Annotated in this window: 40 protein-coding genes (2 of these 40 cut by a window edge); 32 read left to right on the top strand and 8 right to left on the bottom strand. The window is 42.6% G+C overall.

The annotated features are described in order from the left end of the window. Nucleotides 1-341 carry the 5' portion of a LysR family transcriptional regulator gene (locus QVE09_RS04970; protein WP_315935930.1) on the bottom strand. It extends 526 nt beyond the left edge of the window, so 341 of the gene's 867 nt are visible here — the first part of the coding sequence; the start codon lies at nucleotides 339-341; the stop codon falls past the left edge of the window. Nucleotides 342-482: 141 nt separating this feature from the next. Between QVE09_RS04970 and QVE09_RS04965 the strand changes: the two genes are divergently transcribed. Next, on the top strand, nucleotides 483-848 hold the full coding sequence (locus QVE09_RS04965) for a cupin domain-containing protein (RefSeq protein WP_315935929.1): 366 nt from the start codon (nucleotides 483-485) through the stop codon (nucleotides 846-848). A 92-nt stretch (nucleotides 849-940) separates the two neighbouring features. Here the strand turns inward: QVE09_RS04965 and QVE09_RS04960 are convergent, their stop codons facing one another. From QVE09_RS04960 to QVE09_RS04950, 3 genes are all read right to left on the bottom strand, one after another. Then, nucleotides 941-1,696 (bottom strand): MerR family transcriptional regulator, encoded by a 756-nt coding sequence (locus tag QVE09_RS04960; protein WP_315935928.1) that lies wholly within the window; start codon nucleotides 1,694-1,696, stop codon nucleotides 941-943. Between the two features lie 23 nt (nucleotides 1,697-1,719). Further along, nucleotides 1,720-2,328, bottom strand: coding sequence for a CPBP family intramembrane glutamic endopeptidase (locus QVE09_RS04955; protein ID WP_315935927.1), 609 nt, complete (start codon nucleotides 2,326-2,328; stop codon nucleotides 1,720-1,722). A 271-nt stretch (nucleotides 2,329-2,599) separates the two neighbouring features. Further along, nucleotides 2,600-4,138 (bottom strand): hypothetical protein, encoded by a 1,539-nt coding sequence (locus QVE09_RS04950; protein WP_315935926.1) that lies wholly within the window; start codon nucleotides 4,136-4,138, stop codon nucleotides 2,600-2,602. A 373-nt stretch (nucleotides 4,139-4,511) separates the two neighbouring features. Between QVE09_RS04950 and QVE09_RS04945 the strand changes: the two genes are divergently transcribed. From QVE09_RS04945 to QVE09_RS04925, 5 genes are all read left to right on the top strand, one after another. Further along, a complete protein-coding gene (locus tag QVE09_RS04945; RefSeq protein WP_315935925.1) occupies nucleotides 4,512-5,108 on the top strand; it encodes a cupin domain-containing protein in 597 nt (198 codons plus the stop codon). A 207-nt stretch (nucleotides 5,109-5,315) separates the two neighbouring features. Beyond that, nucleotides 5,316-5,996 (top strand): hypothetical protein, encoded by a 681-nt coding sequence (locus QVE09_RS04940; protein ID WP_315935924.1) that lies wholly within the window; start codon nucleotides 5,316-5,318, stop codon nucleotides 5,994-5,996. Nucleotides 5,997-6,547: 551 nt separating this feature from the next. Next, nucleotides 6,548-8,137 (top strand): methyl-accepting chemotaxis protein, encoded by a 1,590-nt coding sequence (locus QVE09_RS04935; protein ID WP_315935923.1) that lies wholly within the window; start codon nucleotides 6,548-6,550, stop codon nucleotides 8,135-8,137. A gap of 24 nt (nucleotides 8,138-8,161) precedes the next feature. Then, nucleotides 8,162-8,587, top strand: coding sequence for a chemotaxis protein CheW (locus QVE09_RS04930; RefSeq protein ID WP_315935922.1), 426 nt, complete (start codon nucleotides 8,162-8,164; stop codon nucleotides 8,585-8,587). A gap of 14 nt (nucleotides 8,588-8,601) precedes the next feature. Then, entirely contained in the window at nucleotides 8,602-10,617 is a 2,016-nt protein-coding gene (locus QVE09_RS04925; protein WP_315935921.1) for a chemotaxis protein CheW, read from the top strand. A gap of 94 nt (nucleotides 10,618-10,711) precedes the next feature. Here the strand turns inward: QVE09_RS04925 and QVE09_RS04920 are convergent, their stop codons facing one another. After that, nucleotides 10,712-11,596, bottom strand: a complete 885-nt coding sequence (locus QVE09_RS04920) for a LysR family transcriptional regulator (RefSeq protein ID WP_315935920.1) — start codon at nucleotides 11,594-11,596, stop codon at nucleotides 10,712-10,714. Between the two features lie 112 nt (nucleotides 11,597-11,708). Between QVE09_RS04920 and zwf the strand changes: the two genes are divergently transcribed. The 4 genes from zwf to QVE09_RS04900 all read left to right on the top strand — a co-directional run bounded on the left by zwf (nucleotide 11,709) and on the right by QVE09_RS04900 (nucleotide 16,772). Then, the gene (gene zwf / locus QVE09_RS04915; RefSeq protein WP_315935919.1) at nucleotides 11,709-13,232 is read left to right on the top strand and encodes a glucose-6-phosphate dehydrogenase; all 1,524 of its coding nucleotides are present in this window, start codon (nucleotides 11,709-11,711) and stop codon (nucleotides 13,230-13,232) included. Nucleotides 13,233-13,270: 38 nt separating this feature from the next. Next, a complete protein-coding gene (fsa, locus tag QVE09_RS04910; protein WP_062835043.1) occupies nucleotides 13,271-13,936 on the top strand; it encodes a fructose-6-phosphate aldolase in 666 nt (221 codons plus the stop codon). 68 nt (nucleotides 13,937-14,004) lie between these two features. Further along, complete coding sequence (gene gndA / locus QVE09_RS04905) at nucleotides 14,005-15,423, top strand: NADP-dependent phosphogluconate dehydrogenase (protein WP_315935918.1); 1,419 nt, start codon at nucleotides 14,005-14,007, stop codon at nucleotides 15,421-15,423. A gap of 245 nt (nucleotides 15,424-15,668) precedes the next feature. Continuing rightward, nucleotides 15,669-16,772 carry a metallophosphoesterase gene (locus tag QVE09_RS04900; protein ID WP_315935917.1) on the top strand — a complete coding sequence of 368 codons (1,104 nt, stop codon included), beginning with the start codon at nucleotides 15,669-15,671 and terminating at the stop codon, nucleotides 16,770-16,772. Between the two features lie 220 nt (nucleotides 16,773-16,992). On the opposite strand, the gene QVE09_RS04895 is transcribed toward QVE09_RS04900, so the two are convergent. Continuing rightward, nucleotides 16,993-18,015, bottom strand: a complete 1,023-nt coding sequence (locus QVE09_RS04895) for a hypothetical protein (protein ID WP_315935916.1) — start codon at nucleotides 18,013-18,015, stop codon at nucleotides 16,993-16,995. 255 nt (nucleotides 18,016-18,270) lie between these two features. Between QVE09_RS04895 and licT (QVE09_RS04890) the strand changes: the two genes are divergently transcribed. The 4 genes from licT (QVE09_RS04890) (at nucleotide 18,271) to QVE09_RS04875 (ending at nucleotide 23,429) form a co-directional block, all read left to right on the top strand. Further along, nucleotides 18,271-19,113, top strand: coding sequence for a BglG family transcription antiterminator LicT (gene licT / locus QVE09_RS04890; RefSeq protein WP_047843461.1), 843 nt, complete (start codon nucleotides 18,271-18,273; stop codon nucleotides 19,111-19,113). Between the two features lie 145 nt (nucleotides 19,114-19,258). Beyond that, nucleotides 19,259-21,178, top strand: coding sequence for a beta-glucoside-specific PTS transporter subunit IIABC (locus QVE09_RS04885; protein WP_315935915.1), 1,920 nt, complete (start codon nucleotides 19,259-19,261; stop codon nucleotides 21,176-21,178). A gap of 49 nt (nucleotides 21,179-21,227) precedes the next feature. Continuing rightward, nucleotides 21,228-22,691, top strand: a complete 1,464-nt coding sequence (locus QVE09_RS04880; protein ID WP_315935914.1) for a glycoside hydrolase family 1 protein — start codon at nucleotides 21,228-21,230, stop codon at nucleotides 22,689-22,691. A 171-nt stretch (nucleotides 22,692-22,862) separates the two neighbouring features. Beyond that, the gene (locus QVE09_RS04875) at nucleotides 22,863-23,429 is read left to right on the top strand and encodes a 5' nucleotidase, NT5C type (RefSeq protein WP_315935913.1); all 567 of its coding nucleotides are present in this window, start codon (nucleotides 22,863-22,865) and stop codon (nucleotides 23,427-23,429) included. A 9-nt stretch (nucleotides 23,430-23,438) separates the two neighbouring features. On the opposite strand, the gene QVE09_RS04870 is transcribed toward QVE09_RS04875, so the two are convergent. Then, nucleotides 23,439-24,323 carry an AraC family transcriptional regulator gene (locus tag QVE09_RS04870; protein ID WP_315935912.1) on the bottom strand — a complete coding sequence of 295 codons (885 nt, stop codon included), beginning with the start codon at nucleotides 24,321-24,323 and terminating at the stop codon, nucleotides 23,439-23,441. Nucleotides 24,324-24,457: 134 nt separating this feature from the next. On the opposite strand from QVE09_RS04870, the gene QVE09_RS04865 reads away from it, so the two are divergent. The 11 genes from QVE09_RS04865 to QVE09_RS04815 all read left to right on the top strand — a co-directional run bounded on the left by QVE09_RS04865 (nucleotide 24,458) and on the right by QVE09_RS04815 (nucleotide 38,317). Continuing rightward, nucleotides 24,458-27,178, top strand: coding sequence for a family 78 glycoside hydrolase catalytic domain (locus QVE09_RS04865; RefSeq protein ID WP_315935911.1), 2,721 nt, complete (start codon nucleotides 24,458-24,460; stop codon nucleotides 27,176-27,178). Nucleotides 27,179-27,293: 115 nt separating this feature from the next. Continuing rightward, nucleotides 27,294-27,767: a putative immunity protein gene (locus QVE09_RS04860; protein ID WP_315935910.1), complete on the top strand. Its 474-nt coding sequence runs from the start codon at nucleotides 27,294-27,296 to the stop codon at nucleotides 27,765-27,767. After that, nucleotides 27,742-28,281 (top strand): GNAT family N-acetyltransferase, encoded by a 540-nt coding sequence (locus QVE09_RS04855; RefSeq protein WP_315935909.1) that lies wholly within the window; start codon nucleotides 27,742-27,744, stop codon nucleotides 28,279-28,281. The genes QVE09_RS04860 and QVE09_RS04855 overlap by 26 nt, the downstream gene beginning before the upstream one ends. A 140-nt stretch (nucleotides 28,282-28,421) precedes the next feature. After that, nucleotides 28,422-29,510 (top strand): acyltransferase, encoded by a 1,089-nt coding sequence (locus tag QVE09_RS04850; protein WP_315935908.1) that lies wholly within the window; start codon nucleotides 28,422-28,424, stop codon nucleotides 29,508-29,510. Between the two features lie 165 nt (nucleotides 29,511-29,675). Continuing rightward, nucleotides 29,676-30,236 carry a DEAD/DEAH box helicase family protein gene (locus tag QVE09_RS04845; RefSeq protein ID WP_315935907.1) on the top strand — a complete coding sequence of 187 codons (561 nt, stop codon included), beginning with the start codon at nucleotides 29,676-29,678 and terminating at the stop codon, nucleotides 30,234-30,236. 55 nt (nucleotides 30,237-30,291) lie between these two features. Then, nucleotides 30,292-30,597 (top strand): hypothetical protein, encoded by a 306-nt coding sequence (locus QVE09_RS04840; RefSeq protein ID WP_315935906.1) that lies wholly within the window; start codon nucleotides 30,292-30,294, stop codon nucleotides 30,595-30,597. A 224-nt stretch (nucleotides 30,598-30,821) separates the two neighbouring features. Then, nucleotides 30,822-31,664: a BglG family transcription antiterminator LicT gene (licT, locus tag QVE09_RS04835; RefSeq protein WP_074095537.1), complete on the top strand. Its 843-nt coding sequence runs from the start codon at nucleotides 30,822-30,824 to the stop codon at nucleotides 31,662-31,664. 167 nt (nucleotides 31,665-31,831) lie between these two features. After that, nucleotides 31,832-33,769, top strand: coding sequence for a beta-glucoside-specific PTS transporter subunit IIABC (locus QVE09_RS04830; RefSeq protein ID WP_315935905.1), 1,938 nt, complete (start codon nucleotides 31,832-31,834; stop codon nucleotides 33,767-33,769). Between the two features lie 444 nt (nucleotides 33,770-34,213). Further along, nucleotides 34,214-36,127: a beta-glucoside-specific PTS transporter subunit IIABC gene (locus QVE09_RS04825; RefSeq protein WP_315935904.1), complete on the top strand. Its 1,914-nt coding sequence runs from the start codon at nucleotides 34,214-34,216 to the stop codon at nucleotides 36,125-36,127. A gap of 34 nt (nucleotides 36,128-36,161) precedes the next feature. Beyond that, nucleotides 36,162-37,604: a 6-phospho-beta-glucosidase gene (locus tag QVE09_RS04820; protein ID WP_315935903.1), complete on the top strand. Its 1,443-nt coding sequence runs from the start codon at nucleotides 36,162-36,164 to the stop codon at nucleotides 37,602-37,604. A gap of 314 nt (nucleotides 37,605-37,918) precedes the next feature. Continuing rightward, nucleotides 37,919-38,317, top strand: a complete 399-nt coding sequence (locus tag QVE09_RS04815; protein WP_315935902.1) for a RidA family protein — start codon at nucleotides 37,919-37,921, stop codon at nucleotides 38,315-38,317. Nucleotides 38,318-38,436: 119 nt separating this feature from the next. Here the strand turns inward: QVE09_RS04815 and QVE09_RS04810 are convergent, their stop codons facing one another. Next, complete coding sequence (locus tag QVE09_RS04810) at nucleotides 38,437-39,594, bottom strand: S8 family peptidase (RefSeq protein WP_315935901.1); 1,158 nt, start codon at nucleotides 39,592-39,594, stop codon at nucleotides 38,437-38,439. 210 nt (nucleotides 39,595-39,804) lie between these two features. On the opposite strand from QVE09_RS04810, the gene QVE09_RS04805 reads away from it, so the two are divergent. From QVE09_RS04805 to QVE09_RS04775, 7 genes are all read left to right on the top strand, one after another. Beyond that, nucleotides 39,805-40,335, top strand: coding sequence for a GNAT family N-acetyltransferase (locus QVE09_RS04805; RefSeq protein WP_315935900.1), 531 nt, complete (start codon nucleotides 39,805-39,807; stop codon nucleotides 40,333-40,335). 118 nt (nucleotides 40,336-40,453) lie between these two features. Further along, a complete protein-coding gene (locus QVE09_RS04800; protein ID WP_315935899.1) occupies nucleotides 40,454-41,311 on the top strand; it encodes a Cof-type HAD-IIB family hydrolase in 858 nt (285 codons plus the stop codon). 175 nt (nucleotides 41,312-41,486) lie between these two features. Continuing rightward, nucleotides 41,487-42,752 carry a YncE family protein gene (locus QVE09_RS04795; protein ID WP_315935898.1) on the top strand — a complete coding sequence of 422 codons (1,266 nt, stop codon included), beginning with the start codon at nucleotides 41,487-41,489 and terminating at the stop codon, nucleotides 42,750-42,752. An 18-nt stretch (nucleotides 42,753-42,770) separates the two neighbouring features. Beyond that, on the top strand, nucleotides 42,771-42,992 hold the full coding sequence (locus tag QVE09_RS04790; RefSeq protein ID WP_315935897.1) for a hypothetical protein: 222 nt from the start codon (nucleotides 42,771-42,773) through the stop codon (nucleotides 42,990-42,992). A 327-nt stretch (nucleotides 42,993-43,319) separates the two neighbouring features. Beyond that, nucleotides 43,320-44,525 carry an ACP S-malonyltransferase gene (gene fabD, locus QVE09_RS04785; RefSeq protein ID WP_315935896.1) on the top strand — a complete coding sequence of 402 codons (1,206 nt, stop codon included), beginning with the start codon at nucleotides 43,320-43,322 and terminating at the stop codon, nucleotides 44,523-44,525. Between the two features lie 275 nt (nucleotides 44,526-44,800). Further along, on the top strand, nucleotides 44,801-56,680 hold the full coding sequence (locus tag QVE09_RS04780; protein WP_315935895.1) for a non-ribosomal peptide synthetase: 11,880 nt from the start codon (nucleotides 44,801-44,803) through the stop codon (nucleotides 56,678-56,680). Nucleotides 56,681-56,715: 35 nt separating this feature from the next. Continuing rightward, on the top strand, nucleotides 56,716-57,671 hold the 5' end (the start) of the coding sequence (locus QVE09_RS04775; protein ID WP_315935894.1) for a non-ribosomal peptide synthetase. It continues 8,866 nt past the right edge of the window; 956 of the gene's 9,822 nt are visible here — the first part of the coding sequence; its start codon is at nucleotides 56,716-56,718; its stop codon lies off the right edge, out of view.

Raw genomic sequence — 57,671 nt, 5'->3', positions numbered from 1 at the left:
TTGTGATATTGTGTGAAGATCAATGGCAATCGTGTAGAAGCAGTTGACTCCATAGCTCCAATGCGCAAGGTTCCCCGCGGGGCAGATGAAAGCTTAACTGCCTCAATCGCTTCCTCGAAATCATAAAGCAACTTGTTTACATGCGGCAACAGCTCACGTCCTGCCGGCGTTAAGGATACCTTCTTATGATATCGATATAACAGAGGAACGCCCAATTCTTGCTCAAGACGTTGTATTCGTGCAGTAACGTTGGACTGTACATAATTCAATTTCTCAGCAGCCTTGGTGATGCTTTGTTCAATGGCTACTGCCTTAAACACTTCTAAAGACCTAATATCCAAAAAAGCCGTCTCCTTTTGCATCACAAATGATGATGATCTATATCCTTTTATTTAATTTTACGTGATGCATTATAGGATGTAAACTGAATGAATCAGAGGGATTAACACCATTGCCAATGGGTTGAAGAAGGAGTGTTTAATATGAGTTATCACCCTATTAATTTTAATGAAAAATTATCTAAGTTCAATGAACATTGGTCTCCAAAAGTTATTGGTGAAATGAATGATTATCAGTTTAAATTGGTTAAAATCGAAGGGGATTTTGTATGGCACGATCATCAAGATACCGATGAGGTGTTTATCGTGATCAAAGGGGTGATGTTTATCTATTTCCGCGATGGCCAAGTAAAGATTTCCGAAGGAGAGATGTTCATTGTACCAAAAGGAGACGAACACAAAACGTTTGCACACCAGGAATGTCATATCATGATGGTAGAGCCCAGGGGAGTAGTAAATACTGGCGAAACCGAGTCGGAATTAACAGCAGTCAATGATATTTGGATCTAATGAAGTTGATGAAACAATACAGACATACTGTCAGGATACAATAATATTGTTCCATTGAAAGTCGCCTAGATAGCGGCTTTTTTTATTGGTAGTTATCGAGATCCTTTAGAGGATTTCTTCTTCGTATTTAATACCTCAAATGCTTCTGTCAAAAAATCCATGGTATGTTTAGGTACCAACGACTCATAGGGTTTTACGTTTTTATAAAATTCTTCGTTCTTTATTTCGTCATTGAGAATCAGATTATTGAATTGGGTATTTGCAATGAGGTCTTTCAACTGTTGCTGTATGGAAGGATGATCTGGTTTAAGATCGTTTACGGCAGCTCGATGGACAAGCAATAACAAATTGTATATTTGTTCATCCAAGTAAGTTTGCTTAGAGATATCCTCTGGAAACACCTTTTCAATCATATCTGTAGAAACATACTTTTGAAGCAGCTTTTTTTGAGCCTCCTCAACACGCATCGAGTTCATAAGCAGCATGAGTAATTCTGAGTTTAATTCATTGAATTGATCTTTCTCCGTTAACCATTTTATTCGTTCAATTAATGCTAAAGAACAATCAATAGCTTTTCTCTTTTGTTTAAGCGATTGTTCTTGTACTCTAACTATTTCATCAAAAGAATATTGCGGATTTTCCAAACAGACTTTAATCTCGTTTAATGAAAGTCCTAAACTTTGCAATAATTGGATTTCATGAAGCCTTTTAAAATCCTCATTTACATATACATAATGATCATTTTCGTTTTTTTGTGAGGGTACCAATATGCCAAGTTGTCGATAATGTCGTAACGTACGAACTGTTGTGTCCGCCAGCTTTGCAAATTTACTCACTGTTAATCGCATCTAACGTCCCTCTTTTCAAATAATCAGTTCTTGTATTTTCGTGCCAGAATTATTCCAATAGAAATATTATAAATGACATGTGCAAGGATTGGGGGAATTAACGACCCCGTAAAATAAAAGAGTAGTGCAAAAATCAAACCATTTACAAACACAACTATAAGGATACCCGTAGTTCCTTTATATTGAGGAACATGTATTATCCAGAATAGAAAAGTGCTTATTAGAATGACGAGCCAATCCACGACCAAAGAATATCCAATAAATAATCCGATCAGGACACCTCTAAAAAAGAATTCTTCAAATATACCACCTATCGCCGTCAAAGCTATACCACTTGGTCTGATCATTATTTTTTTAATCATATCTGACCCCTCAGTTGTAGGGAGTTCTGTTCTTGTTCTGGTGAATGTAATTAGAACAATCGTAGTAATAAAAAAACTAAAAATAAGACCCATGATGATTGTGGATAACATACTAATCTTGTTAGGCATGAATAAGGAAGCTATAAATGGTAACATTCCTCCCCACTTAAATATTCCAATAAAAACCAATCCAATAAATAGAAAAGCTGATTGCGTTAATAATGCTAGCAACAGTATTTTATACTGTTCCTTTGCATGGGTCTCAGACATAATGAAAACTCCTTCTATCACATTTTTTTTCATTATAGATTGTGACGTAGCGTCCCCCGCAACCGATTTTTTTATCAGAATATTGATCAGCAGTTACTTACACATATCGTGCAACAGACTAGACTGCATTTAAAATTTCCACTTCCTAGCACTGCTTTATATTCGTTGATATCTTATTAAATTAGAATTAAGGGGAAAATAGAGTGTAAGAAATTCTATTCATGCAAAAAAGGGTCCTGCCATTTTCATAACAGGACCCTTTTTGTGTAAACTAGAAATCCCTCATACGATCAAATACCTCATATAATTCCTCGTGATTAACCTTAATCAGATCATCTTGACGCAGTTCCAAATTCTCCTGTAACTGATTCAGTAACTCCGTTAGAACAACATAAATCTCTTCACGCTCAACAGTTTCAATAAAGCCGGTCCTGGCATCCATCTTGTTGAAGGTCTGTGTGTAGTTCTCAACCATGGAGACGAGCTGTTTGTGCATAACTTTCTGGTTGTTACATTCTTGACTTAACTGACGGATTTCCTTCAAGCACTGCTTGTACAATTGAGCTGCTTTTTTGGCGTGAGCTGCCTTGATGTGGTCCCGTCCATCCCAATCCCGAAATGGATTGTTCAGGTTCTCCGCAAGCCATTCCGGTTTGCGTGCTTTAGTGATCTCTATATCAAGTCCGGCAGCAGCGGATTTTTTATATCTTGTTTTGATCGATTTGGATGCATCGGCAGGCAGGCTGGTTAGCCACAGCGTAGCCAATTTTGGAAGTTGCTCTGGATCAGGGAATTCCTCACCATTGAAGCCAAACAGGTCATATGTAGTGAAGGTTTGCAAATTCGCCAAATGCTGAATCGATTCTATATGGGATAGATTTCCGGGTTTACCCCACAATCGCAACTCTGAAAGCTCAGGATAATACTGTACAAGTGGCTCCAGATTGAGTTCCGTAATCTCTCTGATATACAGACCGGCAAGTCGTGAGATACCCGTAACCTGTGGCATTCCCGATGGAACATTGAGAGTGATGCATTTACCTTCTTCATGAGCCACGATACGCAGACCAGGAGACAGCTCCCCTGTAAAATTCAGACTTTTCATCTTAAAGTTCAAAATTAACTCCTTCAACCCGCTGACATCCACAATAAGTTTGGTCAGGTGACTGTTGCTGATATCGAGCATCATTTGACCATGATGTATGATATGAAGTTCATTAATGAACGGATTATCCTCTATAAATGGAAAGATCGATTCCGTATATCCATCCATTTCAATATGTGTCAGGCAAGGTAGCTTTGCGAGTTCGGCTACATCTTCCACAGATTTAGGGCTGAAATCGCGGAGTGTACTTGTACTGCGCCGCATTACACGATTGCCAACCATGACTTCTTTGTCATCATCCGCAGCTTGTTTGAACTTCGCTCTTCGGATCGCATCGATGCTTTCCCATTCACGCTGGAGATAGAGACTTTCTCCGGTAGGCCAGCCTCCTCCATACGTATTTGTTTCCTCGGTGTAGAGAGGAGGGATATTGCCTGCAAGCACATACTGTGAAGGAACATTAGCACTCACGAAACTATGGGAAAGTCGATCATTCCAGAAATAGATGTTACAGATCAGCGGTTTCATCTGATTAAGCTGCATTTCATTAGGCAGTTGATCACCAGTCCAATCCAACTGAAGGACGGAGGCAAGCGTGTCAGAAGTTTTACCCTCCGTTTCTTTCAGTCCAATTACCTGGCAGGCTGTATATTGTTGTAATTTTTCGACGTACACGCAGTATACATCTCCAACATTGGGGATCATGTTATGCTCCTTTCGTTCTGCATCAATCGATGCTAAGCTACTTGTAAACCAAGTATTCTGCAGAACTAATGATAGATGAATTATATCAAAGTCATTCAGAGACTACCATTTTGAGATAGAGTCGAACAGGCTTGAATGCTTTTATAAAAAGGAACAATGTCTATGGATACAGGTATAAGCCGTAACAAAAAACTGGGTGATTTTTTGAAATCACGGAGAAGCCACATTCAACCAGAACAAGTTGGATTGTCAGGATCTTATGGACAGCGAAGAACACCGGGTCTAAGGCGGGAAGAAGTAGCGGTATTATCTTTCTATTCTCCGGCATACAGTACAACAATGAGATGTATGCCCAAGGAGGAGAAATGATCGTATGATGAATCCGATTTTGCAAGCCCCGAATGTTCCGCTGGCAGCCGATTCCAATGCGGTTGTCAATTATCAGAGGGATTCACGCAACTATGTAACCCAGTTGTTTGGAGAACAGCTGCCGACCATTGCGAATGGTTTCTTCAACGTGCACTTAAGCAAAGGAATTATTGTGCAACCGCACTGGCACACCAATGTTACGGAGATGGTTGTGGTCATCACCGGTGAAATTACAGCGTCAGTCTTCAATCCGTTTATGCGTGAACGATTGACATATCGTCTGAAACCAGGTCAGGTTGTGGTATTTCCGAAAGGCTGGTTTCACTGGTTTGTGGCTGAGACAGATGATGTATATGTATTAACTATCTTTGATCAACCAACGCCTGATATTGTGTTTGGAGCGGATTTCTTGGCAGCTACACCGCCGGAGGTGGCTCACCGCGCGTACTGTTTGGATGAAGAGGCATATGCGAGAGCTGTTGCGTCTATTAAAAATGATGCGATTTTGGGCCCTCAAATAGGGTGTGATACACAGGTTTCTGATCAATCGACTTCACCCTCCAAAACGTCCGTGTCACCATCCAATAAACAGAAGTCTTAATTCAGATTCTTTATTCATTATCAAACTACAGAGCCTGTAACTGGAGAATAACAGTTGCAGGCTTTTTGATGTGTCGATGTAATACTCGTATGAAGTCCATGGAGGGGATTGGTATTATATTAGAAAAAAATTAAAAATGTCTGAGTCGGTGTATTACGTTCTCTGTTAGTATAGTATGAACATCCAACAAAAACGGAGGACTCATGAATGAACATGTCAGAAATGGAAACGCTTGAAACTGCGATGAGTTATGCACCTGTCTTGATGTTTGACAGAAACGAACCCTTTTATCCGGATTTTGTTGGCATTTCTGTGCTGCATCAATCCGGGCCTTCACCATCGTTCAAAAGGAACATTGAGTTTCCAAGCGAGGTAGTACAATATGTGATTGAATATGCAATTTGGTGGGATTATGAGATTGGCCATCTGTATGAAATGGAGCATGTATGGGTATATGTCGGTCATGACGGAGAGGTAGTGGACTGTGAAGCCAGCTTTCATGGAAAGGTACTGCGCGGATTATTGAAGGAACGGGTCAATGTGGTTGGACATCATGTATGTCTGTACTCGCAGCCAGGCAAACATGCTTTCTCACCACTTCCAGTTGTATTTGAGTTATTGCCAAACCTATATAGTGCAGCAGGTGCCGAAGCTGGATGTGATGGGCTACTTGTGAATGAGTTGTTTCAAGGTTATTTTGAAACGAATGAACAGATCGATGCTCAGGTGGAGCGTTATCTGCAGACCAAAGCATTCGTACCTACCATGGAGTTCGAAGAATATTTACTCAAACCAGAGATGTTCATGACGTGGGATAACCTGTTTGGTATTATTCCACACAGGATTAAGGACCGCTTAATGGAACTTGAGCAGTTATATAACACATAAGTAATTAGTTTTAAACGGGTTTTATGTTAATTTAAAGTATGTTTTTTCGATTCAAAACCAAACTTTGTTGATTCGAGTTTGGTTTTTTTTATGGGAGTATGGACTCATTATGAGTGTGTGTTTATTGGACTTAAGTCTTAAAATGTTGAGTGTAAACATCAAAATATATAATTTTTTTTCATGGAAAATGATATGTGTGTTAGACGGAAGAACTATACAACTTCTTATGTAAATATAAGAAGATCATCTCATATGAAATTTTTGTATGGAGATGTATGTGGAAGTCAATACGGAATATTGAATATACGTATATATGCAAGTGAAAATAACAATTTAATAGGCAAAAAGTATAAAATATATTAAAAATAAGATTCTTTATATCTGAAATAAAAATTCATAATAGTGCAAATTTATAGAAATAAAAATCTCCTATTCAGTTTTAATATATTTATGTCGAAATAGATCGTAAGTTGTCTGGAGCGCGACCTAGAGAAGGGTTTACCAAGCGTTATATACATAACTGGACACTAAGATGCCTAGGAGGAGATTACATGAAGTGGTTTGGAAATTTGAAAACAGCAACAAAGATTATCTCAGCATTTTTAATTGTGTCGATAATCCTAGCGGGGCTTGGCGTCTACTCTGTAGTAACATTGAGAAGTACGAATGAACGAATGCAAGAGATGTATAACAACAATCTAATCTCTGTGAAAGAATTATCCTCTGCTCAGATTGATTATCAAAGAATGCGTGTGAATGTACGTGATTTAAGCTTCGAAACCGTAGAAACTGAAAAAACTCGGATCACGGAGAACATCGCTTCGATCCGTCAGAGTGTGAATGATCGCCTGACCATCTATCGTCCGCTTGCAACAACCGCTGAAGAAATAGAATTACTCCGTAATTTTGATGCGGAATATCCAGGATATTTAACAATGTTTGAACGAGCAACTAATCTGGCTGTTGCAGATGATCAAAGTGTCTTTAATACCTACCTTAAATCTGAGCTTAAACCTCAAGGGGACAAGATTGTTGAGCTCCTTACCAATTTGATCGACCTTAATGAAAGTTTGGCTGAACAGGCGAATATACAATCTCAGGCTGCCTATTCACAAGCATTTAAAATAACGATAATTCTTGTGGTTTTGTCCGTACTCTTCAGTATCCTCATTGGGTATATCATCTCTCGCTCCATTTCGAAGCCACTCGTGGCTATGCTGGGTCTAGCTACGGAAGTTGCCAACGGAAATCTAACCCTTAAGTCAGACATCTCCAGCAAAGATGAGGTGGGTCAACTGGCTGCGGCATTGAATCGTATGGTAGACAATCTGAGAGAGTTAATTAATAACATTGTGATGAACTCCCAAAGTGTTGCTGCTTCTTCGGAACAGATCTCAGCCAGCACCCAGGAAATTGCAAGCACAAGCACGAGCCAATCCAGTGAGGCAGGAAATATCTCCGAATTGTTCAAGGAGCTTTCACTTGCCATTAACTCGGTAGCTGCAAGTGCGGAAGAAGCGGCAGAACTGTCCAACGATACTGTGAAGACTGCTCGTGAAGGTGGACTTGTTGTACAGACTTCATTGGAAGGTATGCAAGCCGTTAATACAAAAATGACCAAGCTTGAAGATGATTCTCGTAAAATCGGTGACATTATTGAAGTGATTGACGATATCGCTGAGCAGACGAATCTGCTTGCGCTGAATGCTGCAATTGAAGCGGCACGTGCGGGAGAACAAGGGCGAGGATTCGCTGTAGTAGCAGATGAAGTCCGGAAGCTTGCCGAACGAAGCGGCGAGGCGACCAAAGAAATTACAGCCATCATCAAAGCAATGCAGGAAAACACGAGACAAAGTGTACAGGCCGTAGCAGCCAGTGTTGAGCAGTCTTCCATGACTGGACAGGCTTTTGATCAGATCATTGATATGGTCAATAACTCCTCACAGAAAGTAAACGAAATTGCTGCTGCATGTGAAGAAGAAGCAGCCCAAGCCGCAGAGGTGATGAGCTCTGTTGAATCCATCTCGGCTTCCAGTGAAGAATCTGCGGCTGCATCAGAAGAGACTGCGGCAACCTGCCAGTCTTTGGCACATCTTGCTGAAGAGTTGGCGAAATCTGCGGCTGCCTTCAAAACCCAATAAACCAATTGAATTGAGGGTGAATCGATGTCTTCACTTCAGAAGGAACAATATATTGAACTGTCTGTAGGTGCAGAGACCTGCGCTATTCGAATCGAAGAAATTCACGAAATTATTAAAATGCTCAGCATCACAGATATCCCATTCAGCCGTACAGAGATCAAAGGGGTAGTTAATCTGCGTGGCAAGGTTGTATGTGTGATGAGTCTGCGGAACCTGCTGGGTATGCCGGATGAACCGGACACCAGAGCGACTCGTATTATCGTAGTTCGACATCAGGATGAATATATTGGCTTGATCGTGGATCGAGTGAACAAGGTAACCACATATTCGGAAATACATCCGCCAACCGGAGGATATGGTCGAAACCGTGAAGGCTTTTTCCATGGTGTGGGTCAACAGGAAGACAAGCTGGTGGGCATTTTGAAACTGGACGAAATATTGGGCGGTTAGGGAGGTATATACGAATGATGGATTTGTCTGCCTACCGTGACATCTTTATCGAAGAACTGAATGATCAACTTGAACGTATGGATCAGTCTTTACTGGCATTGGAGCTTTCGCCTTCTGTAGAACTGGTTCAGACGTTGTTTCGGGCAGCCCACACCATTAAGGGATCGGCATCCACAATGGATTTTCGTGAATTAAGCGACCTCACGCATGAAGTGGAGTATGCCCTTGAATGGGTCCGGGAGAAAAAACCGGAGATGACTTCGGAGCTAGTTGATACGCTGTTCCGCTCTTTGGACGCCATGAAGGTGCTTCGTGATCAGTATATCCGTGGGGAAGCCTATGCAGATTTTCGAGCGGTAGTACGAGAAATAAAGGATTTAATTCAGAACCCGGCAGTAGTTGGAAAGCTTTTAACACCTCAATTGCAACCAGCAGAATCGATTGTTGCACAGGTGGCTATTGTGTCAGGCAAGCAGTTATTGTCCATTCACATTGTGCTGGAGCAGAAGTGTATGATGAAAGCGGCCAGATATCATATTTTACGACAACGCATCGAGGACATCTGTGGTACGGTTGTCGCTACTTCGCTCATGGAGAGCCAACCGGGCGCGCAGAATGAAGATGATCATTATGGTCAGTTCATCATCATCGTAGCAACGTCGAAGGACCGTCAGCAGCTTAAGGCAGAATTGTCTACAGACTCGGATATTCATATGTTGGAGATTGATCCGTATCTGCTGGAATCCAATGAGGCTGCAGCGACTTCTGCACAACTTGAATTAATTTCTGAACCAGAGCAAACGAAACCAAGCTTGCCTAACGTGACTACATCTGGCTCGGATGAGAAAGTGAAAGCTGCTCAACCTACAGTTCGTGTGAATGTTGAGCGTCTGGACCATTTGATGAATTTGGTCGGTGAACTGTTAATTGATCAAACATCCCTTGCAGATCTGAGTGGATCGGGTGCGCGTAAGGAGTCTTCAACACTCATCCGGAGTATTAGTGGTGTATCCGATCATATGGGCAGGGTGATCAAAGAGCTTCAAGAAGGTGTAATGAAGACACGTATGTTACCTATCGATCAACTATTCAGTCGCTTCCCGAGATTGGTTCGTGACCTATCACAGAAGCTGGGTAAGGATCTGGAACTGGTTATTCAAGGTGGAGAGACTGAGCTTGACCGGATGATTATTGAAGAACTGAGTGACCCGCTGATCCATCTCATCCGCAACAGTGCAGATCATGGCATTGAAAGTGCAGAGGTTCGGGCGCAGAATGGTAAGCCGTCCAAAGGACGTATTACCTTAACTTCATTTCATGAAGAAAACCATGTCGTCATTCGTTATTCGGATGATGGCAAAGGTATCGATGGGGAGAAGATCAAAGCTTCAGCCTTGGGCAAAGGTATCATTAGTGAAGAACAGGCTGCACGCCTAACAACACAGGAAGCTGTCCATCTCATATTTGAGCCTGGTTTCTCCACAGCATCTTCTGTCAGTGAAGTATCGGGGCGTGGCGTTGGAATGGACATCGTGCGTAGCCAGATCGGGCGGCTCAACGGTATCATTGATATTGATACGGAGGTTGGTGTTGGCACCACGTTTACGATTCGTCTACCGCTTACTTTGGCAATTATTAAAGGTCTGCTAGTCAAAGTATCGGGTCGTGTTCTGATATTACCGATGTATAATGTTGCTGAGATTGTTCGAATTTCACCTGAAGATATTCAGATGATTCAGGGGCAACAAGCGATCCTGAATCATGGGCGAATTGTACCCTTTCACAGACTGTGCGACAAGCTCAACTATCCACGAACAGACCGCAAATCCAAGACCATTCCACTGGTGATTGTGCGTTCTGTGGACAAAGTTGCAGCATATGCAGTAGATGAGATTATAGGGAATCAGGAAGTTGTTATTAAGACACTCGGTACGTATCTGGGTGCGATGAACCATCTATCTGGCGCAACGATCCTCGGTAATGGTAAGGTTGCCCTTATATTGGACGCATCCTATCTGGTGAGTCTTTAATCGTTAGATAAACACAAACATTATGCAGGCCAAAGAGCCTCATCATCCACTGGATGGTAGGGCTCTTTGTTATACCTTTTGACATTGTGACCACTCAGGCTTTGAAAATGAGATCCATAAACCGGTTGGCAGCCAGAGAGATCGGCATATTTCGTTTGGTCATAATCCCCACATGGGAAGGGGGGAGTGGGACATCAAGCTGAATTTCGAAGAGCGAACCTTCCTCCAGCTCTTTGGAGATGAACTCACGTGTGACATAGGAAATACCCAGTCCTCGACGCGCAAACTCAATCAACAGATCAACGCTACCAACCTCAATCTCAGGTTTCAACGTGTAATTATAGCTGTTAAACAACTCGGTTATAGCCATCCGAACCCGGCTGTTCCGGGAGAAGAGGATCAGTTGATGCTCTAGAAGCATCTCAAGGGTCATGACTTTACCCTTCAACTGAGCATAACGTTCCCCTGCTACAAAACAGTCTTTCAACTGAATGCTTTCTCTGACTTCAAGCTGTGGATCAACAATGGGCATGCGAACAACACCAAGATCGATCTTGCCTTCTTTCAGAAAGGTGATGACTTCCGGCGTGGTTCCATGACTCAGATGTAGCTTGATGTTAGGATACAAGGTGTGGAATTCCTCTAGATATGCGAGCATGTAATGCTTGAACAGGGAGTCGCTGCCACCAATACGGAGTTCACCATTGTCGAGATTCTTCAGTGCGGCCATTTTTTCTTCCGCAAGAGAGATCAGAATCTGGGATTGTTCAATATAGGAGTACAGACTGGCACCTTCCTGTGTCAACGCTACACCCTTGGAATTTCGATAAAACAAGGTGAGACCAAAGCTATCTTCCAACTGCTTGATGGCATGACTGACGCTGGGTTGAGTGATATACAGTGCTTTCGCAGCCTGTGTCAAACTTCCCGTTTTGGCGGCCCAGTAAAAGACTTTATATAGTTCGTAATTTGTTGTCATAGATGTGGTCTATAGCTCCTGTGAAATATATTAATTACTTGTATAGCTATAAAACGTATTATAGTGTAACTACAACAAAGAAACCAGAGTTACTTGGAAGGAGAACGGTAAGATGGAACCAACTACCATTGTTTTATTTGGTGCTACTGGCGATTTAGCCAAAAGAAAAATATATCCTGCCTTATATAACTTATATCTTGAGCAGAAGCTTCCGGAAACCTTCTCATTGATTGGTCTGGGGCGTAGAGAGTGGTCTGATGAATTCTTTCAGGCACAAGTGGAAAAATCATTAAATGAATTTTCCAGACGCCAGGCTGATCCTGAAGTTGTGAAGTCATTTGTGAAAGCTTTTCGCTACAGTGTATTGAATATAAGCCATAAGGAAGATTATATAAAGCTGTTGGGATTAGTTGAACAAAGAGAAGCTGAGCTTGGCATTCCATCCAATCGCTTGTTTTATCTCTCGGTTGGTCCGGAATTCTTCGAACCGATTGCCGAGAACATTCAAGCAAGTGGGCTGGGTTCCACAGAGGGCTGGAAACGTCTCGTCATCGAGAAGCCATTTGGTCACGATCTACAGTCTGCGAGAGACCTTAATCGCAAATTAAGCGAATCGTTCACGGAGGAAGAGATTTATCGGATTGACCACTATTTGGGCAAACCGATGGTACAACGTCTGGAGACGTTGCATCAGAGTAACCCAATCATGAAGGCGTTATGGAACAACCGTTACATCTCCAATGTGCAAATTACGGCGAATGAGACTGTAGGTGTCGAAGAACGTGCATCCTATTATGATCATGTTGGTGCAGTGCGAGACATGTTCCAGAATCATATGTTGCAATTGCTCATGATGATGGCGATTCAGCTTCCATACAACAGTACTTCCGAAAAAGTTGGATTGAAGAAAAAACACATTATGGAATCGATCCAGCCGTTACAAAAGCAAACTGTGGGCGCAAACATCATCCGTGGACAGTATGCAGCAGGTAACATTCAAGGCAAACCGGTAAATGCTTATACTGCTGAACCGGGTGTAGCCGAGAATACGATGAATGACACATTCATTGCTGCCAAATTGCAAATTGATGATTTCTTCTGGCGTGGTGTTCCGTTTTACATTCGTACGGGTAAAAGAATGAAGGAGAAATCAACACGTATCGTGATTGAATTCAAAGAACCTTCAGGGCAGACAAATGTGCTGAAAAACAAAGGTTCCAAGCCAAACCTGCTCGTCATTGAGATGAGTCCGGATCAGAGCATGACATTGCAACTGAATGCAAGTGATCCTGAGAATAAAGGTGAATTCAAACCGGTTCATATTGATCTTTCTCCGGATAAAGGTGACCTCGCGGAAGCTTACGAGAATCTGATTCGTGATGCTTTGCTGGGTGATCCAACATTCTTTGCCCACTGGGATGAAGTAGAATTGTCATGGGCATGGGTGCAACCAATTCTGGATGCATTCCAGGAAAATCTGTTGCCACTTCACCTGTATCCTGCGGGTAGCTATGGACCGGTTGAATCAGATGTTATGCTTGAAGAAGAAGGTCACCACTGGTGGTTTGATGAGCCGGCGGATCAGGAGTCTGTAGTTACAAATAGCATACCCTTGGCGGTTAATGCGAATCTCTAAACCATAATAAAAAAAATATATCTGGAGGTAATTTAATCATGAAATTTTTTATCGATACAGCTAACGTGGAAGATATCCAAAAAGCATACAAAATCGGCGTATTGTCTGGTGTAACAACTAACCCATCTTTGGTAGCCAAAGAAGGCGTGAAATTCGAAGATCGTATTGAAGAAATCTTGCGTTTGGTACCTGAAGTGGAGTCCGTTTCTGCGGAAGTGACACCAGATGCCCTTACTGCTGAAGAAATGATCGCGCAAGCAGAAGAATTGATCAAAATTAACAACAGTGACAAAAACATTACGATCAAATTGCCAATGACACTTGCAGGACTTGAAGCTTGCCGTTACTTGACCAAAAAAGGCGTGAAAACCAACGTAACGTTGATCTTCACTGTGAACCAGGCGCTTCTGGCTGCTCGTGCTGGTGCGACATATGTATCTCCATTCTTGGGACGTCTTGATGATATCTCCGAAGATGGCGTACAACTGGTTACCAAAATTGCTGAATTGTTCCGTACACATAACCTGGATGCACAGATTATTGCGGCTTCTGTAAGACATCCGGATCACGTTACACGTGTAGCGATGGCTGGAGCACATATTGCAACTGTTCCATTCTCCGTCATTGAACAGATCTCCAAACACCCGCTGACAGATCAAGGTATGGACAAATTTGCAGCTGACTGGAAAAAAACAGTACAATAATCACTGAACATATATTCGTTTCAACTTACAATAGAATTATATAAATCATGGAGCATTGGGAGGACATAATGAGTAAACAACAGATTGGTGTTATTGGATTGGCAGTAATGGGTAAAAACCTGGCTTTGAATATTGAAAGCAAAGGTTTCTCGGTATCGGTATTTAACCGTTCCCCGGAGAAAACGAACGATCTTCTGAAAGAAGCAGAAGGTAAAAACCTGACAGGTGCGTTCACCATTGAAGAATTTGTGGAATCCCTGGAGTCTCCGCGTAAAATTCTGATCATGGTACAAGCAGGTAAAGCAACTGATGCAACGATCGAGCAACTGCTTCCTCATCTGGATCAAGGCGACATTATTATCGATGGAGGTAATGCTTACTTCCCTGACACACAACGTCGCAGTAAAGAACTGGAAGAAAAAGGTTTCCGCTTCATCGGAGCAGGTGTATCCGGTGGTGAAGAAGGCGCACTGAAAGGCCCGGCAATCATGCCAGGCGGTCAGGAAAGTGCTTATCAGTTGGTAGAACCGATCCTGACAGCGATCTCCGCTAAAGTTGGCGATGACGCTTGCAGCACATATATCGGACCAGACGGTGCCGGACACTATGTGAAAATGGTGCATAACGGTATCGAGTACGGAGACATGCAGTTGATTGGTGAAGCTTATCACTTGCTCAAATCCGTATTGAACGTTTCCGTTGAAGAGTTGCATGAGATCTTCTCCGAGTGGAATCAAGGGGAGCTGGACAGCTACCTGATCGAAATCACAGCAGATATCTTCTCCAAATATGATCCAGAAACAGGCAAACCAATGGTTGACGTCATTCTGGACGCGGCTGGACAAAAAGGAACAGGTAAATGGACAAGCCAAAGTGCGCTGGATCTCGGCGTTCCATTGTCCATGATCACGGAATCCGTATTCTCTCGTTTCCTGTCTGCCATGAAGGACGAGCGTGTAGCAGCTAGCAAAATCCTGAATGGACCAGCAACTGAAGCATTCTCTGGCGACAAAAAAGCGTTCATCGAGAACGTGCGTAAAGCGCTGTTTGCAAGTAAAATCGTATCCTATGCACAAGGATTTGCACAAATGCGTGCAGCTTCCGATGAATACGGCTGGGATCTGAAATACGGTAATATTGCCATGATCTTCCGTGGCGGATGTATCATCCGTTCGCAATTCCTGCAAAACATCAAAGAAGCTTATGATAAGGACGCAGCTCTGAAAAACCTGCTTTTGGATCCTTACTTCCAAAACATTGTCGAGTCTTATCAAGGTGCATGGCGTGAAGTTATAGCGGCTGCTGTAAAACAAGGTATTCCGGTACCAGGCTTCTCCAGCGCTCTTTCTTACTACGACAGCTACCGTACAGAGCGTTTGCCAGCAAACTTGCTGCAAGCTCAACGTGACTACTTCGGTGCTCACACATTCAAACGTGTGGACAAAGAAGGTTCATTCCACTTCCAGTGGATGGACACGAACGAGTAATATCAGTTCCGAGATATATAGCATTCTTGCAGTTGTTCATGAATTCAACTTCATGGTACCTGCAAGGGTGCTTTTTCTCGTTAATGGTTCGAATTTGAATATCATCAAATTGTAATAAAATGTACGAATCTGGGTTGGGCAAACAGATGATCTGACTCTTCAACTACGTTATACTTGTTCAGACGGAATTACATCCGTGATGAAAATTCAGAATACAACTTATTGACGTGGAGGTTAGACCGAGCATGTTTGTATTAGCGGGTATATTGTTTTTGGTCGTATACGGTTTATTAGTGTTCTACATAGGCTGGAGTGGTTGGAGTTGGATGAAACCAGTTGTGTCCGCCAGATTTCGATGGTTTTATATTATAGCGCTTGTATTCCTTGCCGTTTCCTTCATTTTGGCACGTGTGTTTGGAAGTATCTCGATTCTCAGTATCATCGGTTCTTACTGGCTGGCGATCTTCTCATTGTTATTGCTGATCCTGCCAGTCGTCCACCTGACGATGTGGTTGCTGAGATTAACCCGTATCCCAAGACATCACACTCAGAAATGGGCAGGTGTGGTTACACTGGTATTGTTAGTGTCCACAATGGGTTATGGAATTTTCAACGCCTATAGCCCGGTAGTGAGAACATATAATATCAAGATTGATAAAAAAGTAGAAGGTGTAGACAAGCTCAACATTGTCATGGCTGCCGATATGCACTTCGGATTACTGTCCGGTCCTGCACATGCCAAGCGCATGGTGGAGGAGATTAATGCGCTGAAGCCGGATCTAGTGCTGTATCCTGGAGATATTATTGATGACAATCTGGATATGTATCTTAATAGCGGAATTGCCGACATTATCAGCGATATTCAGGCTCCGTACGGCGTCTATGCTTCACTCGGGAATCACGACAAGTTCGATGGTCCGATTGAAGATCTAATCGCTGCGCTGGAGAAGAGCAACATGCAAGTTTTGTACGATGACAAGATTGTACTGGATGACAAGATCACTCTCATAGGACGGAAAGACCGGACAGAGAAGGATCGTGCAGAAGTAGCCACATTAATGCAAGATACGGACTTGAGCCAACCGGTACTTATGATGGATCACCAGCCGTATGATCTGGATATTGCGGAGCAAAACAATGTAGATCTGGTCGTATCCGGTCACACTCATCGTGGTCAGATTGCGCCTGCTCAGTTCATCACACAAGCGATCTACGAGAATGATTGGGGTTATCTGCAAAAGGGCTCCATGCACTCCATCGTAACGTCAGGATTTGGATTCTGGGGACCTCCGATTCGCACAAGCAGTCGTTCGGAGATTGTACAGATTAATGTGACGTTCCAACAATGATGAAGGGCCCTTCGAAAGAAGGGCTAGCATATAAGCACGTCAACCGTCAACCGTAGATTGATGATAGGCTCCGCTTTAGGATGACAAGATCAAGTCGAATGTTATCCTAAAGTAGAGTATTTCTTATGCAAATTTAGACGGATACTGATTAATTTGTAAAATAAAACGGCTCGATCTCCCGGAAATCGGAGCTTCAAGCCGCCTGTTTTTTATTATGTAGTTAGTTTCTTACCCCTTTTGAAGGAATGGCTTCAAACGAATAAAATGCGCCTTTTGTATTGATTTTACCGATAAGCGTTGTGGCTCCTTTTTTCGTGAAGGTGTATTCGTTCTCTTGGATACGAGCGGAATAACCTTTTAGGTCAATACCAAATATAGATCTGACTGTAGGTGCAGCGATGGATAGTGCTTTGTTTTTGCTGAGCTTGGGCTTGGCAAAAGCCTTTTTGAAATCAGTATCATTTTTCCAATTAATACCTAGTTCGTTAGTGACTTTCCATACTTTTCCGGTCTTGCTGCCGATATGCACATAATTTAGATTGTCGTCATCCCGATACTGCCATAACATATCTTTTCCTTCTACAGTAAATAAAGTGTAATCAAAAGCTTTTACTGAGGGGATTCCAAGTGTTTTGAGTGAATTTCGTGCTATGTTTGTCATCCAGGCATAGGAATCATCGATTTTATATTGCAGGATTGCCGACATTTGATTACCTTTGTCCACATCGATGTATAGTTGTTGACTTGGTCCAAAGATGACCCAGTAGTTTTGAAGTACATGTCCATGTTCTGGATCATTGGCTTTAAAACGCCAGAAACCACCTTTAATGAAGATATCTTCATCTTCAAATGTTTTTAGGAAGGCATCAAGCTTCAGGCGCAGCGCATTATCCATGACTTTATTCAGATCAGCGTTATCATACATAATATGGGTGGACGCGACACGATTTGTATCAGGATCGTATGTTTGTGCGAAATAGGCGAACCCGGTTCCGTCAATAGTTCCGTTAATGACCCACGGATCAAATGATTTGTCTATTGTGGTGAATTGAATGTTTTGTTTCCCCACGAGTTTAACTAGTTCATCACTCAAAAGTTGTTGTGTCTTTGGATCCAGCTGGTCAGCAGACTCTTGATTCTCTATCAACGAGAGGTCATTGGAGTTTGCGGCCAAGGTGAGTGGCGCAGATAATAAGAGTGACATGGCAGCAATGAATACAGTCATTGAAATAATTTTTTTCAAAATGAATCCTCCTGTTTAGTTTAGGCCATACTAAATAATGCTTACATTTCATTTAATGTAACATAAAAGTAAAATGTTGCATAACCATAATAACCCAAACATCGGTTTCCTGTTGACACCGTTTTCAGGTTATGATAAATTAGATTCGAGGCTTGTTACCGGTAATGCGGGCAAAACCACTATGGAAATGATTTTATTATTTCTGTTTTGGTTTTGCCCTTTTTTATTCCTCAAAAAAAACCAGGTGGGTCCATAATGATTATTAAACAGATATTTAATAACAATATTGTCAGTACCGTGGATGACAAAAATCAGGAACTACTGATCCTCGGCCGGGGAATCGGATTTAAGTTCAAAGCAGGCGATGAGATTGATGAAGAGCGGATTGAGAAGGTATTTCGTCTTCAGGATGCATCGATCTATGAGAAATTCAAATCCATCGTAGCTGAAGTGCCGATTGAGATTCTGCAGGCAACAGATGATATTGTGACACTGGCACGAACACAATTGAACAAAACCATCAGTGACGGGATCTATGTCTCGCTGTCTGATCACATTCACTTTGCTGTTCAGCGCTTGGAAAAAGGAATGATTACTCGTAATCCACTTTCTTGGGAAGTTCAGCACTTCTATAAGGCGGAGTACGATGTGGCCAGAGAAGCACTGACCTTGCTGAAGGAAAGACTGGATATTGAGTTTCCCAAAGATGAAATCTGTAATATTGCCTTACATTTCATCAATGCGGAAGTGAATGATTCCATGAACGATGTCACCCATCTAATGCAGCTGTTGCAGGAGATTATGAATATCATCAAATATCACTTCAACGTCGAATTGGATGAAGATAGCGTCAACTATTTCCGCTTCATCACCCATTTGAAATATTTCTGTCAGCGTGTCATTACCCATTCTTCACATGATGATGCCGAGGAGTATTTATATGAAGTGGTTCGGAAAAACTATCCGGAGACATTCAAATGTATTGGCAAGATCGAGACTTTTATCCATAAGAATTATCAGTATGACATGACTCACTCTGAGCAGTTATATCTAACGCTCCATCTGGAACGTCTGATGAAAACCAAGCGGGACGTATAATGATTACGTAATAGAATGAAATCACAACTGGATATCCTATGGGCTTGTTACTGTTCAATCAGGCAATACCCGAATGAGATGGCGCCACAATTTGCGCTATATTCGTTCGGGTATTTTTTATTGGAAAAATGAGGAGGAAAACATCATGAAACATCAGGAAACGGCACAGGAAATCATTAAAGCCGTTGGGGGAACTAACAATATTAACTCGGTGTATCACTGCGTTACTCGACTGCGCTTTGATTTGAAAAATAACGACAAAGTCGATAATGGCTCACTCAAGAAATTGGATAAGGTCATGGGAACCAATATTTCCGGCGATCAATTCCAAGTCATTATCGGTAATGACGTGTCAAAAGTATTCGACGCTATGGTGAAGGGAAATCCGGCAATCCAGCAAACTACAGAAAATAAAGATCCAAAGTCGGATAAAAAACAAAATGTCGTGCTGAAAATTTTTGAAACAATCGCAGGTGTCTTTGCTCCGATGCTCCCAGCGATTACAGCGGCAGGTATGCTTAAAGGATTACTCGCTTTGTTCGTATCCTTAGGTTGGATGTCTGCTGGAACGGATACGTACCGTATTCTCTCGGCTATTGGTGACGGCGTATTCCATTACCTGCCTTTACTGATTGCAGTCAGCGCTGCTCGTAAATTCGGCAGTAACCCATTTGTTGCGATTGCACTAGGTACGGCACTCATGTATCCAGACATGACAGCATTGTTATCTAGCGGTGAATCGGTTGGATTTTTGGGAATCCCGGTTACGGCTGTAAGTTATGCTTCATCGGTTATCCCGATTCTTCTTGCAGTATGGTTGATGTCCTATGTTGAGAAATGGGTTGACCGCGTTATCCCTGCTGCACTCAAGCTATTGCTTGTGCCGCTGATCACCTTACTTGTTATGGTTCCGGTAACGCTGATTGCGATCGGTCCATTGGGTACATTTGTAGGTAGCGGTTTGTCTGGCGGCATCAACTGGCTGCTGAATGAAGGCGGATTGATTGCAGGTATTGTTCTGGGCGGCGCGATGGCGCTCATTATTATGACAGGAATGCACTATGCACTTGTGCCAATCATCCTGAGTAATATCGCTACACTGGGCTTTGATAAATTCTTGCCTTTGACCTTTATCTCCAATATGGGTCAGGCTGGTGCAACACTTGGCGTATTCTTCCGGGCAAAAGATAAAAAACTCAAAACCGTGGCATTGTCAACGAGCTTCACTGCACTCATGGGTGTAACGGAGCCAGCTATGTACGGGGTTAACATGAAGTATAAAAAACCATTTGCTGCAGCGATGATTGGTAGTGCAGTGGGTGGCGGATTCGCCCTTGCTTTTGGCGCGAAAGCGTATGTACTTGCGGGTAACGGTGGTCTCCCAGGACTTCCTTCCCTGATCGGACAAACTTTCTGGTATTCCTTTGTGGGCATGATTTTGGCCTTTGTTGTGGGTACGATTATGTCTACGATATTCGGTATTAAGGAAGAAGAAGGAGACGCTGAGGCGTTGGCTCAATTCTCACCAGGCGCTTCTTCTGCACCAGCGACAACATCTTCCAGCGATGCTGCAAGCGTGAATGTGGACGACATGGGCGCTCCAACACCAACGAGTAATGCGGTAGCCGTTGCACCGATGACAGGTAAATCCATCCCGCTCAAAGAAGTTAATGATCCAACATTTGGTGATGAATTGATGGGTAAAGGTGTGGCATTTGTTCCAACGGTGGGCGAACTGGTATCTCCAGTGACAGGTACGATCATGAATGTGTTCAAAACGAAACATGCGATTGTTGTCCGCAGTGATAACGGAATGGAATTGCTGATTCATGTTGGAATTAACACAGTGAAGCTGCGTGGACAGTATTTCGATGCACATGTTGCTACTGGAGCACGTGTACAGGCTGGAGACAAGTTACTCACATTTGAACTGGCCGAGATTGCAAAAGAATATGACATTACAACCGCTATGGTTGTTACCAATACGGCTGATTACAAGCAGGTTCTACCTGTGAAATTGGGCGAAATCACGATGGGTGAAGACGTCTTGAAAGCTGAGATCTAAACTATCCGTCTTAGGTCTAACAATATCAACTAAAGAAGGAGAGATACGAATGATTAATCGACAAGGGTTTCCGGAAGGTTTTCTATGGGGCGGCGCTATTGCCGCTAACCAGGCTGAAGGTGGATTTGACGCTGGCGGCAAAGGATGGTCGACGGCCGATATGGTTCCTTATTTTGAGAAAAAGGATTACACCAACCTTAGAGAACTGATGCATGTTACCAGTGCAACGGTTGAGAAAGCAATGGCACATCATAGTGCGGAAGGTTATCCGAAGCGTTACGGGATTGATTTTTACCACCGTTTCAAAGAGGATATTGCGCTCTTCGCTGAGCTGGGCTTCAAGACATTTCGTCTGTCCATCAACTGGCCGCGCATTTTCCCGAATGGTTATGATGCCGAGCCAAATGAAGAAGGATTGCGTTTCTATGATGAAGTGTTTGATGAACTCCGTAAATACAATATCGAACCACTTGTAACCCTATCGCATTATGAGATGCCTATGGCGCTTGTCCTGAAATATAACGGCTGGGCAGGCCGTGAAGTGATTGGACATTTTGTAAGATATGCCGAAACCGTGATGAACCGATACAAGGACAAGGTCAAATACTGGTTGACGTTTAATGAGATTAACACAACCATTATTGAACCGTTCACAGGTGGGGGTATTATTGAAGACCGAGTTGAGAACACGATGCAGGCTTCGTATCAGGCGCTTCATCATCAATTTGTAGCCAGCAGCCTGGTAACAGAAAAGGCACGTCAGATTAACCCGAACTTCCAGATCGGATGTATGCTTGCACGCATGATTCACTACCCGGCGACGTCGAAGCCAGAGGATGTGCTGCAAGCACAGATTGATAATCAGCTGAACCTGCTGCATACGGATGTACAAGTTCGTGGTAGTTATCCAACGTTCATGGCTCGGTACTGGGCAGAGAACGGAATTACCATTGTAATGGAACCAGGGGACGAGCAGATCCTGCGTGAACATACGGTTGATTTCATCTCGTTCAGTTATTACACATCCTTGGTGTCCGCAGTGAACCCAGAGGAATATGGAGTGACGGGTGGTAACCTGTACAGTACAATTAAAAACCCGAATCTGGAGCGTACGGAATGGGGCTGGCAGCTTGATCCGATCGGTCTGCGCGTTACACTCAAAGAGCTGTATGACCGTTATCAACTGCCATTGTTTGTGGTTGAGAATGGACTTGGAGCGAAAGATACGGTTGAGGCAGATGGTTCCATCATCGATGATTACCGTATTGATTATCTGAGAAAACATATTACACAAATGAAAGAAGCCGTTATGGATGGTGTGGACCTGATGGGTTATACCAACTGGGGAGCGATTGATATCATCAGTGCATCCACTTCGGAAATGTCCAAGCGTTATGGCGTGATCTACGTGGATCAGGATGACAACGGACAAGGCACATTGAATCGTTATAAGAAAAAGAGCTTTGGCTGGTACCAAAAAGTCATTGCCTCAAATGGTGAGAACTTGGAATAGATCAACCTATATAGGCACCCCGGGCGTAGCTGGTATTACGGCGCCGGGGCGCCTTTTTACTATAATCAGGCAGAATTCTCATTAACGCTATTGGTATTTCAAGGTAAAAAAGATGACTACATAACATTCTGGATGGTATACTGTGATCGTATTGGGGGAGGGATAACAACCATGAAGAAACCTATTATTGCTGTAGATATGGATGACACGATATGTCATCTGGTCAAGCGGGCTATATATCACAACAACCTCAACTTTCCGACCCATCCGTTGCGCTATGAGGATATGATTCATTGGGATACGTCCCATTTGCGTCATCCAGAGAGCACGCACGATGTATTTTATGGTCGGCCGGGTCTGTTTGAGGAATTGGAATTATTCGACGAGTATGTTGTAGATGAGATGAGAAAGCTGAACGATGCTTATGATGTCATTGTCGTGACAGCAGCAGAACCAAGAACAGTCGTTGAGAAGTGGAACTGGCTTCAGCAGCATATGCCTTTTATAACCGCAGAACAGTTTATTACATGCAAAAGAAAAAACTTACTCGCTTTTGATTTGCTTATTGATGATGGGGCACATAACCTGATTCCAGCGCACGAGGACGGCAAAAAGGTCATCTGTATCCCGCATCCGTGGAACATACAGGAGCGTGAGCGATACAACTTTCCGTTGATGTCTTCATGGAAAGAGGCCAAGGCATACATAGATGAAGTGTTACAGGTTGTTGGTGTCTGAAAGTTAACCTTATTGTCCAGAGTGCTGTACTCTGGATTTTTTGCGATAGGCAAGAGGTGTTTCGCCTGTTATTTTTTTGAATGCAGCATAGAATGAATCCATATCCCGATATCCGACCAGCTCTGCAATCAGGCTGACTTTGTGCTGTGAACTCTTTAGAAGTTCGCAGCTTTTTTGTATGCGCAGATGCTGCAGGTAGCTGCTAAAGGTCTGACCGGTATGCCTTAGAAACATTCGCCCAATCTGTTTTTCGCTACAGCCCGATACACTTACCAGATCAGACATCCGAATACGATTGCTTACGTGTTCCTTGATATAGTGAAGAATGTACTCAAAATCGGTGGACTGAATTTCATCATCATGAACCTCTTGATAAAGTTGTCTGTAGGTCATCAATACCAGTTGGGTTACCAGAGTGTATAACATGGTAGACGAACCGATCCCCGGAACGGATGATTCACGGTACAGGTTCACCATTAGTTCTTCAATCCGGTCGTTGTGATCCACAACGGTTATATAAGGAACCTGATTCTGTGCCAGATCTATCAGATGATGAATGATTTCTTTTTCCTGAATGATGGCTGTTAGCGTGTGGATCAATTCAGTATTAAATAAGCAATTATATATAATTAACGGATGCTCGGTTACGTTTGTGCTGACAGGACGAAAGACATGAGGAACGCCGACAGGAATGACAAACAGCATCCCCTTTGTCACCGGAATGACATCTTCACCGATATGATGAAAGCCCTTTCCTTCGGCAACATAGCTATACTCAATAAAATCATGTGCGTGAAAAGGAAGCACAAAATCTTCAGAGCAACGATTGACAAAAAGTTGCAGATGATTATGCAGAAAGTATTCGCTTTTCATGAGTTGTACAGATGAATTCACAAGCAACCTCCTCGCACAGATGGCTGAATCACCGGATGAAATAGTCTGAATTACCGGGTATTTACGACAACAGGATCGATATAATTATATCGTAACCCCGAATGGGAAGCCAAGATGGAAAGGACGATCTGCTAATGTTCAACGTTAGTCACCTTCGCTGTGAGTATAGAATCAATCCGATAGGCCTTGATGTAAAATCACCGAGATTAAGCTGGCAGTTGCAGTCCGATCGTCGGAACTGCATGCAATCCGCATACCAGATTCAGCTGTCATTGACGGAAGATTTTGATGAGATTGCATGGGATTCTGGAAAGATAAATACGGATCAATCCATACATGTGGAATTAAACCATTTTCAGCCTTCTCCGCGAACGCGATACTATTACCGGATTCAGGCATGGGATGATGCAGGAAGTGATTCGGGCTGGTCCGAAACGGCTTATTTCGAGATGGGACTTATGAATAGTCATAACAAGTGGCAAGCAGAATGGATCACAGCTCAACCATCAGATGATGGAGATACGTCATGCCCGCGTATGCGCAGGCATTTTAATGTGAAACAACCTGTTACTTCTGCCCGCATATATGTTACAGCACTTGGATTATACGAGTTGCATATGAACAACACAAGAGTAGGAGAAGATTACTTTACACCTGGCTGGACCTCTTATCGTAAGCGATTACAATATCAAACCTATGATGTTACTGACCTGCTCCAGCATGGACAGAATACATTAGGTGCTAATCTGGGAGATGGCTGGTACCGAGGGTATCTTGGCTGGAACAAAGAACGGGAGATATTCGGTTCAACATCCGCATTACTGCTGGAACTGCATTTGAGATACGCAGATGGTTCGGAGGAATGTATTCTCTCCAATGGGGAGTGGACGGCTGCTCCAAGTGCTATTCGTATGTCGGACATCTATATGGGAGAGACGTATGATGCTCGAATGGAGACCGATTGGTCGGATTCATCTCAGACGAATTGGTCACCCGTGAACGTACAGGAGCATCCAAAAGATATCATTGTTGCGCAGGAGAACGTACCCGTCACCCAAGTAGAACAACTACAGCCAATCGCCTTGTTAACAACACCACAGGGAGATCGTGTAATAGACATGGGGCAGAATATGGTGGGATGGGTGAGATTTAGCATTCAAGGTGAGGCAGGTCAGACGGTTGAGCTACACCATGCTGAGATATTGGATCATGAGGGCAACTTCTACACCGATAATCTTCGCGCCGCCAAGCAGTGTATTCGCTACACCTGCAAGGGGGATGGCGTGGAAACATTTGAACCGCACTTTACGTTCCAAGGGTTCCGTTATGTGAAGCTGGTTGGCTTCCCGGAACACGTCCGTCTGGCTGAATTCACCGGAATAGTACTGCACTCGAATATGGAACCAACAGGTCAGTTCTCATGCTCCAGCCCATTGGTGAACCAACTGCATCACAACATACTGTGGGGGCAAAAGGGGAATTTTCTTGATGTGCCGACAGACTGTCCACAGAGGGATGAACGGCTCGGGTGGACTGGCGATGCACAGATGTTTGTTCGCACGTCTTCCTACCTGATGAATACGGCTCCCTTCTTCACCAAATGGCTACGGGATCTGGAAGCGGATCAGGGAGAAGATGGAGGTATTCCATTCTTCGTTCCGGATCTGAGAAGTTCCACTTCAGAAGGATGGGGAGATACCAGTCATTCCTCCGCCGCTTGGGGGGATGCAGCCGTCATCTGTCCTTGGACGATCTATGAGATGTATGGGGATGCCAGATTACTGGCCGAGCAATATGAGAGTATGAAGCGGTGGATCGAGTACATTCACGTGCAGGGTGACAATCCATATCTGTGGAACACGGGATTCCACTTTGGCGATTGGCTGGGACTGGACTCCAAGCCCGATAGTTATGTCGGTGCAACGGACACGGATTATGTGGCAACTGCATTCTATGCCTATTCGGTTTCGTTAACTCAAAAAGCGGCTGAGGTACTTGGAAAGACAGATGATGCTGAATATTATAAGCAGTTGCATGCAAATATTGTTCATGCGTTTCGAAATGAATTCGTGACTCCAGCTGGCAAAATTGCTGTTCCAACGCAAACAGCGCATGTTCTTGCGCTCCAATTTGACCTGCTGGACGGGACTGCCCGAACTCGTGCTGTCGATCAATTGGTGAAACTCGTGAAAGTAGCTGGGAATCATCTTACCACAGGCTTCGTGGGCACACCTTATCTGAATCCGGTATTGAGTGATGCGGGTCTTCACGATCTGGCTTATACATTACTTTTTCAAAAGGATTACCCGTCCTGGCTGTATCAGGTAACTCAAGGCGCAACAACAGTCTGGGAACATTGGGATGGGATCAAAGAGGACGGTAGTCTCTGGAGTGCGGATATGAACTCATTTAACCACTATGCGTACGGGGCGATTGGAGAATGGTTGTATCGTTATGTTGCCGGCATTCGGTCCGATGAACATCAGCCAGGATTCCGAATGGTGCATATCGAGCCGCAACCTGGACCAGGACTAGATTGGGTAAAAGCGAGTCTGGAGACGATGTATGGTCAGGTTCTTTCAAGCTGGCACCGGCTGGCGGAGGGTGAAATGGAGATACGGGTGCATATTCCCGCCAATACGAGAGGTACAGTGCGTCTTCCTGGAGCAGTTGCCCAGATCGTTCTGGAGCAAGGGAAACCGTTGGATCAGATAAGTGAAATTCAGGTTATTCGAAGTATTGGAGACGATCTTGAAGTCACATTGGGATCTGGAAGTTACCAATTCACGTACAAAGACACGGATGCGAAGAAGGAACGAGATATTCAACAGCCTACATTGACAGAGTCCGTATAATAATAGAATAAGCGGTAAGATATACAGTTGAAGAGGATCTGCTCACACGCAGGTCCTTTTTCGAACTTGTCTGAGAGTGAATTTGTAGTAATTGTACAATGAAAGGAGCATGACCATGGCAAAACCTGCATTCAAAGATGCGCTTTTGCGCCGCGAAATAGAGGATTTGGCTAAGCAACACGATCACCATACATTGGCCTGTTGGGCTGCGGAGTGTGCGGCACGTGTCTTGTATATATTTGAGAAGAAGACGGAGGATCTCCGCGCCCGTAATGCCATTGATGCAGGAAGAGGTTGGATTCGTGGAGAGATTTCCATGGTTGACGCTCGAAAGGCAGCTTTTGCAGCTCATGCTGCTGCACGGGAAGCCGATAATGTCGCTGCCTCTGCTGCATCTCGTGCGGCGGGACACGCAGCTGCAACGGCCCATGTGAAAGACCATGCGGTGTATGCCGCAACATATGCAGTGAAAGCTATCTTTTATGACTGTTTGATGGAAGAGCAAGAGCTACGTGTCCTGGAAGAGAGAACGTGGCAATATCAATATCTGTTGGGAGGATGTAATGATCATGGGGAAAGAACATGTTAGATTAATTAAACCATCAAAAGCCTATAAGGATGCGTATTTGGCATTTTATGAAGACTGGGTCAGAAGTGGAGAATTGATGGTACCTTGGGTCATTTCCAAAGATCCTTATGCGTTCGATGAGATGTTGGCGTTTTTGCAGCGTAATGAACAAGGGATCGACATCCCGGAGGGCTGGGTCAAAGACAGTACATACTGGCTGGTCACGGAGAGTCAACAAATCGTGGGTGCTGTGAATATAAGGCATGAGCTTAACGATAAATTGTTCAACAGTGGAGGACATATTGGATATGGTATTCGTCCAGGAGAGCGGCACAATGGCTATGGTTCCGAAATTCTCAGGCTGTCTTTGGAGAAAACGAGAGAGCTTGGAATCACTAAAGTATTGGTCGTATGTGATGCGATTAATGAGCCTTCCAGAAGGGTTATCCTTCGAAATGGTGGCATTCAGGATGAAGACTATGTGGAGTCCAATGGCAATGTTGTTGAACGATTCTGGATAGAGAATGTCGAATAATGCAGAATAATGGTGTAATATAACGAAAATAATATAGATTATGATTGTAATACCCTCGCGTGCTGATTAAAATGAAGCATAGAATCTGGATTGCGGCCGGAAACTATCATCCCATATCAGGCACAAGTGAGGTTATCTTTATGAATCAACCGGTTAATCGGCCCCGGCGTATTGAGTATCTGGATCTCTATCGTGCTTTTGCCATCATGGCAGTGGTAGCCATCCATGCGACTTCAACAGCAGTTGCGCATTACCCCAAGCATACATTAGATCATGATGTGTATTATTTCTGGAACACGTTTTTGCAATTTGCCGTTCCAGCGTTTCTGTTCCTGTCATCCCTGGTCTTGTTCTACAACTACAGCTCCAAGGTGAATGAGAAGGGTTGGATGCTCGCTTTCTATAAGAAGCGTTTATTTAATGTATTTGTACCTTATTTGGTGTGGTCCCTTATCTATTTTGCCATTAAACAGTTGCTTGCGGGCAAAGAACCTTTGACCCACGGTGTTCAATTTGCCAAACAGTTAGTGATGGGAACCGCTCATACCCACTTGTACTTTTTTTTGATTATTCTTCAATTCTATATCGTTTTTCCATGGCTTCTATCGCTTACACGCCATCGTCTGTTTAAACGGTACTTGCCATTATTCTTTATTGCGGGCCAAGCGATCTTTTATGCACTACATTTGCAGTTTCACTTCGAACGGACAGGCAGTTTGTTACCCAGTTATCTGATCGTCATCGGATTTGGCGCATGGGTTGGGCTGAACTTTGAGTGGGCACTGAAGAAACTGTATACTCACCGTTATGTGCTTATAGCTGCGCTGTTGAGTGGAGGTGCCATTTTTATATATGGTAATGCTTATGTCAAAACCGCTTTCGCTGCATACCCGGTGGTAACCTATACCGTGCTGTTCCTGTTCCGAAATCTGTTTACGCTATCAGCCTGCCTGCTCCTGCTGATCTGTAGTGAACGAATCGGCACAGGAAAACATAGCGAGCTTCGGAAAGCTACGCGTGTTCTGGACTCCTTGGGTACAGTTGCGTTCGGTGTATTTTTAATGCATCCACTTGTACTACTCTTCTGGAGACGTGAATTCACAGATGAACTGGCTCGGCACTTCAGCGTGGGCGTCATACTATCTTATATTGTGGCGCTCCTCATCTCATGGATCTGCGCGATGGGATTGCGGCGGATGAAGTGGGGATGGGTACTGATTGGACGTTAAGTTAAAATAAACATATGCCATTTAAGAAAAGAGTTTTCAAGCCCTCAAGCGTCGAGGGCATCACTTGAAACCTCTTTTTTATTTGCGCTAAAGAAGGTATCATAGAGTTTAATGCCCATAAAATTGAATTAATGGAATGAACACTACCTTGTCAGGAGTGATCGAATGAAATTGGTGATTATTTTTGGTCCGCAGGCTGTGGGCAAAATGACGGTGGGGCAAGAACTGGAGAAGATAACAAAGCTTAAATTGTTTCATAACCATATGACGATTGAATTGGTGTCTCCTTATTTCAGTTATGGTACACCACAAGGCAAAAGACTTGTGAATCTGTTCCGTCAGGAGATTTTTGAAGAAGTGGCGAAGAGTGATTTGCCGGGTCTGATTTTTACTTTTGTATGGGCGTTTGATCAGGAGCAAGATGGAGAGTACATCCGTAAGATCAGCGAATTGTTTGCATCCCATGGAGGTCAGGTCTGTTATGTGGAACTGGAGGCTGATCCATCGGAAAGGCTGGAGCGTAACAAGAGTCCGCATCGTCTGTTACATAAACCAACAAAGCGTGATATCGCGTGGTCTGAGCGAGATTTGATAGATACGATGAAGAATTATCGATTGAATTCCGAACCGGGAGAAATCACGCATGAGCGTTATATACGGATTGATAATACACACAAGAGCCCGGATGAAGTGGCAAAGTTAATTCAGGAACGATTTAATTTGTAATCTGAGAAACGTCTATCTTAGCAGAGTAGATACTTTATATGAGGGGGCATTGCACATGTATTTTGTTATATTTTTGCTCATTGGACTTGTTTTATGTTATCTGATCCCATTTGGTCCAATAGTGGCCGGGGGCATTATTTTTGCACTTGTTGTAGACCAATACCGCCAGACGATGCATATGCGTGAAGATATCCGTGACATCAAGAATCATCTAGGACTAATGAACAAAGGCGAGGCGCAAGAGTACGAGATGGATAAAGAATACACTCAAGTCGATCGTTTGGATTCAGAACAAATGGACATGATTAATCGAAGAATTGAAGCGGAACTGGAGAAAGACAGCAAAAACAATAAATCGTAATTCCTTGTAAAATAATTCTTGTTTTGCACACTCCTGTGAGTATATTTACCTAGATCGGGAGTCATGCTAATTCGATATTAACTTTTTGTTGCACTGTGTAGAAATTTGTAATATTATGAGGGAAGCGCGTACAACATATCGGGTTGTAACTGTTGAATCAGGCAAAGCCGTATACCTTGAGAAAAGGGATTGGTTTGTCTTTTTCTGTATATTGGAGTGATAAAGTGAAAATCGAGAAGGTGCTGAACAATAATGCTGTAGTTGCGATGAATGACGAACAACAGGAAGTTATTATCATTGGCCGGGGGATTGCTTATCAGAAGCGGGCGGGTGATATGGTTTCCGAGCAGCATATCGACAAGATATTTACTTTACAGAATGAAGATATTCAGGAAAACTTCAAGGCATTAATCTCAAGCATTCCTCTGGAATACATGAAAGTATCCGAGGAAATCATCGCTTATGCCAAGCTAAAACTTGGTAAGAAATTAAATGAGAGCATTTACTTACATCTTACAGATCATATTCACTTTGCTATTGAGCGGTATCGCAAGAATCTGCCCATACGTAACGGGTTAATCTGGGAGACAAAGCAGTTATACAAAGAGGAATATGAAGTCGGAATGGAAGCGCTCAATATGATCTGTGATCAGTTTGGTGTGATCTTGCCCGAGGACGAAGCCGGTTTTATGGCACTTCACTTTGTCAATGCAGCGTTGAATGAGGAAATGCCCAACATCAAGAGTATGACCCAGGTCATGCAAGAAATCTTGACGATTATTAAGTATCATTTCAAGATTGATTTTGATGAGAACTCACTGACTTTTTATCGTTTTGTCACGCATTTGAAGTTTTTCGCCCAACGTTTGGTGAAGGGAAAACATTACAAGAGCAATAACGATGATGAACTGTTCCTGATGATTCAGAAAAAGTATCCGGCAGCACACAAGTGCTCGGAGAAAATTAAGAAATTCATTGAAAGCAACTACACGTATCAACTAACTGACGAAGAATTGATGTACTTAACGATTCATATTGAGAGAGTTGTGAATGCAACTTCTGAATAATCCCATAGATCAGCTTGCAGGGTTGCAACCACTAGGGCAAAACCTGAACGCTTGAATGACAGAACATACCGTTAACCGGATGTTCCATACATTCAGATGTTCAGGTTTTTTTATTCTCTCCAATATGCTTCGAATCCGTGTTTAGCCAGAAAGGAAGAAAAGACTTCATGAAACACGAGCAATTAGCCAAAGACATTCTGTCTGGCGTTGGTGGTAAACAGAATATTAACAGCGTGGTGCACTGCGCGACCAGACTTCGTTTCAAATTAAAAAATGACAATAATGCCAAAACAGATGAACTCAAAAATCTGCCTGGAGTCATAACGGTAATGCAAAGTGGGGGACAATACCAGGTAGTCGTGGGTAACGAAGTGTCTGATGTGTATAAAGCCTTGTTACAGGTGGGTAATATGAATGCGGATGAACCGGTTTCAAGTGATGAGTCGGAATCTTCCGGTAAAAAAGAAAGTCTTTTGGGTCAGTTTATCGACTTGATCTCAGGTGTATTTACACCAATTCTCGGCTTGCTTGCTGCAACAGGGATGATCAAAGGTTTCCTGTCCATGTTTACTTCTCTCGAATGGTTGGACCCGGCTTCAGGAACATATCAATTGTTGAATGCTGCAGGAGACTGTCTGTTCTACTTCTTCCCAATCTTCCTGGGATACACTGCTATGAAAAAATTCGGTGGATCTCCATTCCTCGGGATGGCCATCGGAGCATCACTTGTATATCCGACCTTATCCGGTCTTAGTGGTGGGGAACCGTTATATACGCTGTTTGCAGGCACATTGTTTGAATCACCGATTCATATCACGTTCCTGGGTATTCCCGTTATCTTGATGAGTTATTCCTCATCCGTAATTCCGATTATTATTGCTGCTTATTTTGGAGCAAAAGTAGAAGCGTTCTTCAAAAAGATCATTCCGTCTGTTGTGAGAACGTTCCTCACGCCATTCTTTACAATTCTAATTGTTGTACCTGTAACATTCCTCTTGATTGGTCCAATCGCTACATGGGCAAGTCAACTGATCGGTGCGGGCGTATCGGGCATCTATGACTTGAGTCCATTGGTAACCGGTATTGTTGTTGGTGGATTGTGGCAAGTGTTGGTTATCTTCGGGTTACACTGGGGTATCGTACCGATCATGCTGCTCAATCTGTCCACACTGAAAGCAGATCCGATTCTGGCGATGATGTTTGCTGCTTCTTTTGCTCAGATTGGTGCCGTTCTTGGAGTTATGCTAAAAACGAAAAATACCAAACTCAAATCACTGGGTGTTCCTGCCTTTGTATCAGGGATTTTCGGTGTAACTGAGCCTGCTATTTATGGTCTTACTTTGCCATTGAAAAAGCCATTTATTATGAGTTGCATTGCTTCTGCAACCGCTGGTGGTATTATTGGATTCGCAGGTTCCAAAATGTTTGTATTTGCTTCAGGAATCTTTGGTATTCCAGCGCTGATTAGTCCCACAGAAGGGATCAACTACGAATTCTGGATGGCCATGATTGCTACTATCATTGCTTTTGTACTAGGTTTTGTTCTCGTTTATTTTGTAGGATTCAAAGATCCTGCTAATCCAGAGGCAGCCAAACAGGCTCCAGAGCCAGTAAAAGAAGAGACGGCTGCACTTGAACCTAATCCAAACAATCGTTACGAGATTGCCAGCCCGATGACGGGTGAGGTGGTTCCGCTGCAAGAAATTAATGATGCTACATTTGCTGGTGAACATATGGGTAAAGGGATCGCCATTCGCCCAACCAGTGGGAGAGTTGTATCACCGATTAATGGTGTGGTACAGACGATTTATCGCACCAAACATGCAATTGGTCTTGTAGATGATCAAGGTGTAGAGATTTTGATCCATATCGGTCAGGATACGGTACAGCTCAAAGGTCAACATTTCACTGCCCATGTGAAAGATGGAGATCGTGTGAGTGTTGGCGATCTGATCGTTGAATTCGATCTTCAAGCTATTATTGAGGCGGGATATGAGACCGTAACACCGATTATTGTAACTAATACAGCTGATTATTTGGACGTGGTTGCTACAATAAATCGTGAAGTGCAAGAAAAGGATAAATTGGTTACGGTTATTGGTTAATTCTGCTTTAGTGGGTAATTATAATTGTTAATTTTATACAAAAAAAGGGACAAATTCGATGCTTTCGAAGTTGTCCCTTTTTTATTTTCGCTCACTCAAATGTATTTACGAATTTAATAAAAATAAGTGTTGCAAACGTAGTTCAGATGTACTATGATAAGTTCAAGAAGTAAGCGCATACATCAATCGGGTTGTAACTGTTCAATCAGGCAATGCCGACCATCCTCAGTTCAGAGGATATGGAATGCAACTTACTTTCGTTATCAAACTAATTAAATACCAAAGTGTACAGCCTTACAGGGTTGCAACCGTTAAGGGCAAAACCTGAATTGCTGAATAACACGACTGATTTCCGGACGATCCGGTATGTTGTGTATGTTCAGTAGTTCAGGTTTTATTTGTTTCAAAAGTCATGGGGAGTCTACTTAGAGAGGGAGAATTACAATGAGCAACTACGATCAATTGGCTAAGGACATTCTGTCACGTGTAGGTGGTCGCGAGAACGTAAATAGTGTATTCCATTGCGTAACAAGACTGCGGTTTAAACTGAAAAATGAAAGCGCAGCCAAAACGGAAGAACTTAAAAATCTGCCAGGTGTTATTACTGTCATGCAAAGTGGCGGACAATATCAAGTCGTTATCGGCAACGAAGTGCCGGATGTATATAAAGCAGTGGTTAAGGCAGGGAATTTCCCAACCGAAGGTCAGTTTGAAGAGGAAGCAGACAACTCAGGCAAGAAAGTTGGATTGTTCAGTCGATTTATCGACATGATCTCCGGTGTGTTCACACCGTTACTCGGTTTGCTGGCTGCCACAGGTATGATCAAAGGTTTTACAGCCATGTTTTTATCGTTTGGATGGATTACGGACACTTCTGGAACGTACCAACTGTTGAATGCAACGGGTGACTGTCTGTTCTACTTCTTCCCGATCTTCCTTGGTTATACGGCAATCAAGAAATTTGGCGGTTCACCGTTCCTGGGTATGGCGATAGGTGCTTCGTTAGTTTATCCTTCGCTGTCCGGTTTGACTGCTGGAGATCCATTGTACACCCTGTTTGCAGGTACGTTAATTGAATCACCGATTCACATTACGTTCCTGGGTATTCCAGTTATTCTGATGAGTTATTCAACATCGGTTATTCCAATCATTATTGCTACATTCTTCGCTGTTAAAATTGAAAGATTCTTTAAAAATATTATTCCTAAAGTTGTTAGCACGTTCCTTGTTCCATTCTTTACATTGCTCGTTATCGTTCCGGCGACGTTCATACTGATTGGTCCAGTATCCACTTGGGCAGGCCAGTTGATTGGTGCAGGAGCAACAGGCATCTACGATTTAAGCCCAGTTGTTACAGGTTTGATTATCGGTGGTTTATGGCAAGTGTTTGTACTGTTTGGGCTCCACTGGGGACTCGTGCCGGTTATGCTTCTCAACCTGAGCACTTCCGGAGCAGACCCGGTGATTGCAATGTCTTTCGCTGCTTCCTTTGCTCAAATCGGTGCTGTGCTTGCCGTTATACTGAAAACCAAAAATACGAAATTGAAATCTTTAGGTATTCCGGCCTTCATCTCTGGGATCTTCGGTGTAACCGAGCCAGCTATCTACGGTCTGACACTTCCACTGAAAAAACCATTTATCATGAGCTGTATTGCTGGTGGTATCGGTGGTGGTATCTTGGGACTGGCCGGTTCGAAATTATACATTTTTGGTGGACTGGGCGTGTTCGGATTCCCAAGTTTCATTAATAAAGCAACAGGTGTTGATTCTGGTTTCTATATGGCTCTGGTTGCATGTGGTATCGCATTTATCCTTGGTTTTATTCTGACGTATGTGGTTGGATTCAAAGACAAAGTGGAAGCTACACCAGCTCCAGCACCTGTACTTGATCCAAATCCGAACAGCAGATACGAAATTGTGAGCCCAATGGCTGGTGAAGTTGTTGCACTGAATGAAATTAATGACGTAACGTTTGCAGGAGAACATATGGGTAAAGGGATTGCAATTCGTCCAACCAGTGGTAGAGTGGTATCTCCAATCACAGGTGTCGTTCAAACCGTATATCGTACCAAACACGCTATTGGTCTGGTAAGCGATGATGGTGTAGAGATGCTGATCCATATTGGACAGGATACGGTAAAACTGAAAGGTGAACATTTTACAACCCATGTGAAAGATGGAGACCGTGTGAACGCAGGTGACCTGATTGTTGAGTTTGATCTGCAAGCGATTAAGGATGCAGGATATGAGACGGTTACACCGATCATTGTCACGAATACTTCAAATTATCTGGATGTTGTAGGAACAAAAGATGCATCCGTTCATGAGAAAGATAAATTGATCACGGTATTAAGCTAATTGAAACTAAGGATGGTTAAGGAGGAACTCCTCAATGAATGAAAAGTTTACAGCCTTCCCGGAGAATTTTCTCTGGGGAGGAGCAACTGCAGCGAATCAATTGGAAGGTGCTTATCTGGAAGGTGGCAAAGGTTTAACAACGGTAGATCTGATTCCGATTGGTGCCAATCGATGGAATATTGCTCTGGGTAACCTGGATTCGTATGAACCAAAAGCAGGGGAATTCTATCCTTCACATGAAGCCATTGACTTCTATCATCGATATAAGGAAGATATTGCGTTATTTGCTGAAATGGGATTTAAGTGCCTCAGGCTTTCCATAGCCTGGGCACGGATTTTCCCTAATGGTGATGAAGCGGAGCCAAACGAAGCAGGCTTGCAATTTTATGATGATGTCTTTGATGAGTTATTAAAATACAACATTGAACCTGTCGTGACGATCTGCCATTTCGATGTACCTGTACATCTGGTCGAGACTTACGGCGGTTGGAAGAATCGTAAGATGATTGGTTTCTTTGAGAAATATGCGACGACGCTATTTAATCGATACAAGAATAAAGTGAAATACTGGATGACGTTTAATGAAATCAACATGTTGCTGCATCTCCCGTACATTGGAGCGGGTATTGTTCTGCAGGATGGTGAAAACAAAGATCAGGTTCTGTATCAGGCAGCACATCATGAATTGGTAGCGAGTGCACTTGCTGTTAAGGCTTGTCATGAGATCATTCCGGGTGCACAGATTGGTTGTATGTTAGCCGCTGGAATGGTGTATCCATACAGCTCTAACCCGGATGACGTGTGGAAGGCTATGGAGAAAGATCGTGAATCGTTCTTCTTCATCGACGTACAATCGAAGGGAGCATATCCGGGTTATACAAAAAGATTTTTCAGAGAAAATGACATTTGGATTGACATGCAACCGGAAGATGCAGATATCTTGATGCAGAACACAGTCGACTATATCGGTTTTAGCTATTACGCAAGCCGGTGCACCAGTACGGACCCTGAGATTTTGAAAGATTCGACAGAAGGCAATGTATTTGGTTCGGTGAAGAACCCTTATCTGCAAGCTTCCGAGTGGGGATGGACCATTGATCCCAAAGGACTTCGTATTACATGTAATCAGCTTCATGACCGCTATGGCAAACCGTTGTTTATCGTAGAAAATGGACTTGGGGCAACCGATGTGTTGTTAGACAATGACTCCGTTGAAGATGACTATCGTATCGAATATTTGAATAGTCATTTTGCCGAAATAGCTGAAGCGATTCAAGACGGTGTAGAGCTCATAGGTTACACAAGCTGGGGACCGATTGACCTGGTCAGTGCGGGTACCGGAGAGATGAAGAAACGTTATGGCTATATCTATGTAGACCGAAATAATGATGGTACGGGCACACTTCGCAGAGTGAAAAAGAAGAGTTTTCACTGGTACAAAGATGTCATTGCGAGTAATGGCGCACAATATTTCTGATACAAGGTGTCCGACGCTATAGAATAGACAAAGAGCAGTCTCGTTACTACGGGATTGCTCTTTGTCTATGAGGGGATGAATTTGACCCATGATGTGGCTTTCCGATATAATAAAGAAATGAAGAGAATCTTGTCACTTAAGAAGGGAGGAGCATCCACTCATGAAGAAAAAATCACTTGCGTTTATATCTTCGGGATATGGATACTCCACTGCTGTCTTTTTCTAGAATCTAATCCAAGGGTGAGGTCTGCCCAAAATCGGAATAAAACTAGGAAATAACGCAGAAAAATCTTAAGAATGATGAGGTAATCCAGATGAATATGGACAAAATTACTAGAAAAAATCCAGAAAATATGCCAGCTCCTGTAGGTCAGTACACGCATATTACAAGAATCCCGAGGAATGCAGAGTTATTTGTGACTTCGGGTCAAATTGGAGCAGATCATAATGGACTCTTTCCAGAGAGTCTGAATGAGCAAGTCAAGAATACATTTAATAATATTAAAACAGTGCTCGAATCTGAGCGCTTAGATGCTGAACATATTATCAAAGTGAACGTATGGGCAACCGAGGAAATCGATTGGGATTTCTTATATGCCGAGTGGGGACAATTATTTAGTACGGATTATCCTGCAATGACGATTGGATATATTACGGCGTTAGGTCTACCAGAGATTAAAATTGAAATAGAGCTTTGGGCAGCAAAAGTGTAACATCGAATACTTTTTAACCAAACGAAGGAGCATCTCACTTACAGATGCCCCTTCGTTTTTTTATTTGTGTAAAATGGAAAGGATATGCCTGTGTGCAATCATGAGCGATAGTAGGTGTATTATGGCACCTGCAAGCTCTGATAAGCATTCAGTCGACCATACGTCCAGTAGATCCCGGAGCCTGATACCGGATCAGAAGCGAAGCACAGCGCATCCCGAATCTGGGCATTTGTTTTCCCTTGTGCAGCGAGAAGTGCAGCCACTCCAGCCACATGAGGGGCAGCCATGGACGTACCGCTAAGGTAGGCATAGGAACCTCCCAGGTATGTGGATAGAATGGTATCACCCGGTGCGGCCATATCCACCCAAGAACCATAGTTGGAGAAATTGGATTTGAGATCGGAAGGGTTGGTTGAAGCGACGGCGATCACATTGGGATACGATGCGGGTACGATTGGGAATGAAGTGTTGTCGTTACCGGCTGCAGCAATAATCACAGCTCCTCGCTCCCAAGCATACTGCACGGCAGCTTGAAGGAAAGTATTTCCCGTCGGCCCACCAAGGCTCAGGTTAACAACCTGTACACCGTTATTGGCAGCAAAGACAAGCCCGTTACCGACATTTCCAATCGTTCCTTGCCCGTTGTTATCCAGTACCCGGAGCGGAACGATGGATGCGAGTGGTGCAGCGCCTGCGATGCCCACACCATTGTTGGTAACGGAGGCAGCGATCCCGGCCACATGGGTGCCGTGGCCGTTCCCGTCCTCAGGGATGTTATCATAATCAACATAATCATAACCGGGGAGGAGCTTGGAGGCCAATTCTGGATGGTTTAGCTGTACACCGGTATCGATAATGGCGATTTTAACAGAGCTGTTACTCTGAGTAATATCCCATGCAGCGGGTGCATTGATTTTGGACAGGTTATACTGATAAGGAAAGAAAGGGTCATTGGGAGTGAAAGAAGCCTCAACGAGGTAATTCGGCTCTGCATGTTCAATAAGCTCATGATCTTTGTAATGTTTCAGCATTCTGTGCATTTTTTTGCGGGATTCCACACGGTACCAGCCTAAATCTTCATAGGTCTCAGCGACTTTACATCTCCCTTTTTTGTGAAGGGTGTGCATCTCATCCTCGGTTGTACCTTCCTTGAATTTGACTAAGAGCTGCTTGGGAGCGTGAGGATGAAACTTGCTCTCGGCAAGTTGGTTCAGATAACGATACACGAACCCGATTACTAGCAAAATGAAAGCAAAAACACCTAACCATAACCACATGAGCGTTTCTCCTCCAATATGGATTGTGACACGCCTTATCCTATGCGAACTCTATCAGACTGCGTGGGCACTTTTTCAATTTGGTTAGTAGTGTAGATAGGTTGATAGGAAGAGATAAGTCCGGTAAGATGAGATGAAGAGAGCCGATCTGGCATGAACAAGATTTAAGGAAGGGCCAAGAAGTAGCTCCTAATACAAAGGATAAGGAATGTGGATGTATTGACACAACTTCAGAGTATACCGACAGTAACACCAGTTAAGGCACACCAGATTCATGATGCCATTGATTTTGCCATGCGTGTACGTAGAGAAGTGTTTCCGAGGATGGATCATACGAAATTGCCTGTGGACTTCGAGCAGTTCAGAGAACATTATCTGGACTCCGATGGTTCGATCTTTCTTGTTGCAATGATGGGGGATGCGGGCATCGTCGGGTCTATTGGGATTTTGCCATATGATGGGCGAATTGAAGCCGTGGAAGGACGATATGAAGCTCAGTCTGCAGCCGAAATAGTAAAATGTTATGTAGATCCTGCGTATCGCAGATACGGCATTGGTTCGATGATGTTAAAGGAACTGGAGAATGTGGTGAAGGATATGCACTATACGACGCTGTATTTGCATACACATCGCTTCTTGCCAGGAGCCGTAGATTTCTGGAAACGCCAAGGGTTTACGATTATTGCTGAGCAGGATGATGACTGGCAAACCGTACATATGGACAAGTTGGCATGTAAGTGACCATTGGAAACGGAACCGAAATTCTGACCACATTTTTGGGAAAATTGATTGATGATACTATAACTCTCGTATACAAAAACATAGACATATACGAGATACATGATGGGGGCATAAGCAGATGCAAGAAACGAAGCGGAAAATTGTTTTTATTGATATTGATGGCACATTGGTTGACGATGACGGAAGCATACCGATGTCAGCACAGAAGGCTTGTAAACAGGCCAGAGAGAATGGACATTTGCTCTATTTATGTACAGGCCGATCCAAGGCCGAAATCTATGATTCCATCTGGGATGTAGGGTTCGATGGTTTGATTGGTGCAGGTGGGGGCTATGTGGAATTTGGCAAGGACGTGTTATATCACAAAAGGGTGACAGCGGAAGATGTTCGACATATGGTCGATTTCTTCAATGAAAATGGCATTGACTTCTACCTTGAATCCAATTCTGCATTGTATGCGAGTAGCAATCTTCAACCTCACCTGGAACGCCGTATCTATGGCGATGTGGAGAATGACCCTGTAGCCAGAGAGAAGAAGGAGCTGAAACCGCATCCGTTTATTGCCGGATTGACGTATGGAGAGGCTGATCTGTACAAGGATGACGTGAACAAAGTATGTTTCTTGGAGAGCTCAGCCATTCCGTTTGAGCGAATCAAGCAAGAGTTTGAAGGGAAATTCGAAGTCATTCAGTGCACCGTGCCGATCTTTGGTGAAGGAAGTGGTGAGCTAATGATCCCTGGCATTCACAAAGCCATTGCGATCGCCGATCTTCTGAAGCATCTAGGCATGTCCCAAGAAGATACATTCGCCATTGGTGATGGCATGAATGATGCCGAGATGTTGGAATTTTGTAACGTCGGAATTGCCATGGGTAATGCGAAGCCAGGTCTGAAGGCCATTGCAGATGATATTACTGGAACAGTAGAGGAAGATGGATTGTATCATAGTTTTGTGAAGTATGGATTGATCACTTGATAAAGAAATGAGGCAATCTGGAAAACGGGTAATACGTATAACCTTTGTCCCAAACTTTATTTTAGACCCTGCATATATTATTGCAGGGTCTTTATTTTGGTTAAAAAGATCAATTTTATTTTTTACAAAAAGGTTGTATCCAAATCATAACATCTAAGTGGAGGAGCGAATCGAAATGGCCATTTTGTCAACCGGACCTATTGAGAATAATGCCGTCAGTAATGTACGGCCAACACAACAAGTTACAGTTAAAATTGATAACAGAAATTCTCTTACTGGATCCGTTGTTTTGATACAAGGGTATAATTTGACCTCTACAAGGACTTTATATGTCAGCGAGCAGATTTCAATTGATCCGGATCAGGTAGTGACAAGGACTTATTTTGCCAATCTTGATGCGTTTGAATTTGTCTTTACAGTAGAAGGTGTAGCTATAGAGCAGACGGAGATTTCCGTGTGGGGCAAAAATGAAACCGGCCAGCTTGTTGCCGCACATCGATTAGTTTCTTCCGAACTTGAAATAGAGGGGGATAATACGTCAGTCAACCGCATATATGTAGCCAACTTTGATAGTAACGATGTTTCCGTCATTAATGGCGAAACGAATACGGTGATTGCTACCATTCCTGTGGAGACAAATCCTGCAGGGATTGATGTCAATCCGTTAACGAGTCGTATTTATGTCGCAAACAGAGGCAGTAATACCATTTCCGTTATTAATAGTGTATCCAACACAGTGATTGCTTCTGTTCCGGTTGGGAGCGAGCCAAGTGACGTAGGGGTCGATATAGCGACCAATGCTATTTATACGGCAAATTTTAATTCATTTGATACAACTGAAGATGTAAACGTTATTGATGGATTGACCAACACGGTGATTGATACTATCACTATTCCTGGACTTAATTTTTTAACTGGCATAGGCGTCAATTCCTTAACCAATCTGATTTATGCAGCTAATTTTAATTCTGATGCGGTGTCTGTGATCGATGGAGTAACCAATACGGTGATTGCTACAATACCCGTTCAGGTCAATCCATTCCGTGTAGGTATCAATACAGCGACCAACCGTATATATGTATCGAATTTTACCAGTAATACGGTTTCCGTTATTGATGGAGTGACGAATACCGTAATTGATACCATTCCGGTCGGCGTTACGCCAGCTGAAGTAGCAGTTAATACCTCCACAAACGCCATTTACGTACCAAATCGAGCTACGGATAATGTTTCAGTAATTAGTGGATTAACAAATACCGTGATTGCTACTGTTCCGGTCGGGAATAATCCAAACGGAGCGGGCGCCAATCCGTTAACCAATCGAGTTTATATAAGCAATCAAGATGACAATACCATTTCTGTGATCGACGGCGAAACGAATACGGTAATCGATGTCACTCCGGTGGGGGCTCGCCCGTTCGCAGTAGGTGTAAATCCGTAGAAAGGTGAGGGGATTCGGATGAAAGAAGTTATAACGGCATCAGACTTAATGGAGCAGCTGATCACCATGAACAAAGAGAATTCTGTATGCCAAGTTAGGATTCCAGGTAAGGGGATGTATGTAATTGTATTACAGGATGATTATTCAACTGTACCATCTTCAGATCAAATGTTGAGTGATACAGAGAACGAAGCGAGCGAAAAAATCGGATCTGAAATAAAGAGGAATCCGTTTCTCTAAGGATAAGGAAAATCATGAGTCTTGAGTGATCAGATCAGAATGGAACAGGCATCTCTTCAATGGAGGTGTCTATTTGCATTAGTACTCAGACTACAGACAAGATCCAGTAAAGAACAGCACTAAATGTTCCGACACAGAGGCTGACAAGGAGCCCAAAAAGAATCACGAATTTTTTTCCGTTCAAAGATATAGATGACCCTCCTTTTGGCTTTATTATTGCATAACTCACAATGAAAGTTTATCATTAATTTTGCAAACAAGGAATTTATTGGTTGTAAAGTGGCTGATGTACATGAAATGTAAAGTTGAATACATGGAGGATGCCGGATGAGTAATGTAGCTCTGTTGTTTCCTGGACAAGGTTCTCAGATGATTGGCATGGGTAGAGACTTTTGGAATAACTTCGATGTAGCCAAAAAGTTATTTGAAGAAGCCAGTGATGCTATTTCTTTCGATTTAAGAAAACTGTGTTTTGAAGGCAGTATGAATGAGTTGACAATGACGATGAACGCTCAGCCTGCACTTTTAACCGTTAGTGTGATTGCTTTTCAGGTTTATATGCAAGAAATCGGGTTGGAACCTGCATATTTGGCTGGACATAGTCTGGGAGAATATTCGGCTCTGGTATGCGCGGGTATTCTTTCTTTTCATGACGCTATTAAACTTGTAAGACAACGAGGTATCATTATGCATAATGCAGACCCATATCAGGAAGGTACCATGGCTGCCATTTCAGGCATTCATTTAGATACACTTCAAAAAATATGCGAACAAGTTTCCACGATCAATCGCCCTGCCTGTGTGGCATGTATTAACGCGGACCAGCAGTTCGTCATTTCAGGACATCGTCAAACCATACAAGAAATTATAAAAAGGACAGAATCCATGGGAATAAAACACTCGTATATTAATGTAAGTGGTCCCTATCATTCGCCCTTGATGCAACATGCAGCAGAACAATTTAAAATAGAACTCGGTCAATATCCATATGCTCTTGCAAAGTACCCGGTTATATCCAATGTTACAGCAGCACCCTATGAGTCTGATCGATCTGTCACGGATTACTTAAACATGCAGATGACGATGCCTGTAAGATGGCTAGAGTCGATGCACTATTTGATTGACCGGAAAGTTACTGAAGTTATAGAGTTGGGTTCAAAACATGTGTTAGTTAGTCTTATGAATAAAATAACGAAACGTATTGTACCTTATTCCCTAAGTCAGCCTTCCGATTTACTAATGCTAACGAATACACATGAAAGAAAAAATAAGTTGTTAACGATTCGCAAAAATTGTTTGTCCGAGGTGATGGTAACCGCGTTTATTTCAAGAAATTATAATCCAGATTCAATATCATATACCCAAACGGTAGTGCCCTTATTTCATCAATTACAACGGGTACAGGAACAAATGCACAAGAATGGATACGAACTCAGCGAAGAAGAGATAAATGATGCTCTGCAGGTATGTCATTCCATTTTCACAGCAAAACAAATTCCATTCGATGGAACCTCGTTGATTGATGCAATCTAGTAATCCTGTATATTCTCTCGCAGGATCCGTAATACAACGCCAGACTGCCTTATTATAAGGTGGTCTTTTTTGTCGTTTGATACGTCTAGACTTGTTGAAATTCCAGAGATTAGGTAATAAATACGTCAATAACTCACGATTTCATATCTATTTTTTACCAAAAAGTAACAATAATTTGATTGATTTTACATATATTTCTATGGTAAAATTTTGCTTGAAAATATGTGTAAATAATTAGATAAGCATACTAGAGATGATCCATTTGGAGGAGAGATATGTATATTAATCAGTTTCAAACATTAGTGGATGTTATCCACGACAGAAGTAAAATAATGGACCGTGGTATTCGTTTTATCGACGCGGACAAACGTGAAACTTTTATATCATACCATCAATTATTCAATGAAGCACAAGGATACTTGGGTCATTTACAGAACATCGGCATGAAACCAAAGCAAGAGATTATTTTTCAAATCCAAGAAAACAAACGGTTTTTAGTCGCATTTTGGGCTTGTATACTCGGTGGAATGATCCCTGTCCCTGTAAGTATTGGTGAAGATGAAGAACAAAACTTGAAAGTATGTCGTATTTGGAATTTGTTAAATAACCCTTTCATGATTGCATCTGAAAAGGTACTGGATAAAATGAAAAAATTTGCTTTGGAACATGAATTGCTGGATTTTCATCGTCAACTTGAGATGAGAACGGAAATGATAGAAGACAAGATATATGATTATAAATCTGTAAAATATGATGAGCCTAAACCAGATGACTTGGCCTTTATTCAATTTTCTTCCGGATCAACGGGTGACCCCAAAGGTGTTATGCTCACACATCGTAACCTCATCTATAACACTTGCGCTGCTATTAATGGCACACAAATTAGTTCAAACGATAGTTTCCTCTCCTGGATGCCACTTACCCATGATATGGGTCTTATTGGATTTCACCTCGTACCGCTCGTGGCAGGTATACATCAATACTTGATCCCAACGGAAGTATTTATTCGGAAACCGATTCTATGGATGAAAAAGGTGAATGAACACAAAGCAACTATACTGTCCTCCCCTAACTTTGGATATAAGTATTTCTTGAATTTCTTTCGCCAAGACAAAGCGGAGGGATGGGATCTGTCATGTGTCAGAGTCATCTATAATGGTGCCGAACCTATATTACCCGAAGTGTGTCATGAGTTTCTAGATGTATTGTCAGCATATCACTTAAAGAAAACAGCGATGTTTACGGTATATGGATTAGCCGAGGCCTCTGTTGCTGTCTCCTTTCCCAAGGTAGAAGAAGAATTTACGGCGGTATACGTTCACCGGGATCATCTGAACTTAGGAGAACGTGTCATTGAAGTGGAGAAGCATGCTGAGCATGTGGCATCGTTTGTTGCCGTTGGCGAGGCTGTTGATTATTGCCATTTTAGAATTTGCGATGAGGAAATGAAACCTGTTCCCGAATTGGTTATTGGAAAGATTCAAATCAAGGGGGATAACGTCACCCATGGTTATTATAATAATTCACTAGCAACGGAGAAGTTATTAACGCACGACGGATGGTTGAACACGGGGGATCTGGGTTTCATCATGAACGGCACGCTGGTTGTAACAGGGCGGGAAAAAGACATTATCTTTATCAATGGTAAAAATGTATATCCCCATGACATTGAACGTGTCGCCACACAACTTGATGATATTGAACTTGGAAGAGTTGCTGCTTGTGGTGTGTACGATTCGAATAGTCAAAGTGAAGAAATTATGGTGTTTGTTGTTTACAAAAAAAAGATCGAACACTTTCTGCCTCTTGTTAAAGAAATCAAGAAACACCTATATAAACATGGGGGATGGAGTGTCAAAGAGGTACTGCCCATCAAAAAATTACCAAAAACAACAAGTGGGAAAATCCAGCGTTATCAGTTAGCCAAGCAGTATGAAGCAGGCAAATTCTCAACAGAGTCTGCTTTCATCCAAGACTGGATCAAGAATGACAATGACAAGGCGAAAGAAAGGACTGCTGTTTCGGTTCGAGTTATCGAACGTGAATTAATTTCTCTATTTTCTGAAGTGCTTGTTGGGCAAAAGGTTGAACTTGAGGATAGCTATTTTGATATGGGTGCAACTTCATTACAGCTGGCTCAAATCGCTGAACGTATAGAACAAAAATATGGAGAAGAGCTTGCCGTTACGGACCTCTTTACTTATCCCTCGATAACTGAATTGGCAGGATATCTGGCTAGAGGCTCCGGCGAAACGATACAAGTTAACGAGGCTCGGCAGGATCATACGCCATCCAAAGATATTGCTATTATCGGTATGTCTTTGAATCTCCCTGGTGCATCGAATGCAAGCGAGTTTTGGCGTGTTTTGGAAAATGGAATGCATAACATTCGGGACTACCCTGAAAGTAGGATAAAAGACGCAGCGGATTATATACAATCCATGCGAAGGGAAATGAGCGAAATTCAATGGATCAAGGGTGGTTACTTGGATCAAATTGATCAATTCGACTATTCTTTCTTTGGCATAACCCCAAAAACCGCTCAGTTTATGGACCCAAATCAAAGAATGTTCATGCAAACGGCATGGCATACGATTGAAGACGCTGGGTATGCAGGGGAAGGAATCAATGGAAAAAATGTGGGCGTGTACGTGGGATATTCCAAAGTTGGATATGATTACGAACGGCTCGTGACGGCGAGTTACCCCGCAGAACTTAAAAATTATATCATTGGAAATTTACCATCTGTACTGGCGAGTAGAATTGCATATTTCTTGAATTTAAAAGGCCCAGCCTTAACGTTGGATACCGCTTGTTCATCCTCACTTGTTGCTGTTCATATGGCATGTAAAGGATTGCTCGCTGGAGATTGTGAAATGGCAATTGCAGGCGGCATTCGAACAGCATTATTACCGATAAGTATCGGGCTGGATATGGAATCTCCAGATGCATTGACGAGAACGTTCAGCGAAGATGCCAATGGCACGGGATTTGGCGAAGGTGTTGGAGCGGTCATGTTGAAGCCGTTGCAGCAAGCGATTAAGGCAGGGGATCATATCTATGGTGTGATTAAGGGAAGTGCAATTAATCAGGATGGCAAGACGGTAGGAATCACGGCACCTAACCCGGAGTCACAGACCAATGTGATCGAACAGGCATGGAAAGAAGCTGGTATTTCTCCGGATACACTTACCTTTATTGAAGCACATGGAACAGGGACAAAATTAGGTGATCCGGTTGAGTTCAATGCTTTGCGTAAAGCTTTTGAGAAATATACGGATCGGAAACAATTTTGTGCGATTGGATCTGCAAAAGCAAACATTGGACATGGCTTTGAAGCGGCGGGGATCGCTGGATTAATTAAATCCATTCTTATGTTTCAACATAGAAAGATTCCACCATTGGTTCACTTTGACAAGCCTAATCCCCTGCTTAAGTTTGAAGCTTCACCTTTTTATATAAATCAGGAGTTAATGGCTTTTGGTGAAGAAGAGGCTCCATTACGATGCGGGGTTAGTTCTTTTGGTTTCAGTGGTACGAACGCGCATGTGGTTCTCGAAGAATATGTTGCTTCCCAAACCGTAGATAGAAGAATGTCCCCAGAGCCTAATCTATTGGTTCTATCTGCTGCAACGGAACGGGCGCTGGATGGGCTGGTCAAAATGTACCATCAATATATAACCGATCACATGGATATTTCCATTCAACAACTCTGTTATACAGCCAATACGGGAAGGGCTACTCTGGATTATCGGCTTGCCATCGTAATCACGAGTACACAGGATGTACATGAAAAATTGCAACATATTGAACGCGGAGAGGGCAAGCTGCCCAATGTTTATTTTGGTTATGCCAAAAAAGACAAGACGCTTGTTACGGATCATCTGTATGCTCGGGGAAATGTACAATCTTTAAATGAACTCGCTCAGTTGTTTACACAGGGGGCAGTGATAGATTGGGAAAGGTTCTATAACCATGAAGCCATTACGAAAATTCCATTGCCGTTATACCCATTTGAACAGAAACGGTGTTGGATTGAAGTTAAACAGCAGATACCAGCGGAGCATAGGTCTGGGAGGAGTGAGGTTCAAATGGAGATGGATACAAACAATATTGAATTAAAGATTAAGACAAGCATCAGTCGTGCATCTGGATTGAAGTTGGAAGAGTTGGATCATCAAGCTCATTTTCTCCAGATGGGATTGGATTCCATCATTCTTGTGCAAATTCAGAATGAGATATCAGAGCTGTTCCGTTTGGATATCCCGATGGAAATGTTTTTTGAAAACCTTACAAATATTAATTCCTTAGTTAAGTATGTGTCAGAGAATATAAAACAACATGATGTATCTGAGAACATAAAGAATGAAACCGATCAGGAGCGTACTGAACAACGAAAATTAGCAATTGTGAACAATACAAACACGGAAAAATCATCAGGGAATGTTTCGGAACAAATTGTGATGTCCGCCATTCAGCTCATGGAATCCCAATTAAAAAGTTTGAATGTGCTGTTAGGTGATCAAATGAATACCGTTCAATCCCCACTTTTGGATATGAAACATAATGAAACTCAAAACATTCGTGAAGCACCGAAATCGGACTCAAAGGAAGCCAAACCTTTTATACCATATCAATCGTTGAAGATTCATGAGGAGAGTGGATTCTCACCGCTTCAGAACCAGTATATTGAACAATTTATATCAAAGTATACCGCAAGAACCAAAGGTTCCAAATTAAAAACAGGCCAAACTCGTTTGGTTCATGCGAATAATCGCAATGTGTCCGGATTTCGTTCGTATTGGAAGGAAATGGTGTATCCTATCATTTCAACTCGTGCAGAGGGATCTAAGATATGGGATATGGATGGGAACGAGTATTTGGATCTGACGATGGGATTTGGTGTGAATCTATTTGGCCATAATCCAGCTTTTATTCAAAATGTAATGGCAGATAGCCTTCAGGAACAGATGCCCCCATTGGGTCCTATGTCAGACTTGGCAGGAGATGTCGCAGCAAAAATTTCCGAGTTGACAGGTGTAGAACGTGTCGCATTTTATAATTCAGGAACAGAAGCTGTCATGGTTGCGCTTCGTTTAGCGAGGGCGGCAACGAGGCGTTCCAAAGTTGTATTATTCTCAGGATCTTACCACGGTACACATGACGGCGTGTTGGGTGTAGCGAATCCTGGGGATGTTTTATCGTCTGCGCTGCCTATGGCTCCTGGTATTGTCAAAAGCGCTACAGATGATTTGATTATTCTTAATTATAACCATCCGCAATCACTCGATATGATTCGAAGTATTGGTGATGAATTGGCTGCTGTACTTGTAGAGCCGGTGCAAAGTCGAAGACCTGATGTGCAGCCAACACAATTTTTACGGGAACTTAGGGAGATAACAAAAAGCTATGGCGTTGCACTTATTTTCGATGAGGTCATCACTGGATTTAGAATTGGTTTGGGTGGAGCGCAGGATTGGTTTGGGGTTCAAGCAGATTTGGTAACGTATGGGAAAGTGGTCGGTGGTGGGCTGCCTATTGGCATTGTCGCGGGTAAAGCTGAATTTATGAATCCGGTAGATGGAGGAACTTGGAACTTTGGGGATGATTCTTACCCTTCTGATGCAGATAAGAAAACGTTTGTTGGTGGAACCTTTTGCACACACCCTCTTACGATGAGAGTCATGTTAACGGTACTACAGTATCTTCAAACCGAAGCAGAAACTTTATATAAGGAATTAAATGAAAAAACAGATTATCTTGTTAAAGAATTAAATACGTTTTTCAAAACATCGAATGTACCTATGCAAATGGTTAACTATGGATCTTTATTTAGATTTATTTCATTTGGGGATATGGAATTATTCTTCTACCATTTAATTCATAAAGGTTTATATATTTGGGAAGGTCGTAACTGTTTTATATCGACTGTGCATTCCATGGATGACATGCATAACATCATTAAGATCGTGAAAGAGACGATCGATGAACTCCGCGAACTGGGATTTATTCCTGGTGATTCGCCTGTTTCGAAATATTCACTGTCTTTAGAGCAGAAACAATTGTTATTAACTTCATTGCATGGGGAAGATGCAAATGCTGCGTTAAATCAGAGTGTTATTTTAAAAATGACAGGCGAACTAAAGCCTTCCACACTGGATAAGGCTGTGAATCAGATCATACAGCGTCATGAAGCCCTGAGAACAGTCATTCATGCCGATCGTGAAACACAACAAATTCAGCCTGTAATGGAATTGCAATGCACATGGTTGGATTTCTCAGCATATGCCGTTGAGGATCAAGAACGGGAAATTTCAAATTGGTTATCTACCGATGCAAGTAAAGCATTTGATCTACAGTCTGGGGAACCGCTATTTCGAATCACTTTGCTTAAACAGGCAGAGAATCAATATCTTATGGTGCTGACATTTCATCATATGGTTGTTGATGGCTGGTCAATTGCTGTATTCATTCAAGAGTTGGAACATACCTATTCTGCTCTTGTTCGAGGGGTTCCGGTTCAATTACCTGAAGCCACTCCATTCCGAGCGTATTTAAGCTGGCAACGACTTGAACATGAAAAAGGGTCATTTACCGAAGGGCTCCAGTTCTGGAAAGAGCAATTTTCCTTATCCTATCCCAACGTTACACTTCCAACGGTTCAGTCCGATGATGTGCCCAAGGGATATGCCGGTGAAAGATCTTCCATGAAGCTGGATCATCGATTAACAGAATCATTGCGAACGTTAAGTATAAATAATAAAAGCAGTTTGTTTGTAACCATGTTTGCGGCGTTTCATTTATATTTGCATCAACTCACAGGGCAGTCTCACCTTGTCATTGGTGTGCCTACTGCAGGTCAGACTCATATGCGAAAAAATGCACTGATTGGCAACTGTGTTAACATTTTACCTGTTCATCATGCCGTGTCGACGGAGCAATCCGTTGTAGACCATATTATTCAGCTCAAGAAAACGCTGGCTCTTGTCATGAAGCATCAGCAAGTTCCATTGACTCTTGTATCCGAACAGCTTGCTCATATGACTGCACCGGATACCCGGATTTTATTCAATATGGACAGAACGATTCATCATCTTCAATTTGAAAATATCGAGACTGAATTCATGTCGTATCCGATCAAACATATTTCTTACGATTTATTTCTTAATATTACGGATGTCAGCCATGAATTGTACCTGGATTTTGATTACAATACGGATCTTATTGGGCCTGAGATGATGAAACTGTGGTCCGAAGGATTTAAGGGTTTGTTGCTAAATATGGTGAGTCATCCAGAGGCTGAAATTTCGTCTTTGACGTTGTTTTCATCCGAGCAACAGGAACAGTTACAGGAAATGTACAAGCAGTTTGTTATGGAGCGTCTTCCTCACGTTAATCATGCAGCCATGTTCGAGCCTCCAGTCAATGACGTAGAGAAAAAGCTGGCTTTGATCTGGGAGGACGTATTATCCCTCGATCAAGTGGGGAGACATGATCACTTCTTTGATCTCGGAGGAAATTCGCTCAAGGCAACAGTAATGCTTTCAAAGGTACATGAGCAGTTTCAACATAAAATTTCAATCGTTCAATTTTTCAATAATCAACGTCTGAGGGAGCTTGCCAGCCTGATTACAGGCGAGAACGAGGAAACATTCATTCCGATCAAGGCATTGGATGTGAAGGAATTCTATGAGACGTCAGCTGCACAACAGCGAATCTACTTTCTGGATCAATTTGAGCCGAATAGTGTGTTTCAGAACATGTGTGGCCATATTACGATCACAGGAAAAATCGATGAAGCTAAATTGATTTCGTCATTGGAACAAATCGTGCACCGTCACGAAGCTTTTCGCACCAGTTTCCATCTGATGGATGGAGAGCTTTACCAGCGTATTGCTCCAACGATTGATTTTGAAGTGAAACGTTCTCAGAAAAGCTCTGATTCATTCGAAGACCATGTTAAGGTGTTTGCAAAACCATTTGATTGTTCCAAAGCGCCATTAATACGCGCCGAATTCATTCGTGTAAACGATGATCATGCAGAGATTCTCATCGAGATGCATCATATTATATCGGACGGATATTCCGTTGGCATTCTTGCGAATGAACTGATTGATGTGTATGACGGAAGAAGCATGCCGGAAATTGAGATTGAATACAAAGATTTTGCAGCTTGGCAGAAAAAATTTCTGGCGGGGGAGTCTTATAAGCAGCAAGAAAAATATTGGCTGAATCAGTTCAAAGGAGAACTCCCGAACCTTAATCTGCCTACTGATTTTGTTCGGATACCTCATTTGACTTCGGCAGGTTCAAGATTGTCATTTGTGTTGGACGCACACTTGAAGCAGTCGCTGGAGAAGCTTGCGAAACAAACGGGAACTACGATGTTTATGTTGTTATTCGCAGCGTATAATGTGCTGCTTCATCAATATACGGATCAAGAAGATATGATTGTAGGCACGCCAACATCAGGAAGAAACCATCCGGATGTCGAGAATATGATAGGTGTCTTTATCCAGACGGTAGCGATTCGATCACAGCCAGCCGGGAATAAGTCGTTTCGATTCTATCTGGAGGAAATTAAAAAACAATCCCTGGACGCGTTAGATAACCAGGACTATCTCTTTGACAACCTTGTAGAGAAATTAAACACACATCGGGATACAACCGGGACAGCACTTTTCAATACCATGTATATCTTTTTGAATACAGCACTGAACCAAAGGCAAGAAAAGGATTGCAGCTTTAAAGTTAGAGAATTAAATGTCGGTGTATCGTTGTATGATCTGATGTTCATTGTTGAGGATGATAACGAGTGCCTGGAAATGCACTTTAATTACAAGACGGAGCTATTTGAACGGGATACCATCGACAGGATGAAAACACATCTGTTCAACATCCTCAGAGACATTGTGATCGAACCTGATATTGCCTTGTCAGATATTCAAATGCTGTCTGAACATGAGCAGAACGTTCTTTTATATGACTTTAATGACACCAACATAGAATATTCCAGGGATCAGACCATCCAGGAATTATTCGAAGCACAGGTGGAGCAGAGACCAGATCAAGTAGCCGTTGGTTTTGGAGATCAGCTATTGACGTATCGTCAATTGAATGAACGGGCAAATCAGTTAGCACATACGCTCAGAGTCCGGGGTGTGCACCCGGATCAATTCGTAGGCATCATGACAGATCGCTCCATTGATATGATCGTTGGCATCTTTGGCATTCTCAAAGCAGGTGGGGCGTATGTACCGATTGATCCGGATTCTCCTGAAGAGCGTATCCGGTACATCTTGCAGGATTCGGGGGCAACGTTGTTAGTCACACAAAAGCATCTCAAGCACTTCGTAACCTTCAATGGCCAAATTATTGATTTGAACGATGAAAAAAACTATGCAGCTAATCTGTCCAATCTCGAACCAGCAGGAGATTCCAGGCAATTGGCTTATGTGATCTATACTTCGGGTACAACGGGTATGCCAAAAGGTGTAATGATCGAACATCGTCAGGTTCATCACTTGGTTAAAGCGTTGTACAGTCAAGTTATAGATGATCAGCATAGCGGTTTGCATGTCGCTTTACTTGCGCCTTACTATTTCGATGCATCTGTGAAGCAGATTTTTGGCGCACTGCTGTCAGGACATGCCTTGTTTATTGTAGACAAGGACACGGTACTGGATGGACAAGATTTAATGAATTATTATCAGCACCACCAAATTGATTTGACAGACGGTACGCCTGCGCACCTGAAATTGCTTTCGAAGGCAAAAAACGTTCAAGGCATATCGCTAAAATATATGCTCATTGGCGGTGAAGCTCTTTCTCAGCAAAGTGTAAATGAAATCACATCATTATTTGCTCTCAATCATATAACGCCTCCAACCATAATTAATGTGTATGGTCCAACAGAATGTTGTGTGGATGTTGCGACATACCGTGTACTTCCAGAACACCTGGATACAGCGAATCAACGAGCTAATCTACCGATTGGTCGAACATTAGGAAGTAATCGCCTGTATGTACTGAACAAACATGGCAAAGTTCAGCCTTTAGGCGTCGTAGGGGAATTATGTATCTCTGGCGATGGGGTTGGTAGAGGATACTTGAATTTACCTGAGCTGACAGCGGAGAAATTTGTGCGTGATCCGTTTGTCCAGGGGGCGAAAATGTACAAAACGGGAGATTTGGTGAAATGGCTTCCGGATGGCAATATCGAGTATTTGGGAAGAATGGATCACCAAATTAAAATTCGTGGATATCGGATCGAAGTAGGGGAAGTTGAAGCAGCGCTGTTAAATATAGCGTGTGTAAAAGAAGTCATCGTCATTGCACATGAGGATAATCACGGGAACAAATCGTTATGTGCATACTTTACAGCGGATTCCACGCTGACGGTTGGAGAGTTAAAACAAAATCTCTCTAAGGTGTTGCCAAATTACATGGTTCCAGCCTATTTCATACAAATGGATCACATGCCTCTAACATCGAACGGGAAAATCGATCGCAAATCGCTTCCGAGTCCAGAAGAAAACATGCAAACGGGAAGTGAATATATCGAACCTCGAACTGGGTTGGAAAAACAGTTGCTGCCTATTTGGCAGGATGTGCTTGCCGTGAGAAAAATCAGTGTAATAGACAGTTTTTTTGATGTAGGAGGCAACTCTTTACGTGCAACCAAGCTGGCGTCCAAAATCAATCAAAAGCTGAATATCCGTATTTCGGTAAGAAATGTCTTTGAGTGGCAGACGATTGAACAGATGGCTCAATCCATTGAACAAATGGAACAGGATGTATTAGTGTCCATTCCTCAAGTAGAGGAACAAGAATATTATCCTATTTCTTCGGCGCAAATGAGAATGTACATTATGAGCATCAAAGCTGGCAAGGAACTCATGTACAACATGTCAGGTATGTTTATGCTGGAAGGATCGCTTGATCGGATCAGATTGGAAGAAGCATTCCAACAATTGATTCAGCGTCATGAATCGCTTCGGACCGCATTCAAAGTCATACACGGAGAACCCAAACAAATCGTATATTCTGAAGTGAATTTTGGGATTGAATCAATCAAGTCAACGGAAGAAGAGATCGAAGACCAGATTGAACAATTTGTTCGATCATTTGATCTCGGACAAGCACCTCTTATGAGAGTGAGGCTGATTGAACTTCAGCAGGAGCGTCATGTATTGCTGGTTGATCTTCACCATATCATTGCAGACGGACTATCCGTGCATCTTCTGATGACTGAACTTAGCCAGTTCTATAAGGGAGAGGAGCTATCTCCTCTTCGAATTCAGTATAAGGACTATGCTGAATGGCAGCAAATGCAACTTCATAGTGAGTGGATGAAAAAGCAGGAGAAGTATTGGCTTACTGTGTTTGGTGAAAGTATCCCGCTATTGGATCTGCCAACAGACTACGAAAGACCTGAAACGCTAAGCTATACGGGTGATGTATTGGACATTGTTTTGCAGGAAGACCTCCTTCCAGACTTAAGAAAAATAGAAGCACTGACAGGAACAACGTTATACATGATTCTATTAGCCGCCTATACCATTCTGTTGTCTAAATACAGCGGACAAGAAGATATCATCGTGGGCACGCCGATTGCAGGAAGGACACATGCTGAGCTGGAGCCGGTTATGGGCATGTTTGTGAATACACTGGCTATTCGAAATTATCCTGCGGCGGATAAAACATTCACAGAGTATCTGCTGGAAGTGAAAGAAAATATGTTGAACGCTTATGAAAATCAAGATTATCCGTTTGAGGAATTGATTGAGAAAGTAAATATTACCAAAGATGCTCGGCGGAATCCGTTGTTTGACACCATGTTTGTATTGCAGAATACAGATGCTTCAGAGGTTCAGATGGATGGAGTAACCTGTAAGCCTTATGCCCCAAATACGAGAGTATCCAAATTCGATTTAACGTTGTATGTTACCGAATTGCAACACAAGTTAGAAATGGCCTTTGAATACAGTACGATTTTATTTGAGAAAACAACGATTGAAGCGATGTCACATAATCTATTGGTCATATTAACAACCATTGCCAACGACCCTCATATTGAAATCAACCAGATTCAATTTGTTGAAGAATTAATAGATGGGGATACGCTGGCTGATCTAATTGAAGTAGATTTCTAGAATAACCTAAAATATAAATGTGATCGGGGTGCCGTATGTCTATTTTTAAGAAACAGGAATCGTATTGGGCAAGCCGATTTGAAGATGATGATCATCTTGTTCATTTGCCTTATTGCAAGACAACCTCCAAACATCCAGACGATACGCAGCACCAGAATGATATATATAAGTCTTTGTCAGCCGATGTTTCATATAAAATCAAGTCCATGTCGCGCAATGCTCCTATGGCTATTTACACGATATTATTAACCGGAGTTCAGTGCCTGTTATATAAATACACAAATGAAACCAAGATGATTATTGGCATACCGACGATGGAAGAAAAGAACAATGATCTATCGCTCTCGAATAAGGTCCTTATATTAAAAAATAATATTAATTATGCGATGTCATTCAAATCCCTATTTAATCAAGTGAAGACAAGTTTAACCGAGGCCATTCAGCATCAACGAATCCCTTTCAGAAAAATGGTCGAACATTTAAACGTTCAGTATGATTCGAACCATGTACCACTGATCCATACCTTGGTTTCTTTGAATGAAATTCATCCTTCACTTGATGAAAATAACGTAAAAGCAGCGACTATTTTTCACTTTGATCTGGAGAACGACTTCGTTCATTTAAAATTAGTTTATGATGAAGAGCGTTATGATCGAGATTATATGGTTCAAGTTGTAGATCATCTTGACCAATTGTTATCGGTTGTGCTGAACCAACCTGATCTGGAGTTAAGTCATGTCGATATGTTATCGGAGTTTCATCGAAACAAGCTGTTATTTGACTTGAACGATACAACGGTGGGATATCCACAGAACAAGACAATGCATCAATTATTTGAAGAACAGGTGGAACGAACACCGGACCATCCAGCAGTAGTATTTGAGAATAGACAACTAACGTACAGAGAGTTAAATCAACAATCCAACCACTTGGCCCGGACACTTCAAGCTAAGGGGGTGCAAGTGGGTCAGTTCGTTGGGATTATGGCTGA

Source organism: Paenibacillus sp. ClWae2A, from assembly GCF_032452295.1.
Classification (GTDB): domain Bacteria; phylum Bacillota; class Bacilli; order Paenibacillales; family Paenibacillaceae; genus Paenibacillus.
Note: the sequence above shows the minus strand (reverse complement) of the source record. Positions and strands in the feature narration are given on the sequence as shown.

Excerpts from the sequence above, each read along its gene's own strand:
- gndA (WP_315935918.1), top strand. The coding sequence starts at position 14,005 with ATGAGTAAACAACAGATTGGTGTTATTGGATTGGCAGTAATGGGTAAA.
- QVE09_RS04810 (WP_315935901.1), bottom strand. The coding sequence starts at position 39,594 with ATGTGGTTATGGTTAGGTGTTTTTGCTTTCATTTTGCTAGTAATCGGG.
- QVE09_RS04920 (WP_315935920.1), bottom strand. The coding sequence starts at position 11,596 with ATGACAACAAATTACGAACTATATAAAGTCTTTTACTGGGCCGCCAAA.
- fsa (WP_062835043.1), top strand. The coding sequence starts at position 13,271 with ATGAAATTTTTTATCGATACAGCTAACGTGGAAGATATCCAAAAAGCA.
- QVE09_RS04865 (WP_315935911.1), top strand. The coding sequence starts at position 24,458 with ATGTTCAACGTTAGTCACCTTCGCTGTGAGTATAGAATCAATCCGATA.
- QVE09_RS04940 (WP_315935924.1), top strand. The coding sequence starts at position 5,316 with ATGAACATGTCAGAAATGGAAACGCTTGAAACTGCGATGAGTTATGCA.
- zwf (WP_315935919.1), top strand. The coding sequence starts at position 11,709 with ATGGAACCAACTACCATTGTTTTATTTGGTGCTACTGGCGATTTAGCC.
- QVE09_RS04860 (WP_315935910.1), top strand. The coding sequence starts at position 27,294 with ATGGCAAAACCTGCATTCAAAGATGCGCTTTTGCGCCGCGAAATAGAG.
- QVE09_RS04790 (WP_315935897.1), top strand. The coding sequence starts at position 42,771 with ATGAAAGAAGTTATAACGGCATCAGACTTAATGGAGCAGCTGATCACC.
- QVE09_RS04935 (WP_315935923.1), top strand. The coding sequence starts at position 6,548 with ATGAAGTGGTTTGGAAATTTGAAAACAGCAACAAAGATTATCTCAGCA.
- QVE09_RS04855 (WP_315935909.1), top strand. The coding sequence starts at position 27,742 with ATGATCATGGGGAAAGAACATGTTAGATTAATTAAACCATCAAAAGCC.
- QVE09_RS04880 (WP_315935914.1), top strand. The coding sequence starts at position 21,228 with ATGATTAATCGACAAGGGTTTCCGGAAGGTTTTCTATGGGGCGGCGCT.
- QVE09_RS04900 (WP_315935917.1), top strand. The coding sequence starts at position 15,669 with ATGTTTGTATTAGCGGGTATATTGTTTTTGGTCGTATACGGTTTATTA.
- QVE09_RS04955 (WP_315935927.1), bottom strand. The coding sequence starts at position 2,328 with ATGTCTGAGACCCATGCAAAGGAACAGTATAAAATACTGTTGCTAGCA.
- QVE09_RS04795 (WP_315935898.1), top strand. The coding sequence starts at position 41,487 with ATGGCCATTTTGTCAACCGGACCTATTGAGAATAATGCCGTCAGTAAT.
- QVE09_RS04885 (WP_315935915.1), top strand. The coding sequence starts at position 19,259 with ATGAAACATCAGGAAACGGCACAGGAAATCATTAAAGCCGTTGGGGGA.
- QVE09_RS04930 (WP_315935922.1), top strand. The coding sequence starts at position 8,162 with ATGTCTTCACTTCAGAAGGAACAATATATTGAACTGTCTGTAGGTGCA.
- QVE09_RS04780 (WP_315935895.1), top strand. The coding sequence starts at position 44,801 with ATGTATATTAATCAGTTTCAAACATTAGTGGATGTTATCCACGACAGA.
- QVE09_RS04950 (WP_315935926.1), bottom strand. The coding sequence starts at position 4,138 with ATGATCCCCAATGTTGGAGATGTATACTGCGTGTACGTCGAAAAATTA.
- licT (WP_047843461.1), top strand. The coding sequence starts at position 18,271 with ATGATTATTAAACAGATATTTAATAACAATATTGTCAGTACCGTGGAT.
- QVE09_RS04850 (WP_315935908.1), top strand. The coding sequence starts at position 28,422 with ATGAATCAACCGGTTAATCGGCCCCGGCGTATTGAGTATCTGGATCTC.
- QVE09_RS04825 (WP_315935904.1), top strand. The coding sequence starts at position 34,214 with ATGAGCAACTACGATCAATTGGCTAAGGACATTCTGTCACGTGTAGGT.
- QVE09_RS04960 (WP_315935928.1), bottom strand. The coding sequence starts at position 1,696 with ATGCGATTAACAGTGAGTAAATTTGCAAAGCTGGCGGACACAACAGTT.
- QVE09_RS04815 (WP_315935902.1), top strand. The coding sequence starts at position 37,919 with ATGAATATGGACAAAATTACTAGAAAAAATCCAGAAAATATGCCAGCT.
- fabD (WP_315935896.1), top strand. The coding sequence starts at position 43,320 with ATGAGTAATGTAGCTCTGTTGTTTCCTGGACAAGGTTCTCAGATGATT.
- QVE09_RS04945 (WP_315935925.1), top strand. The coding sequence starts at position 4,512 with ATGATGAATCCGATTTTGCAAGCCCCGAATGTTCCGCTGGCAGCCGAT.
- QVE09_RS04830 (WP_315935905.1), top strand. The coding sequence starts at position 31,832 with ATGAAACACGAGCAATTAGCCAAAGACATTCTGTCTGGCGTTGGTGGT.
- QVE09_RS04925 (WP_315935921.1), top strand. The coding sequence starts at position 8,602 with ATGATGGATTTGTCTGCCTACCGTGACATCTTTATCGAAGAACTGAAT.
- QVE09_RS04965 (WP_315935929.1), top strand. The coding sequence starts at position 483 with ATGAGTTATCACCCTATTAATTTTAATGAAAAATTATCTAAGTTCAAT.
- QVE09_RS04875 (WP_315935913.1), top strand. The coding sequence starts at position 22,863 with ATGAAGAAACCTATTATTGCTGTAGATATGGATGACACGATATGTCAT.
- QVE09_RS04820 (WP_315935903.1), top strand. The coding sequence starts at position 36,162 with ATGAATGAAAAGTTTACAGCCTTCCCGGAGAATTTTCTCTGGGGAGGA.
- QVE09_RS04840 (WP_315935906.1), top strand. The coding sequence starts at position 30,292 with ATGTATTTTGTTATATTTTTGCTCATTGGACTTGTTTTATGTTATCTG.
- QVE09_RS04800 (WP_315935899.1), top strand. The coding sequence starts at position 40,454 with ATGCAAGAAACGAAGCGGAAAATTGTTTTTATTGATATTGATGGCACA.
- QVE09_RS04845 (WP_315935907.1), top strand. The coding sequence starts at position 29,676 with ATGAAATTGGTGATTATTTTTGGTCCGCAGGCTGTGGGCAAAATGACG.